This is a genomic window from Thioalkalivibrio sp. ALJ24 (genome assembly GCF_000377785.1).
GTDB lineage: Bacteria > Pseudomonadota > Gammaproteobacteria > Ectothiorhodospirales > Ectothiorhodospiraceae > Thioalkalivibrio.
Genome location: NZ_KB898735.1, coordinates 1 through 56,952 on the forward strand (window position 1 = coordinate 1; position 56,952 = coordinate 56,952).

54 protein-coding genes, 1 tRNA gene, 1 pseudogene and 1 riboswitch (1 of these 57 only partly in view) are annotated in these 56,952 nt (G+C 66.4%); of the genes and pseudogenes, 39 read left to right on the forward strand and 17 right to left on the reverse strand.

Translation table 11 applies throughout. The features are described from left to right. From D571_RS0112915 to D571_RS0112925, 3 genes and pseudogenes are all read left to right on the forward strand, one after another. The coding region (locus tag D571_RS0112915; protein WP_018936703.1) for an integrase core domain-containing protein at positions 1–268 on the forward strand (268 nt) is incomplete at its 5' end. 13 nt (positions 269–281) lie between these two features. After that, positions 282–1,393 (forward strand): annotated as a pseudogene (locus D571_RS14185) (ATP-binding cassette domain-containing protein); the annotation flags it as partial. A gap of 11 nt (positions 1,394–1,404) precedes the next feature. Then, positions 1,405–2,829 carry an HlyD family type I secretion periplasmic adaptor subunit gene (locus tag D571_RS0112925; RefSeq protein WP_018937114.1) on the forward strand — a complete coding sequence of 475 codons (1,425 nt, stop codon included), beginning with the start codon at positions 1,405–1,407 and terminating at the stop codon, positions 2,827–2,829. 13 nt (positions 2,830–2,842) lie between these two features. Here D571_RS0112925 and D571_RS0112930 read toward each other — a convergent pair whose 3' ends face one another. The 5 genes from D571_RS0112930 to gshB are packed head-to-tail and all read right to left on the reverse strand — an operon-like array spanning position 2,843 to position 6,704. Then, positions 2,843–3,793 (reverse strand): energy transducer TonB, encoded by a 951-nt coding sequence (locus tag D571_RS0112930; protein ID WP_018937115.1) that lies wholly within the window; start codon positions 3,791–3,793, stop codon positions 2,843–2,845. Further along, the gene (locus tag D571_RS0112935) at positions 3,768–4,316 is read right to left on the reverse strand and encodes a Gx transporter family protein (protein ID WP_018937116.1); all 549 of its coding nucleotides are present in this window, start codon (positions 4,314–4,316) and stop codon (positions 3,768–3,770) included. Before D571_RS0112935 ends, D571_RS0112930 begins: the two co-directional genes overlap by 26 nt. 2 nt (positions 4,317–4,318) lie before the next feature. Next, positions 4,319–4,723 (reverse strand): NusG domain II-containing protein, encoded by a 405-nt coding sequence (locus D571_RS0112940; RefSeq protein ID WP_018937117.1) that lies wholly within the window; start codon positions 4,721–4,723, stop codon positions 4,319–4,321. Further along, positions 4,696–5,760 (reverse strand): FAD:protein FMN transferase, encoded by a 1,065-nt coding sequence (locus D571_RS0112945; RefSeq protein WP_018937118.1) that lies wholly within the window; start codon positions 5,758–5,760, stop codon positions 4,696–4,698. Before D571_RS0112945 ends, D571_RS0112940 begins: the two co-directional genes overlap by 28 nt. Beyond that, positions 5,757–6,704, reverse strand: coding sequence for a glutathione synthase (gshB, locus tag D571_RS0112950; protein ID WP_018937119.1), 948 nt, complete (start codon positions 6,702–6,704; stop codon positions 5,757–5,759). The genes D571_RS0112945 and gshB overlap by 4 nt, the downstream gene beginning before the upstream one ends. Positions 6,705–6,832: 128 nt before the next feature. Here gshB and D571_RS0112955 point away from each other — a divergent pair, with 128 nt between their 5' ends. From D571_RS0112955 to D571_RS0112980, 6 genes are read left to right on the forward strand one after another with little or no spacing between them, the layout of a single operon-like run. After that, positions 6,833–7,255: a PleD family two-component system response regulator gene (locus tag D571_RS0112955; RefSeq protein ID WP_026287854.1), complete on the forward strand. Its 423-nt coding sequence runs from the start codon at positions 6,833–6,835 to the stop codon at positions 7,253–7,255. 48 nt (positions 7,256–7,303) lie between these two features. Further along, a complete protein-coding gene (locus tag D571_RS0112960) occupies positions 7,304–7,669 on the forward strand; it encodes a PleD family two-component system response regulator (RefSeq protein WP_018937121.1) in 366 nt (121 codons plus the stop codon). Continuing rightward, positions 7,666–8,244 (forward strand): chemotaxis protein CheW, encoded by a 579-nt coding sequence (locus tag D571_RS0112965; RefSeq protein ID WP_018937122.1) that lies wholly within the window; start codon positions 7,666–7,668, stop codon positions 8,242–8,244. Before D571_RS0112960 ends, D571_RS0112965 begins: the two co-directional genes overlap by 4 nt. 36 nt (positions 8,245–8,280) lie before the next feature. Then, positions 8,281–10,317, forward strand: coding sequence for a methyl-accepting chemotaxis protein (locus D571_RS0112970; protein WP_018937123.1), 2,037 nt, complete (start codon positions 8,281–8,283; stop codon positions 10,315–10,317). Between the two features lie 15 nt (positions 10,318–10,332). Continuing rightward, positions 10,333–16,083 carry an Hpt domain-containing protein gene (locus D571_RS0112975; RefSeq protein ID WP_018937124.1) on the forward strand — a complete coding sequence of 1,917 codons (5,751 nt, stop codon included), beginning with the start codon at positions 10,333–10,335 and terminating at the stop codon, positions 16,081–16,083. A gap of 28 nt (positions 16,084–16,111) precedes the next feature. Beyond that, positions 16,112–16,624, forward strand: a complete 513-nt coding sequence (locus tag D571_RS0112980; RefSeq protein WP_018937125.1) for a hypothetical protein — start codon at positions 16,112–16,114, stop codon at positions 16,622–16,624. Here the strand turns inward: D571_RS0112980 and D571_RS0112985 are convergent, their stop codons facing one another. The 4 genes from D571_RS0112985 to metK form a co-directional block, all read right to left on the reverse strand. Continuing rightward, the gene (locus D571_RS0112985; protein ID WP_018937126.1) at positions 16,625–17,416 is read right to left on the reverse strand and encodes a 16S rRNA (uracil(1498)-N(3))-methyltransferase; all 792 of its coding nucleotides are present in this window, start codon (positions 17,414–17,416) and stop codon (positions 16,625–16,627) included. Between the two features lies 1 nt (position 17,417). Continuing rightward, the gene (gene metF, locus D571_RS0112990; RefSeq protein ID WP_018937127.1) at positions 17,418–18,272 is read right to left on the reverse strand and encodes a methylenetetrahydrofolate reductase [NAD(P)H]; all 855 of its coding nucleotides are present in this window, start codon (positions 18,270–18,272) and stop codon (positions 17,418–17,420) included. A gap of 94 nt (positions 18,273–18,366) precedes the next feature. Continuing rightward, entirely contained in the window at positions 18,367–19,779 is a 1,413-nt protein-coding gene (ahcY, locus tag D571_RS0112995) for an adenosylhomocysteinase (protein ID WP_018937128.1), read from the reverse strand. Between the two features lie 19 nt (positions 19,780–19,798). Beyond that, positions 19,799–19,876, reverse strand: a riboswitch (S-adenosyl-L-homocysteine riboswitch). 30 nt (positions 19,877–19,906) lie between these two features. Beyond that, the gene (metK, locus tag D571_RS0113000) at positions 19,907–21,076 is read right to left on the reverse strand and encodes a methionine adenosyltransferase (RefSeq protein ID WP_018937129.1); all 1,170 of its coding nucleotides are present in this window, start codon (positions 21,074–21,076) and stop codon (positions 19,907–19,909) included. 328 nt (positions 21,077–21,404) lie between these two features. On the opposite strand from metK, the gene tkt reads away from it, so the two are divergent. The 6 genes from tkt to D571_RS0113030 all read left to right on the forward strand — a co-directional run bounded on the left by tkt (position 21,405) and on the right by D571_RS0113030 (position 29,250). Continuing rightward, complete coding sequence (gene tkt / locus D571_RS0113005) at positions 21,405–23,405, forward strand: transketolase (protein ID WP_018937130.1); 2,001 nt, start codon at positions 21,405–21,407, stop codon at positions 23,403–23,405. Positions 23,406–23,446: 41 nt separating this feature from the next. Then, the gene (gene gap / locus D571_RS0113010; RefSeq protein WP_018937131.1) at positions 23,447–24,445 is read left to right on the forward strand and encodes a type I glyceraldehyde-3-phosphate dehydrogenase; all 999 of its coding nucleotides are present in this window, start codon (positions 23,447–23,449) and stop codon (positions 24,443–24,445) included. Between the two features lie 146 nt (positions 24,446–24,591). Beyond that, positions 24,592–25,770 carry a phosphoglycerate kinase gene (locus tag D571_RS0113015; RefSeq protein WP_018937132.1) on the forward strand — a complete coding sequence of 393 codons (1,179 nt, stop codon included), beginning with the start codon at positions 24,592–24,594 and terminating at the stop codon, positions 25,768–25,770. Between the two features lie 41 nt (positions 25,771–25,811). Then, entirely contained in the window at positions 25,812–27,242 is a 1,431-nt protein-coding gene (gene pyk, locus D571_RS0113020) for a pyruvate kinase (protein ID WP_018937133.1), read from the forward strand. A 61-nt stretch (positions 27,243–27,303) separates the two neighbouring features. Further along, positions 27,304–28,368, forward strand: a complete 1,065-nt coding sequence (fba, locus tag D571_RS0113025; RefSeq protein WP_018937134.1) for a class II fructose-bisphosphate aldolase — start codon at positions 27,304–27,306, stop codon at positions 28,366–28,368. Between the two features lie 108 nt (positions 28,369–28,476). Then, a complete protein-coding gene (locus D571_RS0113030) occupies positions 28,477–29,250 on the forward strand; it encodes a lipid-binding SYLF domain-containing protein (protein ID WP_018937135.1) in 774 nt (257 codons plus the stop codon). Here the strand turns inward: D571_RS0113030 and bioD are convergent. Both bioD and D571_RS0113040 read right to left on the reverse strand, forming a co-directional pair. Beyond that, entirely contained in the window at positions 29,154–29,912 is a 759-nt protein-coding gene (gene bioD, locus D571_RS0113035) for a dethiobiotin synthase (protein WP_018937136.1), read from the reverse strand. The genes D571_RS0113030 and bioD overlap by 97 nt on opposite strands. Continuing rightward, positions 29,909–30,814 carry a phosphoribosylaminoimidazolesuccinocarboxamide synthase gene (locus D571_RS0113040; protein ID WP_018937137.1) on the reverse strand — a complete coding sequence of 302 codons (906 nt, stop codon included), beginning with the start codon at positions 30,812–30,814 and terminating at the stop codon, positions 29,909–29,911. Before D571_RS0113040 ends, bioD begins: the two co-directional genes overlap by 4 nt. 119 nt (positions 30,815–30,933) lie before the next feature. Between D571_RS0113040 and purE the strand changes: the two genes are divergently transcribed. The 12 genes from purE (at position 30,934) to trpC (ending at position 41,431) form a co-directional block, all read left to right on the forward strand. Then, positions 30,934–31,449, forward strand: coding sequence for a 5-(carboxyamino)imidazole ribonucleotide mutase (gene purE, locus D571_RS0113045; protein WP_255349497.1), 516 nt, complete (start codon positions 30,934–30,936; stop codon positions 31,447–31,449). 7 nt (positions 31,450–31,456) lie between these two features. After that, a complete protein-coding gene (locus tag D571_RS0113050; RefSeq protein ID WP_018937139.1) occupies positions 31,457–32,629 on the forward strand; it encodes a 5-(carboxyamino)imidazole ribonucleotide synthase in 1,173 nt (390 codons plus the stop codon). Further along, the gene (locus D571_RS0113055; RefSeq protein WP_018937140.1) at positions 32,626–33,246 is read left to right on the forward strand and encodes a class I SAM-dependent methyltransferase; all 621 of its coding nucleotides are present in this window, start codon (positions 32,626–32,628) and stop codon (positions 33,244–33,246) included. Before D571_RS0113050 ends, D571_RS0113055 begins: the two co-directional genes overlap by 4 nt. 3 nt (positions 33,247–33,249) lie before the next feature. Then, positions 33,250–33,915, forward strand: coding sequence for an energy-coupling factor ABC transporter permease (locus D571_RS0113060; protein ID WP_018937141.1), 666 nt, complete (start codon positions 33,250–33,252; stop codon positions 33,913–33,915). Between the two features lie 157 nt (positions 33,916–34,072). Then, positions 34,073–34,396, forward strand: a complete 324-nt coding sequence (locus tag D571_RS0113065) for a c-type cytochrome (protein WP_018937142.1) — start codon at positions 34,073–34,075, stop codon at positions 34,394–34,396. Between the two features lie 152 nt (positions 34,397–34,548). After that, on the forward strand, positions 34,549–35,238 hold the full coding sequence (gene rpe, locus D571_RS0113070) for a ribulose-phosphate 3-epimerase (protein WP_018937143.1): 690 nt from the start codon (positions 34,549–34,551) through the stop codon (positions 35,236–35,238). A 48-nt stretch (positions 35,239–35,286) separates the two neighbouring features. Next, positions 35,287–35,970, forward strand: a complete 684-nt coding sequence (locus tag D571_RS0113075) for a phosphoglycolate phosphatase (protein ID WP_026287856.1) — start codon at positions 35,287–35,289, stop codon at positions 35,968–35,970. Between the two features lie 96 nt (positions 35,971–36,066). After that, positions 36,067–37,554, forward strand: a complete 1,488-nt coding sequence (trpE, locus tag D571_RS0113080; protein WP_018937145.1) for an anthranilate synthase component I — start codon at positions 36,067–36,069, stop codon at positions 37,552–37,554. 67 nt (positions 37,555–37,621) lie between these two features. Continuing rightward, entirely contained in the window at positions 37,622–38,215 is a 594-nt protein-coding gene (locus D571_RS0113085) for an aminodeoxychorismate/anthranilate synthase component II (RefSeq protein WP_018937146.1), read from the forward strand. A gap of 85 nt (positions 38,216–38,300) precedes the next feature. Continuing rightward, a complete protein-coding gene (locus D571_RS0113090; protein ID WP_018937147.1) occupies positions 38,301–39,509 on the forward strand; it encodes a multidrug effflux MFS transporter in 1,209 nt (402 codons plus the stop codon). Positions 39,510–39,586: 77 nt separating this feature from the next. After that, positions 39,587–40,618, forward strand: coding sequence for an anthranilate phosphoribosyltransferase (trpD, locus tag D571_RS0113095; protein ID WP_018937148.1), 1,032 nt, complete (start codon positions 39,587–39,589; stop codon positions 40,616–40,618). A 3-nt stretch (positions 40,619–40,621) separates the two neighbouring features. After that, on the forward strand, positions 40,622–41,431 hold the full coding sequence (gene trpC, locus D571_RS0113100; protein WP_018937149.1) for an indole-3-glycerol phosphate synthase TrpC: 810 nt from the start codon (positions 40,622–40,624) through the stop codon (positions 41,429–41,431). 21 nt (positions 41,432–41,452) lie between these two features. On the opposite strand, the gene crp is transcribed toward trpC, so the two are convergent. Next, on the reverse strand, positions 41,453–42,094 hold the full coding sequence (gene crp / locus D571_RS0113105) for a cAMP-activated global transcriptional regulator CRP (RefSeq protein ID WP_038047243.1): 642 nt from the start codon (positions 42,092–42,094) through the stop codon (positions 41,453–41,455). A 106-nt stretch (positions 42,095–42,200) separates the two neighbouring features. Between crp and D571_RS0113110 the strand changes: the two genes are divergently transcribed. Together D571_RS0113110 and speD are read left to right on the forward strand one after the other, a co-directional pair. After that, a complete protein-coding gene (locus tag D571_RS0113110; RefSeq protein ID WP_018937151.1) occupies positions 42,201–42,629 on the forward strand; it encodes an OsmC family protein in 429 nt (142 codons plus the stop codon). 85 nt (positions 42,630–42,714) lie between these two features. Next, positions 42,715–43,524, forward strand: coding sequence for an adenosylmethionine decarboxylase (gene speD, locus D571_RS0113115; RefSeq protein ID WP_018937152.1), 810 nt, complete (start codon positions 42,715–42,717; stop codon positions 43,522–43,524). A gap of 35 nt (positions 43,525–43,559) precedes the next feature. Here speD and coq7 read toward each other — a convergent pair whose 3' ends face one another. Together coq7 and D571_RS0113125 are read right to left on the reverse strand one after the other, a co-directional pair. After that, positions 43,560–44,201, reverse strand: a complete 642-nt coding sequence (gene coq7 / locus D571_RS0113120) for a 2-polyprenyl-3-methyl-6-methoxy-1,4-benzoquinone monooxygenase (protein ID WP_018937153.1) — start codon at positions 44,199–44,201, stop codon at positions 43,560–43,562. A 27-nt stretch (positions 44,202–44,228) separates the two neighbouring features. Further along, positions 44,229–45,416, reverse strand: a complete 1,188-nt coding sequence (locus D571_RS0113125) for a (Fe-S)-binding protein (protein WP_083916912.1) — start codon at positions 45,414–45,416, stop codon at positions 44,229–44,231. A gap of 103 nt (positions 45,417–45,519) precedes the next feature. On the opposite strand from D571_RS0113125, the gene D571_RS0113130 reads away from it, so the two are divergent. The 3 genes from D571_RS0113130 to D571_RS0113140 all read left to right on the forward strand — a co-directional run bounded on the left by D571_RS0113130 (position 45,520) and on the right by D571_RS0113140 (position 46,776). Next, positions 45,520–46,257, forward strand: coding sequence for a YdiY family protein (locus tag D571_RS0113130; protein WP_018937155.1), 738 nt, complete (start codon positions 45,520–45,522; stop codon positions 46,255–46,257). A gap of 48 nt (positions 46,258–46,305) precedes the next feature. Next, positions 46,306–46,611 (forward strand): ferredoxin, encoded by a 306-nt coding sequence (locus tag D571_RS0113135; RefSeq protein WP_018937156.1) that lies wholly within the window; start codon positions 46,306–46,308, stop codon positions 46,609–46,611. 88 nt (positions 46,612–46,699) lie between these two features. Continuing rightward, positions 46,700–46,776, forward strand: a tRNA-Met gene (locus D571_RS0113140). A 140-nt stretch (positions 46,777–46,916) separates the two neighbouring features. On the opposite strand, the gene D571_RS0113145 is transcribed toward D571_RS0113140, so the two are convergent. After that, on the reverse strand, positions 46,917–47,207 hold the full coding sequence (locus D571_RS0113145; protein WP_018937157.1) for a helix-turn-helix domain-containing protein: 291 nt from the start codon (positions 47,205–47,207) through the stop codon (positions 46,917–46,919). 92 nt (positions 47,208–47,299) lie between these two features. Here D571_RS0113145 and D571_RS0113150 point away from each other — a divergent pair, with 92 nt between their 5' ends. The 3 genes from D571_RS0113150 to D571_RS0113160 are packed head-to-tail and all read left to right on the forward strand — an operon-like array spanning position 47,300 to position 49,597. Beyond that, positions 47,300–47,533 (forward strand): hypothetical protein, encoded by a 234-nt coding sequence (locus D571_RS0113150; RefSeq protein WP_018937158.1) that lies wholly within the window; start codon positions 47,300–47,302, stop codon positions 47,531–47,533. Further along, positions 47,526–48,743 carry an Arm DNA-binding domain-containing protein gene (locus D571_RS0113155; RefSeq protein WP_018937159.1) on the forward strand — a complete coding sequence of 406 codons (1,218 nt, stop codon included), beginning with the start codon at positions 47,526–47,528 and terminating at the stop codon, positions 48,741–48,743. Before D571_RS0113150 ends, D571_RS0113155 begins: the two co-directional genes overlap by 8 nt. Then, entirely contained in the window at positions 48,740–49,597 is an 858-nt protein-coding gene (locus D571_RS0113160) for a TraI domain-containing protein (protein WP_026287859.1), read from the forward strand. Before D571_RS0113155 ends, D571_RS0113160 begins: the two co-directional genes overlap by 4 nt. A 174-nt stretch (positions 49,598–49,771) precedes the next feature. On the opposite strand, the gene D571_RS0113165 is transcribed toward D571_RS0113160, so the two are convergent. Beyond that, positions 49,772–50,233: a very short patch repair endonuclease gene (locus D571_RS0113165; protein WP_018937161.1), complete on the reverse strand. Its 462-nt coding sequence runs from the start codon at positions 50,231–50,233 to the stop codon at positions 49,772–49,774. Between the two features lie 62 nt (positions 50,234–50,295). Between D571_RS0113165 and D571_RS13850 the strand changes: the two genes are divergently transcribed. After that, a complete protein-coding gene (locus tag D571_RS13850; RefSeq protein ID WP_018937162.1) occupies positions 50,296–51,894 on the forward strand; it encodes a DNA cytosine methyltransferase in 1,599 nt (532 codons plus the stop codon). Between the two features lie 18 nt (positions 51,895–51,912). Here the strand turns inward: D571_RS13850 and D571_RS14360 are convergent, their stop codons facing one another. Then, a complete protein-coding gene (locus D571_RS14360; protein WP_018937163.1) occupies positions 51,913–52,059 on the reverse strand; it encodes a hypothetical protein in 147 nt (48 codons plus the stop codon). Positions 52,060–52,543: 484 nt separating this feature from the next. Between D571_RS14360 and D571_RS0113180 the strand changes: the two genes are divergently transcribed. The 3 genes from D571_RS0113180 to D571_RS14195 form a co-directional block, all read left to right on the forward strand. Next, entirely contained in the window at positions 52,544–55,165 is a 2,622-nt protein-coding gene (locus D571_RS0113180) for a Z1 domain-containing protein (RefSeq protein ID WP_026287860.1), read from the forward strand. A gap of 76 nt (positions 55,166–55,241) precedes the next feature. After that, on the forward strand, positions 55,242–56,171 hold the full coding sequence (locus D571_RS14190) for a PD-(D/E)XK motif protein (protein ID WP_255349498.1): 930 nt from the start codon (positions 55,242–55,244) through the stop codon (positions 56,169–56,171). Further along, positions 56,168–56,952 carry the 5' end (the start) of a hypothetical protein gene (locus tag D571_RS14195; RefSeq protein WP_083916913.1) on the forward strand. The gene runs 1,060 nt beyond the window's last position, so 785 of the gene's 1,845 nt are visible here — the first part of the coding sequence; its start codon is at positions 56,168–56,170; its stop codon lies off the right edge, out of view. Before D571_RS14190 ends, D571_RS14195 begins: the two co-directional genes overlap by 4 nt.

Consider the following 56,952-nt stretch of genomic DNA (forward strand, 5'->3'; position numbering starts at 1 on the left):
GGAGGAGAACGCGATGTTCATTCAGTACATCCAGCCCGGCAAGCCGAACCAGAACGCCTTCATCGAGCGTTTCAACCGCACCTACCGCAACGAGGTCCTGGATCTCTACCTGTTCAACGATCTCGAGGAGGTCCGCGAGATCACCCACTGGTGGGTGATCGACTACAACGAGGAGCGGGCGCATGACGCCCTCGGCGACCTGCCGCCGGTCATCTACGCCCAGCTCCACTCAACCGCCGAGGACTCTAAAAATGAATGGTCCTCTTGACGGGGAAGCTTACGGTATCGACACCCTCAAGTCGATGGCGGTGGAGCCGCAGACCACGAAGAAGTGGGACGAGCAGCTGGCCGGCTATGTCTCCGCCGGTCTGCGGACCACCCAGCTGTCGACCGTCGCCCGCGAGCTGATTTCGCTTGTGGGAAAGCTGGTGACGGTGGGCACGCTGTGGCTGGGGGCACGGCTGGTGATCGAGGGCGACCTGACCGTCGGCCAGCTGATTGCCTTCAACATGCTGGCCGCGCGTGTCGCCCAGCCGATCATGCGTCTGGCCAACATGTGGACCGACTTCCAGCAGGTCGGGATCTCCATGCAGCGGCTTGGCGACATCCTCAATGCACCCACGGAATCCTCGTTCGCCAACCGCAGCAGCCTGCCCCGTCTGGACGGGCGAATCGAGTTCGACCAGGTGCATTTCCGCTACCGGCCCGACGGTCCCGAGGTGCTGCGCGGGGTCAGCCTGGAGATCCCGCCCGGTCAGGTGCTGGGCGTGGTCGGCCGCTCCGGATCGGGCAAGAGCACCCTGGCGAAGTTGATCGGCCGGATGTATGTGCCCGAGCGCGGGCGGGTGCTGGTGGATGGCACCGACCTGGCGGTGGCCGAGATCAGTTCGCTGCGCCGCCAGATCGGCGTGGTGCAGCAGGAGAACATGCTCTTCAACCGCAGTATCCGCGAGAACATCGCCCTGGCCAGCCCGGGGGCACCGCTGGAACGGGTGATGGCGGCCGCGCGCCAGGCCGGGGCCCACGACTTCATCCTGGAAACCCCCGAGGGCTACGACACCGTCGTTGGCGAGCACGGTGGCACGCTTTCCGGCGGTCAGCGCCAGCGCATCGCCATTGCCCGCGCCCTGATGAACGACCCGCGCATCCTGATCTTCGACGAGGCGACCAGCGCGCTCGACTACGAGTCGGAGCGCGTCATCCAGCAGAACATGGCGCAGATCGCCCGTGGTCGTACGGTCATCATTATTGCCCATCGGCTCAGCGCCGTACGTCGGGCTGACCGCATCATCGTCATGGACCACGGCCAGATCGTCGATCCGGGACCCACGACAGCCTGGCCGAGCGTGACGACGGCATTTATGCGGGCCTGTTGCGCCTGCAGCAGACCTGAGGGAGGGTGCCATGGGGATGCGGCGCAGCGCATGGCAGGACCTCAAGGGGCGCTATCGGTGGGCCTTCGCCATCGCCTGGGGGCGCCGGCGGGAGATGGACCCGCCGCGACGGGTGCCGCACGAGCAGGAGTTCCTCCCGGCGGCCCTTTCGCTACAGGAGACGCCGGTGCACCCGCTGCCGCGCGTCATCATCGGTCTCATCCTGCTGCTGGCGGTGCTGGCCGTGGTGTGGGCCACCCTGGGGCGCATGGACATCGTTGCGGTGGCCGAAGGCAAGGTGGTGCCGGACGGGCGTACCCAGACGGTACAGGCCACGGAGACGGCGAGCGTCAGGGCCATCCGGGTACGGGACGGGCAGCGCGTCGAGGCCGGAGATGTCCTGATCGAACTCGACTCGACCCTTTCGACCGCGGATGTGACGCGCCTGAGCCGGGAACTGCTGTCCGCCCGCCTGGCTGCGGCGCGTTCCGAGGCGTTCCCGGAGGCTCTGGACGGCGATACCGAGCGGCCGGTGCTGCAGCCGGATTTCCCCGCGCCTGAGGATGTTCTGCTTGTGGAACAGCGGGTGTTGCGCGGCCATGTGCATCACTACCGCGCCCGCATGCAGCAGCTGGATGCGGAGATCGCGCGCAGGCAGGAGGAGATCGCTGCGGCGGGCGCGATGGTGGCCGGGCTGGAACAGACCCTGCCGATCATTCGCGGGCGCAGCAATGATCTGTTGCAGCTATCGGACGCGGGCATGGCGGCCCGCCACGAGCAGCTGGAACTGGAACAGCAGAGCATCGAGGCCGCGAACGCCCTGGACGCGGAGCGGGCACGGCGCTCGGAGGCGGAGGCAGCGCTGCACGAGGCGCGCGAGCAGCGCCGAACCCTGCGTTCGGAAAGCCGGCGAGAAGCCCTGGACATCCTCCACCAGGCGCGTTCCGAGGCGGAGTCCCTGGAGCAGGAGCTGATCAAGGCGCGGCGGCGTGACGAACTGATGCGCCTGCGTGCGCCGGTGACCGGCACGGTGGAACAGCTGGCGGTCCACACGGTGGGTGGCGTGGTGGAGCCGGCCCGGCCGTTGATGACCGTGGTGCCGGAGGATGCCGAGGTGATGGTGGAGGCGACCCTTCCCAACAAGGACATCGGCTTCGTGCGGCCGGGCCAGACGGCCGAGGTGAAGCTGCAGACCTTTCCTTACACCCGTTACGGCACGGTCGAGGGCGAGGTGCTCGATGTCTCGCAGGATGCGGTTCAGGACGAGCAGCAGGGACTGGTCTTCGTCGTGCGCGTGCGCCTGGATCGCAACACCGTCAACGTGCAGGGGGACTCCGTGCGTATTGCCCCCGGCATGATGGCTACCGTGGAGGTGAAGACCGGCAAGCGGCGCATCATCGAATATTTCCTCACCCCTTTGCTGCGCGCCGCGCGCGAAAGTCTCAAGGAGCGCTGAGGCGGCAGGGGGCTCAGCGTACCTGGCGGACTTCGTCGCGACGGAAGGCCCAGGTGCGGGTGATGACCAGTTCGTCGTATTCCTCGCGCATGGCCTCGGTGAACGGGGCGTAGGGGGCGCCCAGTTCCACGATGCGGATGGCGGCTTCGTCGAGCACGGGTTCGCCGGAGCTGCGCGCGACCTGGACGTCCATGAGTTCGCCTTCCGGATTCAGGCGGACCGACAGGACCAGGCTGCCGGAAAGGCCCTGCCGTCGGGCCTCGTCCGGGTAGTTCACGTTGCCGACACGTTCCACCTTGTCGATCCAGGCCTGGAGGTAGGCCGCCTCCGGTGCGCTGCGCGCCGACAGGCTATCGAGATAGCGGGTGCGCTGGCCGCGCGCGGAAAAGCTCTGACGTTCCTCCGCCGGGGCTGCGCGGGCGCTTTCCAGTCCGCGGTTCATCAGGGTGGCGGCGTCCGGGCGCGGTTCGGCCTCGGGGGACTCGATCGGTTCCGGTTCGGCGATCTCGGGCGGGGCCGGTTCGGGCGAGTCTTCGGCCTCGATGGTGTCGGGTTCCGGCTCGGGTTCGGGCGGCGAGGGCTGGGCCACCAGCGGGCCCGGCTCCGGCAACGGGGCGTCCACGCCCTCGGCTTCGGCCTCGCCGGTGCCTTCCTCGGCGGCCTCGGGTGCGGTGGCTTCCTGGTCTTCCGGGTCCTCGGCGCCGGCGTCCTGGTCGATCTCGGCGATGCGCTCGACCTCTTCCGGGGGTGTCCGGGCTTCGGGATCGGTGACCCGGGTCACGTCCATGGGTTCGCGCGGGGTGGGTTCGGGCATGTCCACGGTGAAGCCGATCCCCATGATCACCAGCCCGTGGGCCAGCAGCGCGAGGAAGACCATCGTGGCGAAATGGTTCGGACGCGCGTGGGTGTGCTCCGACGCGGGTGCGGGTGCCGGGCGGTCAGGCTGGTCCTGGGGTGCGGGCATGTGGGAGATGGCGCTGGATCCGGCGATCGGCGAGTACGTGGGCCGTCAGTATACCGGTGGTGGCGCCGGCAATCAGTGCGGCCAGCCACAGCGGTGGCAGGAGTACGGGGAGGCCCGGGTGCGGGATGATCAGCAGCCAGGCCAGCAGGAACTGTCCGCTGACATGGGCCATGCCGGCGGCGATCGCCAGGCCGGTGGCGCCGACATGCCGCGGCGCGAAGGGTGCCAGCAGGGCCAGCGCGGCCAGGGCGGCCAGGGCGCCGGTCAGCGAGAGCCAGAAGGCGGGGCTGAGCAGGGTCCCGAGCAGCAGGCTGCTGCCGACGACACGCAGCAGGGTGACCGCGACTGCGGCACGCCAGCCGAGGGTGAGCAGGGTGACCAGGGTTACGATGTTGGCCAGCCCCGGCTTGACGCCCGGCACGGGGCCCGGGATCGCGGCCTCCAGGACCTGGATCCCGATCGCAATGGCGGCAAGGGCCGCGATCTGGTGGTCGCGCCGGGAGTCGGGTGGGGCGGTGTTCACGGTCAGTAGTGGATGCTGTCCCAGGCGGGTTCCGCGCCTTCTACCCTCAGGGTCAGGCGGTTGGGCAGGCTGATGGCCATGTCGCCATGGGCCGAGAGCCAGCCGGCCCCCTCGCAGATGTTACGCGTGCCCGGGGATTCAGCGCAGCGCGCGCGTCCGGCCTCGAGCTCCACGCGGGTGGTCCCGGCGGGACCCTGCAGTTCCAGCAGGCGTGGGCCGTCCAGGGCTTCGTGCCGGGTGGGCTCGCCGGCCTGGGTAATTACCAGGGTCCGGGCGTTGTCATCCTCCCCCGGACTCCAGGCGAGGATGAAGGCCATCGCGACGAGGCCGGTCGCGGCCAGCGCAATCACCCCGTCGCCCCAGCGCAGTCCGAGGTCGGTCACGGTGCCGTGTCGCCCTCCGGCCATTCGCGGATCTCGGGTTCGGGATGGCGGTCGCCGATCTCGACACGTTCGGCCATCGCCGGGGTGGCCTCGATCCGGCCGTCTGCCAGCACCACCAGCGCGTGGTCGATTCCGAGCCGTTCGGCGTACTCCGGCCACTCTTCCGGGCCGGCGATCATCAGGGTCGTGGCCGCGGCGTCGGCCAGGCCGCCTTCGTCGTGCAGCACGGTTGCCGAGCGGATGCCCTCGGCCGGGCGGCCGGTGCGTGGATCGATCACGTGATGGATACGTTCGCCTTCGTGTTCGTATCCCCGTTCGTAGTCGCCGGAGGTGAACAGGCCCTCGCCCCCGCCCAGTTCGATCCCGCCGAGGGTGCCGCCGTCCGGGTGCCGGATGCCGACCTTCCAGTCGCGGCCTGCGGGGCGTCCGAGGGTCATCAGGTCGCCGCCGGCGTTGACGATGGCGGCTTCTACCCCGAGGTCGTCCAGCTGGTCGCGGGTACGCTCCACCGCGGTCCCTTTCGCCAGTCCGCCGAAGTCCAGTTGCAGATCCGGGTGTCGCCCGGTCAGGCGCACTCCGGAGCGTTCGATGTCCTGCATCGAGGGCGGATCGTCCAGCAGCTCGGCGAGCGTGTCGTCATCCGGCGGAGGTCCGGCGGGTTCGTCCTGGTGGAAGCCCCAGGCCGCGATCAGCTGCCCCAGTGCCGGGTTGAACAGGCCGTCGGTGGCCTGTTCCACTGCGCGCCCCTGCTCGATCAGCGGCAGTACCGAGGGCGGGGCGCTGAATTCGCGCTTCAGGGGCAGCAGCTGGTTGGTGCGCCCCAGCGAACCTTCCTCCCAGGCATGCCAGGAGGCGTGCAGGATATCGAGCTCCGCCTGCATTTCACGCTCGATCTTCGCAAGATCATGTTCGCCGGCCGGTGCCACCGTCACCTCGACCAGGGTGCCGAAGGCCTGGAACTGCAGCTGTTCGGTTTCCGGTGCGCGGTCGCAGGCGCTCAGGAGAGTCGCGGCGGCCAGCGCCATCAGCGCCGGGGACAGGCGGGTGCGGGTCCGGTTCATACGCTCTCCCCCGTGATGAAATCGATGTAACGACCTGCGAGATCTCCGCCGCAGGCCGCGTCGAGCTCGCGCACGCCGGTCGGGGAGGTGACGTTGATCTCGGTCAGGCATTCCCCGATCACGTCCAGGCCGGCGAAATGGATGCCACGGTGGCGCAGCTCCGGCCCCACGCGGTCGCAGATCTCGCGGTCGCGATCGGTCAGCGGTACGGCTTCTCCGCGTCCGCCGACGGCGAGGTTGGCGCGCGATTCCCCGGGTGCGGGAATGCGGGCCAGCGCGTGGTCGAAGGGTTCCCCGCCGATCATGATGATCCGCTTGTCGCCCGCGGTGAATTCCGGCAGGAAGCGCTGCGCGATCACCGTGCGACGGTCGAAGGCTGTCATGGTCTCGAGGATCACCGAGGTATTCGGGTCGCCCTCGCGTACGCGGAAGATCGAGCTGCCGCCCATGCCGTCCATCGGCTTGACCACGATGTCGCCATGCTCGCCGAGGAATTCGCGGATGCGGGCCCGGTCGCGGGTGATCAGCGTAGGCGGGGTGCAGTCCGGAAACAGGGCGGTGAACGCCTTTTCATTGATGTCGCGCAGCCCCTGTGGCCGGTTGGAGACCCGTACCCCGGCATGTTCCGCGAGTTCGAGGGTGTAGGTGGCGTACACGTACTCGGCATCCGCCGGTGGATCCTTGCGCATCAGGATTGCATCGAAACGCTCCAGCGGGCCGGTGGTCGCGGCGCCGAGCTCGTGGAACGCCTCCGTGCGGTCGTGGACCTCTAGCGGCCGGCTCCGCCCCAGGGGCTGCCCGTCCTGTACCCAGATGTCCGACAGTTCAAGGTAATGCACGCGGTGGCCGCGGGCACGGGCGGCCAGGATCATCGCGAAGGTCGTGTCCTTGGCCGGCTTGATACCCGTGATCGGGTCCATGATGATGGCGATGGTACTGGGCACGCTAGTGAGGCCTTTTCGTGATCCGTGTCAGACGAGTATGCCATGCGCTGAAATAGTGCTGCTTCTTGTTTGTGTATCCCGCGGGACTTCGTTAGATTCGATCCTGCATTCAGCCTTGGGGGGGTAAGGTGTCTGACGCGCCTGCGGAAGCCGACTCGGCCACCGAGTTTCAGGGAGTGAAGGTGATGGTGATCGATGACAGCAAGACGATCCGGCGGACCGCCGAATCCTTGCTGCAGAAGCACGGCGCCGAAGTGGAAACCGCGGTGGATGGCTTCGAGGCCCTCTCCAAGGTGGCCGATTCCCGCCCTGACATCATCTTCGTCGACGTAATGATGCCCCGTCTCGACGGGTATCAGACCTGCGCGCTCATCAAGAACAACAAGCAGTTCAGGGAGACCCCCGTCATCATGCTTTCCAGCAAGGACAGCGTGTTCGACAAGGCCAAGGGGCGTGTCGTGGGGTCGGAGGACTATCTCACCAAGCCCTTCACCCGGGACGACCTCCTGGATGCCATGCGCAAGTACGCGCATCAGGAAACCCCGGAATGAATCCACCGCGATCGCGTCGCGTGTACCAAACCAGGAAAGCAGAACGCCATGGCCCGTATCCTCATCATTGACGACTCTCCGACCGAGATCCACGTCCTGCGCACCATGCTCGAGAAGAATGGGTATACGGTGTCCTCGGCCGCCAGCGGGGAGGAAGGTCTTGCCGCCGCGAAGGCGCAGGTGCCCGACCTGGTTCTGATGGACGTGGTCATGCCCGGGCTGAACGGTTTTCAGGCCACCCGGGAGCTGTCCAAGCAGGAAGAGACCGCCAACGTCCCCGTGGTGGTGGTCAGCACCAAGGATCAGGCGACCGACCGTGTGTGGGCAATGCGCCAGGGAGCGCGGGACTACATCACCAAGCCGGTGACCGAAGAAATCCTGCTGAAGACGGTCGAGAAATACCTCTCGGCATGAAGGTCGACACCACCACGCCGTTCGCGCTTCTGGCGAGCCTCGATCGCGAGAGCCAGCGCATCAATCGCGAGTATCGGCGCGACACGACGGAAGGTTGGCGGGGCGTTCTGCTGGCCGTGGGGCAGTTTCGCTGTCTGGTGGATATGGAAGCCATCTCCGAAGTCACCGACCCCATGTCGCTGACGCGCGTCCCGCTGGCCGACCCGATGGTCCTGGGAGTCGGCAACCTGCGCGGGCTGGTGCTGCCGGTTTTCGATCTCGGCCGCCTGTTGCTCGGGGAGTCGCTGACCGGTGACAGTTCGCGCCAGCGCATCGTGGTGGCGCCGCAGGGGCAGGGCATGGCGGGGTTGCTGGTGAGCCGGGTCGAGGGGATGCGCAACTGCGCCCCGCATCAGCGTCGTCTGGAGGTGGATGTGCCGGAGGCGGCGCGTCCCTACGTGACCGGCGGGTTTGATCTGGGGCACCGGATCCACCCCGTGCTCGATCTGGACCGGTTGTTGAACGACACGGGGCGGTTCTCGGGGTCGGAAGCGGCGGAACCAACCGAAGGCCAGCAGCAGGCGGTCGCCTCCTGACGGGGCGGCATCACCGTTACAGGGAGTCAACGCACTATGGGTTTGAGTCGTCGTACGCGCAACCTCCTGATCGGGGGGCTTCTGGTTATATCCCTGCTGATTACGGGCGGTATCGTCGTCTATCACGAATATCTGCAGAACCAGTATCGCGACCGCATCGCACTGGCCAATGACATGCGCCTGTTGTCCCAGCGGCTGGCGACCGGTTCGCTGGAAGCCGCCGCCGGATCCGAGCGGGCCTTCGACGACCTGGCTCAGCTGCGTGATGCCTTCGATCAGAACCTGGAGACCCTGCGTGAGGGCGGTGACGGTCTGATGCCGTTGCCGGAGACCGAACGCGAGGACCTCGATCGCCTCGAGGCGGAATGGAGCGGTTACCGCGACCAAATCAACACCATCCTGCATGGTCGCGACGCGATCGAGGAGGTCACCGAGTTTTCCGATGCGGTCAACGAGTTCTCGCCCGAGCTCGCGCGGCTGTCCGACAACGTCGTTCGCCGCATGTCGGCGATCGACGAAGACCCGGACCAGATCTATGTCGCCGCCCGCCAGACCATGCTGATCCAGCGGATCGGCAACAGCCTCAACGAGGTCCTTCAGGGGGGCGCCCGGGCCGCAACCGCCATCGAGCGCTTCGAACGGGATGCGAACCTCTTCGGGCGTGTGCTGGACGGCCTGATCGAGGGCTTCCCGCCGCTCGGCATCGAGGCCGTGGACGACGACGAGACCCAGGAGCTGCTGGGCGAGATCGGCACGCTGTTCATTGCGTTCAGCGAGGCCGTGGAGGGGGTGCTGGAGACATCGTCCCGGGTATTCGATGTCAATGCGGCGGCCTCCGACATCGAGGCCGGTTCCTCGGACATGCTGGAGGTCACCGGCGATCTGGAGGCCGCGCTGGACGCCCGCGCCGATACGGTGGGCGCCCTCGCGTGGGTCGCGGCCGGTTTCGGCCTGCTGACCCTGCTCCTGATGACCAGCATCGGCGTGTTCATGTATCGCGACACGCGGCACGAACTGGCCGAGACCGAGGCCCAGAACGAGCGCAACCAGCAGGCGATCCTGCGTCTGCTCGACGAGATGATGAACCTGGCCGACGGGGACCTGACGGTGAACGCCACGGTAACCGAGGATTTCACCGGAGCCATCGCCGACTCGATGAACTTCGCGATCGAGAACCTCCGGACCCTGGTGGCGACCATCAACTCGGTTGCGGATGACATCAACGACTCCGCCGCCAACAGCCGTGCTCAGGTCCTCGGGCTGGCTGAGAAGGCGGAGCAGCAGAACGTCGAGATCCAGCAGGCCAACGACGCGATCGACGAGATGGCGCAGTCGGTCGACAAGGTGGCGTCGGACGCCGGCCAGTCGGCGTCGGTTGCGCGGAACTCGGTGGAGATCGCCTCCCGCGGTGCCGCTACCGTGCGCCGCTCGATCGAAGGGATGGATTCCATCCGCGAGCAGATCCAGGAAACGGCGAAGCGGATCAAGCGTCTGGGCGAATCCTCGCAGGAGATCGGCGACATCATCGGTCTGATCAACGACATCGCCGAACAGACCAACGTCCTCGCGCTCAACGCTGCCATCCAGGCCTCGGCGGCCGGCGAGGCCGGGCGTGGCTTTGCGGTGGTGGCCGACGAGGTTCAGCGCCTCGCCGAACGTTCGGCCAGCGCGACCCGTCAGATCGAGGGTCTGGTCAAGGCGATCCAGGCCGATACCAGCGAGGCCGTGAGCTCCATGGAACAGAGTACCGCGAACGTAGTGTCCGGGGCCGAGATGGCACAGGCCGCGGGCGAGGCCCTCTCCGAAATCGAGCAGGTCTCCAATGACCTCGCCGGGCTGATCGACGGGATCTCCTCCTCGGCACACCAGCAGGCCGAAATGGCGAAGAACGTGACGGGCATCATGGCGCAGATCCGCGAGATCACCACCGAGACCACCGAGAGTACGCACACTACCGCGGCATCCATCGACGATCTGGCGCAGCTGTCGCAGCAGCTCCAGTCCTCGGTTGCGGACTTCAAGCTGCCGCCCTCCGATCAGGGTGATGCCGGCCGCTCCGGTTCTCAGGGCTGACGGCCGAGCCACACGATGGTTGCCAGTGCACTGAACTGGGTCCGTGACGAGCTCGCCGCGCTGTTCGGCGAGGTCCAGGAGGCCCTGCAGGCCTACTCGGAAGATCCGTCCCGGACCGAGCCCCTGGACCGGGCCTGGGAACGGGTTCGCCAGATTCGCGGGACCCTGGTCATGGTCCAGGTCGAAAGCGTCGCTCGCGTCTGCGACGAGATGCTGGCCGTGCTGGATGGTCTGCGTCAGGGGGAATTGACCCCGGACGCGACCACCGAAGCGTTGCTGCGGGCATCACTGCAATTGCCCGACTACCTCGAGCACGGTGACGCCGACGACCTGCCGTCGCCCATGGTCCTGCTGCCCCTGCTGAACGAACTGCGTAGCGTTCGTGGCGCCAGCATGATGATGGACGTCGCCGAGCTCATGCCCGATTTCGACGACGTGGACGACTCGCGGGTGGGTGATCCTCCGCAGGAGCTGTCGCTTACGGAGCGCCTGCGTGCCCTGCAGCAGGCGCGTCGGAGTTTCCAGCGCGACCTCCTCGCCCTGGTCAGGGGGGTGGACGCCGCTGCGGCCTCGGAACGTCTGCACGAGGTCTCGCGCGAGGTGGTCCGGGCGGTACCTCCCGGCGATTTCCGTCGGCTGTTCTGGGTGGCGGGTGCACTGCTGGAAGGCCTCGCGCGTGGGGGTGTCGAACTCAACAACGACATCCGCCGCCTGATCGGCCGGGTCGATCGGGAGCTGGGCCGCTATCTCAATGCCCTCTCCAACCAGCTGCGCGAAGGCGGGTCGGCCGATGCTCTTGATTACGAAGCGCCGGTCGACATCACCAAGACCCTGCTGTTTCACGTGGCCCGCGCGGAGGCCGATACGGAACAGACGCGTGCCGTGCGGGAGGTCTTCCATCTCGATGACCTGAACGCGCCCGACGAGCGCATCACCAGCGGTCTGGGGCGGGAGGTACAGGACCGCCTTCGCTCCGCACTGGAAGACGATCTTGGCGAGGTGCGCGAGCGTCTGGATGTCCTGATCCGCTCGGCAACGCGTGAGGCCTCCGATCTGGAACCCCTGCGCGATCGCGTCCGGCGGATCGGCGCCACCATGCGGATGCTGGGGCTGGAACAGGGCGAAATCCATGCCCGGGCACTGGACGACAGCCTGGAGCCGACGCGCCTGGCTCATCACGACGAACAGCTGGAAATGGAACTGGCGCAGCACCTGCTCGCGCTGGAATCCATCGTCGAATCGGACCTGGAAGGACAGCGGGAAACCGCCAGTGGCGAGGCGGCCTATGACCGACAGCTGGCCGAAGCGCTGTATCGCGAGTCCCTCGTGGACGTGCGGCGGGTCCGCGAAAGTTTCGTTGGCTTCCTCTTCGGCAACGCTCCGGCCAGCAGTCTGGACGAGGCGCGCGAGGCGCTGCACCGTGCGCGCGGCGCCCTGGTCATGGGTGGTTTTCGCAGCCTGCAGTCCCTGATCGACCCATTGCTGCGCTTCCTTGACGAGCGCGCCGGGATGACCGCCGCCGATCTCGCCGCCGATGCCGTTGATGCCCTGGCCGAGGTCCTCAGCAGCATCGAAGTCGCGCTGGAATCCTCCGGACAGCCGTGGCGGGAGCTGGACAGTGTCCATGAACGCGGCCGGCGCGCCCTGCAAAGGCTGGGTGCGGTGGAGGACGACGGGCCTCCCGCCGACGCACCGCACGTTGCAGAGGGGCTGTCCGTCCTCGATGCGGCCGAACCGGAACCAGCCGAATCTCCGGTTCCGGACAGCGACACGCCGTCCTCGAGTGGCGAAACCACCGATGCGGACTTCCTTGACGGGGGGGCGGGGGTACACACTCCCGCCGAGCCCGAGCCCGAGCCCGAGCCCGAGCCCGAGCCCGAGCCCGAGCCCGAGCCCGAGCCATCGGTGCCGGAACCGTACGCGACTGCGCGGACCGGCCGTGGGGCGTCCCTGGAACGGCGCCCCGGTGCGCTGTCGTTCGACGAATCCGTGCTGGAACAACAGGTGCTGGGGCCGGATGCCGACGGGGAGATTCTCGAGATATTCGAGGAAGAGGCCGGGGAGGTGCTGGAGACCCTGAACGAGCAGTTCCCGCTGTGGCGTTCCTCGCCGACCGACCGCGAGGCCCTGTCAACGGTTCGGCGCTCGTTCCATACCCTGAAGGGTTCCGGTCGCCTGGCCGGTGCGCTGCGCCTGGGCGAGTTCGCCTGGGTGGTCGAATCCTTCCTGAACGGGCTGCTGGAAGGTTCCGGGCAGGCCGACGACGATGTGCTGTCCGCGGTGGGTGATGCCATTGCGGTATTGCCGGGACTGATTGGCGAGATCCGCGACCAGACGGAACCGACCACTCCGGTCCTGGACATCGTGCTGCGTCTGGACGCCCTGGCCGCGGGGGAAGCCCCCTCTATCGAGGAAGCCGCCGAGGAGGGGCTCGAGGCGCCGGCCACCCCGGAGGGCGCGGAAGAGGATCTGGCGGCCCTTGCCCGCAGTATGGAGGCGCTGGATGCGTCGGCCGGGTCCGAGCCCGAGCTGCCGGAAATGGATGCGGGGGAGCTGCCGGCGTACGAGACCCCCGAGGAAGAAGAGCTGCGGTCACTGGATGATCTGGCGCCGGAGCCGTCCGGGGACGACGCGGGCGCGGTCGAAATGGCCGGGCAGCCCCCGGTGGATGAAGAAGAGCTCACGGACCTCGATGAGCTTGTCCCCGAAGGCGCGGAACCGACCATCGACCCGCAACTGTGGGAGGTCTTCTCCGCGGAGGCCCGCAGCCATCTCGACACGATCCGTGAGTGGCTGGACGAGATTGAGGAGACGCCTGCGCGGCCCCCCAGTTACGCGCTTGAACGGGCGCTGCACACCCTGCATGGCAGTGCGCGGACCGCCGGCGTCTCCACCGCGCATTCGGCGTGTCGGTCGTTCGAGAATCTGATCAATCTCCACCGGGAGATGGGGCAGCCGCTCGAGAATCGTGCGCTGGAATTGCTGCGTGACCTCGTCGATCGGCTCGGGGCGGTCGTTGATTCCACGGTGCCCCCGTCCGCCAGGGAGCTGGCCACCCCGCCGGAGTGGGCGGAGGAAGTCGAGGAATTATTCGCTGCGGCCCGGACACGCTGGAACTGGCCTGCCCAAGACCTTGAGGCCGAGGCGGCGGCACGGGCGGCCGACGACGAGCGTCTTCCTCCCTTCGACGACGCCGAAAGGGGCGCGGTCGCGGGCGAGGACCTCACCGAGGTGTCGGGTCTCGAACTCGAGACGACCGGGGAGCCTGCGGCCTGGCCGGAGGACGAGACCGGCGCACATGCTGTGCCGGAGCCGGAGCCGGAGCCGGAGCCAGAGCCGGAGCCGGAGCCAGAGCCGGAGCCAGAGCCGGAGCCGGAGCCAGAGCCAGAGCCGGAGCCGGAGCCGGAGCCGGAGCTGCGCGGGGATGCCTCGGTCGAGGAAATCGACCCGGAGTTCGGCGAGGTCTTCATCGAGGAGGCCAACGACATCCTCGAGCAGGCCTTCCACACGCTGTCGGCGTGGCGCGAGGCCGGGGGACGTCCCGGCCCGGATCAGGAGGCGTTCCAGCGTGAGGTGCACACCCTCAAGGGCAGTGCTCGTATGGCCGGATTCACGGTGGTCGGATCGCTCGCACATGCGCTGGAAAGCGCCCTGGGGGTGGAGACCGAAGCCGGCCAGGACCCGCGGCCGGCTTTCTTCGACGCCGCCGAGAAGGCGCTGGTCGAGGTGCAGGAACTGGTCGAGCGGGGGGTCGGACCGTGGCAGACGGATGAGCGGGAGAGTCGCGAGCTGCCGGGGTTGCGCCACTGGAGCCTGCCGGACGCGCAGGAGGCGGAGGAGGAATATGCCGACGAGACGGAGGGCGCTTCGGAGGCCGCGCTCGCGTCGACCGATGGCCCGTCCGACCGCGCGGCGGCGCCCGGGGGCGAGACCGAGGCCGCCAGCCGGAAGTTGCAGGATCAGGTCCGCATGGATGCCGAGGTCCTCGACAGTCTGGTCAACAACGCCGGCGAACTCGCGACCTTCCACCGGCGTTTCGAGCAGACGGTCGGCCGTGTCGAGGGTCAGGTCGAGGAACTCGAGCGCACCATCGTCCGCGTGCGCGAGCAGCTGCGCAAGCTGGAGATCGAGACCGAGGCCCAGGTCCTGTTCCGGGTGGAACAGGAGACCGGTGACGAACAGCTGGATTTCGATCCGCTGGAGATGGACCGCTATTCCGGGATCCAGCAGCTGTCACGCGCACTCGCCGAGAGTGTCAGTGACCTTGACGCGCTGAAACAGGAGGTCGATGACGAACTGCGTACCGCGGCCGGGGTGCTGCTGCAGGAAAAGCGCATCGGCACCGAACTGCAGGACCAGTTGATGCGCCAGCGCATGGTGCGCTTCGCGCGGATGGCGCCACGCCTGCGGCGCGTGGTACGGGCCGCGGCGGACGACATGCAGCGCGAGGTCCGCGTGGATTTCGTCGGTCAGGATTCCGAACTGGACCGCGCCTTGCTGGAGCGTCTGGTGGCCCCGCTGGAGCATTTGTTGCGCAACGCCGTGGCCCACGGGATCGAGCCGCCCGACGTACGCGAGGAGCAGGGCAAGCCACGTGAGGGCAGCGTCACTGTCAGTCTGGAACAGGCCGGCAGCGAGATCCGGCTCGAGGTGGCGGACGACGGCGGCGGTATCGACGCGGAGGTCGTCCGTGCGAAGGCGATCGATCGCGGCGTGATCGCCCCCGATGCCGAGCTGAGTGACAGCCAGGCGTTGCAGCTGATCCTGCAATCCGGATTCTCCACGGCGGCGTCGGTCAGCCATGTGGCCGGGCGGGGCGTCGGCATGGACGTGGTCAATGCCGAGGTCAAGCAGCTCGGGGGGACGCTCGACATCGACTCCATTCCGGGATCCGGGTCGCGCTTCTCGCTGCGCCTGCCCTTCACGCTCGCCATCAGTCAGTCGCTGCTCGTGCAGGTGGGCGAGGAGACCTTTGCGGTGCCGATGGCATCGGTCGAAGGCGTGGTGCGTGCACGCAGCGAGGAGATCGACGATTCCGGCGCGGCGCCGACCTACAGCTACGTGGGGCAGGAGTACGCCCTGCGGTCGCTCGGAGAGGTCCTGGGGATCGAGACCCAGGCGCCCGTGAGTCCCTTGCCCGACGAGCCGTTCCCGCTGCTGCTGGTACGTGCGGATGAGCAGAAGGTGGCCCTGCGTATCGACGGGCTGGCGGGCAGCCAGGAAGTGGTCGTGAAATCCGTGGGCCCGGTCCTCAGCCGGATCCCGGGCGTGGCCGGGGCGACGCTGCAGGGCGACGGCTCGGTGATGCTGATCCTTGACCTCTCCATGCTGATGCGCTTCGCGGCCGTCGGGCAGGGGGCAGCGGAGGAGGAGCAGGAGCCCGAAAGCGCGGCGACTCGGATCATGGTGGTGGACGACTCCATCACCATTCGCAAGGTCACCGCAAGGCTGTTGTCCCGTCACGGCTACGACGTGGTCACCGCGCGCGATGGCCTCGACGCGGTCACGTTGCTGGACGAACGGCGTCCGCACCTGATCCTGCTCGACGTGGAGATGCCGCGGATGGATGGTTTCGAGTTTGCGGCTCACGTCCGCGAGCATCCGGAATTCAACGCGGTGCCGATCATCATGATCACCTCGCGTTCCGGTTCCAAACACCGCGAGCGGGCGATGCGTCTGGGCGTCAACGGCTACCTTGGCAAGCCCTATCTCGAAAACGATCTCCTCAGCGAGATCGAGCACCAGCTGGAAGAGGCACCGGCATGACGACGGTAACGCCCCACGGAGTGAAGGCATGAGCGACGGCGAGAACCGGGTCGAAGCGGTGATCGTGCAGCTGGAAGCGGGCTCCATCCTGCTGCCGCGCAGCGCCCTGCTGGAGGTGACCACGCGGCCGGGGACCGGGCAGATCCAGGATGACATGGCCGACGAGCTCCCCTGGCTGGCGCCCCCGCTGACCTGGAACGAGCTGCAGATCCCGGTGATCAACGTCAACCACCTGATCGACCCGGCGCGGGATGCCGGTGAAGACCATCGCCGTTTCACCCGCCTGCTGGTACTGCAGGGCGCTGACGATCCGGACAGCCTCCCGTACTACGCCCTGGAGGTTCGCGGTACGCCGCATCCGGTACGGATTACCCCGCAGAACATCTTCGCGCTGGAGGGGGTCGAGACGACCCCGTGGTCCTGGCGGGTCAAGGCCTCCGGTGTGACCACGCATCTTCTGCGCCTCGATACCATCGAGGCGCGTCTGCGCGAGCTGGTTCGCGAACTCCCCGCGGCGCGGGACCCTGCAGGATCCGCCTGATCAGGCATCGGACGGGCCGTGCCCGTCGAGATCACCCAGGGCCCACTGCACCAGTGTCAGCATCGCGATCGCTGCGGTTTCGGTCCTCAGCGTCCGCGGGCCCGTGCGCACCGGCTGCCACCCCTGTTGACGCGCCAGTTCCCGCTCCGCATCCGTGAGGCCCCCTTCGGGGCCGATCAGCACGCTCGCCGATTGCGGCCGCGCATCGGCGCCCGCCGAGGCCAGGATCTGCGACAGGGCCGCGCCCTGCTCGTCGGCCAACAGGGCCAGATGCCGCTCCGTCTTGCCCGGCGTGCTTCCCTCTGCGGCCAGGGCCTCGGCGGGTTCGGTCACCTGTTCAAGAACCGGTAGCTCGTTGCGCCCGCACTGTTCGGCGGCGGCCGCGATCACACCGAGCCAGTGCTCCTGTCGGCGCTCCAGCCCCTTGTGGCCGCCGGCCGAACGGCTGCGCTCGAACAGGATCGGGCGAATCCGGGTGACGCCCAGCTCGACCGCCTTTTGCAGTGCCAGATCCATATGGTCACCGCGGGCCACGCCCTGCAGGAGAGTGATCCCGAGGGCCGGTGTGGTGGCGTCGGCGGCGCGCTCCCCCAGATGAAAAACGCCCGCCCGGCGACCGGTGGTCTCCAGGCGGGCGTGGTATTCGTTGCCGCGACCGTCGAACACGCGGCACGCGGCGCCGTCCTTCAGCCGCAGGACCCGGGTCGCGTAGTGCAACCGATCCTCCGGGGCCGGCAGACGCTGCCCGGCGGCCAGATCGGCGTTTTCGATCAGCAGCCGCGGGCAACGCATTTCAGCGACGGTTGTTGAGGTCCAGGTCGTTCCAGATCTGCTCGGTCGGGCCGGCCTGGTTCATGGAGTAGAAATGGATGCCGGGGGCACCCTTCTCCAGCAGCTCGTCGGTCAGGCGGGTGGCGACCTCGATCCCGAATTTGCGGATGGAGTCCTTGTCGTCACCAAAGGCCTCCATACGCTTGCGGATGTAGCGCGGGATCTCGGCGCCGCACATCTCGGAGAAGCGCATGATCTGGGTGTAATTGGTGATCGGCATGATTCCCGGGATGATCGGGATGGTGATGCCCATCGCCTCGACCCGCTCCATGAACGCGACATAGGCGTCGACGTTGTAGAAGTACTGGGTGATCGCGGTGTTGGCACCCGCATCGACCTTGGTCTTGAAGTTCTCCAGGTCCTTCTCGGCGCTGGGGGCCTGCGGATGGAATTCCGGATAGGCCGCCACTTCCAGCTTGAACTGGTCGCCGAACTCGGCGCGCACGAATTCGACCAGCTCCGAGGCGTAGCGGAAATCACCGCCGGAATGCTTGGTGCCGGACGGCAGGTCGCCGCGCAGGGCCACGATGCGGTCCACGCCGATGTCGCGGTAGGTGCTCAGCAGGTCGCGCAGTTCGTCCTTCGTGGACGAGATGCAGGAGACGTGCGGCGCCGCCGGGATACCGTCGTTCTGGATGATGTCCTTGACCGTCTCGAGGGTACGGTCACGGGTCGAACCGCCGGCACCGAAGGTCACGGAGTAGAACTCCGGCTTCAGGGCGCCCAGACGTTTGCGGGCCTTGGCCAGGCGTTCGGCGCCGGCGTCGTCCTTGGGCGGGAAGAATTCAACGCTGAAGACGCGTTCCTGATTGCTCATTGCTTGTCCTCCAGACAAAAAGAAGGCGGACCGCACGAGTATGCGGCCCGCCCGGGCTGTCACACAGTCAGTTGACTAATGTGAGGCTGGCCGATCAGTAGCGGTAGTGTTCCGGCTTGAACGGACCATCCACCGACAGACCCAGGTACTTGGCCTGGTCGTCGGTCAGGCGCGTCAGGTTGGCGCCCAGCTTCTTCAGGTGCAGGTTCGCAACCTTTTCGTCCAGGTGCTTCGGCAGGATGTAGACGTTCTTGTCGTACTCCGAGCCCTTGTTCCAGAGCTCGATCTGCGCCAGCGTCTGGTTGGTGAACGAGTTGGACATCACGAAGGACGGGTGGCCCGTGCCGCAGCCCAGGTTCACCAGACGGCCTTCGGCCAGCATCAGGATGCGGTTGCCGTTCGGCAGGATGATGTGGTCAACCTGCGGCTTGATGTTGTCCCACTCGTACTTGCGCATCGAGGCGACGTCGATCTCGGAGTCGAAGTGGCCGATGTTGCAGACGATGGCCTGATCCTTCATCCGGGTCATGTGATCTTCGGTGATCACGTCCTTGTTGCCCGTGGCGGTGATGAAGATGTCGGCCTTGTCGGCGGCTTCGTCCATGGTCACGACGCGGAAGCCTTCCATCGCGGCCTGCAGGGCGCAGATCGGGTCGATCTCGGTGATCCACACGGTGGAGCCGAGGCCACGCAGCGACTGGGCGGCACCCTTGCCGACGTCACCGTAGCCGGCGACCACGGAGATCTTGCCCGCGATCATCACGTCGGTGGCGCGCTTGATGGAGTCCACGGTGGACTCGCGGCAGCCGTACAGGTTGTCGAACTTGGACTTGGTGACCGAGTCGTTGACGTTGATGGCGGGGAAGGCCAGCTCGCCGGTCTTCGCCATCTGGTACAGACGATGCACGCCGGTGGTGGTCTCTTCGGTCACGCCCTTGATCTTGGCGAGCTGCTCGGAGTACCAGTTCGGCTGCTTGGACAGGCGATCCTTGATGGCCGCGAACAGCGCGACTTCTTCTTCGTGCTCCGGGTTTTCCAGCACGGACGCGTCCTTCTCGGCGCGGGCACCCAGGTGCAGCAGCAGCGTGGCATCGCCACCGTCGTCCAGGATCATGTTGGCGCCGCCGTCGAATTCAAAGATGCGGTGGCAGTAGTCCCAGTACTCTTCCAGGGTTTCGCCCTTCACGGCGAAGACCGGCGTGCCGTTGTCGGCGATGGCCGCGGCAGCGTGGTCCTGGGTGGAGTAGATGTTGCAGGAGGCCCAGCGGACCTCGGCGCCCAGCGCTTCCAGGGTCTGGATCAGCACGGCGGTCTGGATGGTCATGTGCAGGGAGCCGGCAATCTTGGCGCCCTTCAGCGGCTGGGAGGCCGCGTATTCTTCGCGAGTCTGGATCAGACCGGGCATTTCGGTCTCGGCGATCGCGATTTCCTTGCGGCCGAACTCGGCCTGGTTGATGTCCTTGACGACGTAGTCGCCGGATTTCTTGGCATCCATCACAGCATTCATGGTGTTACTTCTCCGTTGGTCTGGATGAGCGCCGTGTACTTCAGGGGAACATCCGGCTGAGCCTGACGGTAAAACCGCTGCAGCGCTCCTCAGCCGGATGGGTGTTTCGCTTACAAAATATGGACTCTTAGAGTCCGGCGGCCTTCTTAAGTTCCTCGGCCTTGTCGGTACGCTCCCAGGGGAGGTCGACGTCTTCGCGGCCGAAGTGGCCATAGGCGGCGGTCGCCTTGTAGATCGGACGCAGCAGATCCATCATCTGGATCAGGCCCCACGGGCGCAGATCGAAGATGTCACGGACCAGCGTCTCGATGCGACGGTCGTCGATCTTGCCGGTGCCGAAGGTGTCGATGGTGATCGAGGTCGGGTCGGCCACGCCGATGGCGTAGGAGACCTGGATCTCGCACTTGTCGGCCAGACCGGCGGCGACGACGTTCTTGGCCACGTAGCGGCCGGCGTAGGCGGCGGAACGGTCCACCTTGGACGGGTCCTTGCCGGAGAACGCACCGCCACCGTGGCGGGCCATGCCACCGTAGGTGTCGACGATGATCTTGCGGCCGGTCAGGCCGGCGTCGCCCACCGGGCCACCGATCTCGAACTTGCCGGTCGGGTTGATGTGGATCTGGTCATTGGAGACCTGGCTCAGCCATTCGGCCGGCAGGACCTTCTTGAAGACCTCTTCATAGATGGCTTCCTGCAGGTCCTTCTGCGAGATCTCCGGGCTGTGCTGGGTGGACAGCACCACCGCGTCCAGGCCGGCCGGCTTGCCATCTTCATAGCGCAGGGAAACCTGGGACTTCGCGTCCGGGCGCAGCCACGGCAGCTTGCCGCTCTTCATCAGCTCGGACTGGATGCGCACCATCTTGTGGGCGTAGAAGATCGGGGCGGGCATCAGGGTATCGGTTTCGCGCGCGGCATAGCCGAACATCAGGCCCTGGTCACCGGCGCCCTGGGTGGCGCGGTCGGAGACGTCACGGTCCACGCCCATGGCGATGTCCTGGGACTGCTCGCCCAGCACGTTCAGCACGGCGCAGGTGTTGCCGTCGAAGCCCTTGTGGGAGTCGTCGTAACCGATCTCGCAGACGGTCTCGCGCACCAGGCGCTCGTAATCGATCTGCGCGCCGGTGGTGATCTCGCCCAGCAGCATCACCATGCCGGTCTTGGTGGCGGTTTCACACGCGATGCGGGCGTGCGGATCCTGCTCGATGATGGCGTCGACGATGGTATCGGAGACCAGGTCGGCCATCTTGTCGGGGTGACCCGCAGAGACCGATTCCGAGGTGAAGATGTAGTTGGACATTAAGCGTTCCTTTTCTGTCGTTTCGATTTAGTTTTGCGCAAAACGACCGCTAGTGTAACGCGACTCGCCGCGAATTTCTAAGCCCCCCCTGCCGCCCTCTGTCCGGCGGGCCCCCCACGGGTCCGGGCGGCCGGCCGTTGCGGCGCGCGGCGGCGCCACTTGCTCCGCTGGTTGAAAGTGGCCAAAATGCTCCGCCGTCACTGGGGTTGTGCGGCCGTGCCCGCCCGTTGCCCGGTCCGCCCGGCGCGCCTTCATGCCGCAGCGCCGCAGCCGCGAGACCGCTTCCCGCCCCGGCCAGAATCTTTCATCACTTGAGCAGGAGACCCGCATGCCCACCCGTAGAGAGCTTGCCAATGCCATCCGCGCCCTTTCGATGGACGCGGTCCAGAAGGCCAAATCCGGTCACCCGGGGGCCCCGATGGGGATGGCGGACATCGCCGAGGTGCTGTGGAACGACTACATGAAGCACAACCCGGCGAACCCGGACTGGGCCGACCGCGACCGTTTCGTGATGTCCAACGGCCACGGATCGATGCTGGTGTACTCGCTGCTGCACCTCACCGGCTATGACCTGCCGATGGACGAACTCAAGCAGTTCCGTCAGCTGCATTCGCAGACCCCGGGGCATCCCGAATACGGCTACACCGCCGGCGTCGAGACCACCACCGGGCCGCTGGGTCAGGGCGTGTCCAACGGCGTGGGCATGGCGCTGGCCGAGAAGGTCATGGCCTCCCATTTCAACCGCCCGGGTCACGAGATCGTCGATCACAACACCTATGTCTTCCTTGGCGACGGCTGCCTGATGGAGGGCGTCTCGCACGAGGCCTGCGCGCTGGCCGGTACCCTGGGCCTGGGCAAGCTGGTGGCGTTCTGGGATGACAACGGCATCTCCATCGACGGCGAGGTCGAGGGCTGGTTCACCGACGACACCCCGGGCCGCTTCGAGGCCTACGGCTGGCACGTGGTGCGCGATGTGGACGGCCATGACGCCGATGCCGTCAAGGCCGCCATCGAGCAGGCGCGCAAGGAAACCGGCAAGCCGACCCTGATCTGCTGCCGCACCGTGATCGGCTTTGGTTCGCCGAACAAGTCCGGCAAGGAAGAGTGCCACGGCGCCGCCCTGGGCGATGACGAAGTCGCGCTGACCCGCAAGGAGCTGGGCTGGGAGCACGCCCCGTTCGAGATCCCGGACGACATCTACGCCGGCTGGGATGCGAAGGACAAGGGCGCGAAGGCCGAGGCCGAGTGGAAGGAGCGCTTCGAGGCGTATCGCAAGGACCACCCCGAGCTGGCGGCGGAGTTCGAGCGTCGCATGGCCGGCGATCTGCCCGCCGACTGGAGCGAGAAGGCCACCGCCTTCATCAAGGAGACCGTGGAAAAGGCCGAGAAGGTTGCCTCGCGCAAGGCCTCGCAGAACACCATCGGCGGCTACGCCCCGGCGCTGCCGGAACTGCTGGGTGGCTCCGCCGACCTGGCGGGCTCCAATCTGACGATGTACGTCGGCTCGAAGGGTGTCAGCAAGGATGACGCCGCCGGCAACTACGTGTACTACGGCGTGCGCGAGTTCGGCATGGCCGCGATCATGAACGGCATCGCGCTGCACGGCGGGTTTATCCCGTACGGCGGCACCTTCCTGATCTTCTCCGACTACGCCCGTAACGGCATCCGCATGTCCGCGCTGATGAAGCAGCGGGTGATGTACGTGCTGACGCACGATTCCATCGGCCTCGGAGAAGACGGTCCGACCCACCAGCCGGTCGAGCAGACCCCGAGCCTGCGCCTGATCCCGAACCTCAACGTCTGGCGCCCCTGCGACGCGGTCGAGACCGCCGTGGCCTGGAAGGCCGGCATCGAGCGCACCGATGGCCCGTCCGCGTTCATCCTGTCACGCCAGGGCCTGCCGCACATGGAGCGCGACGGCGAGCAGCTCGCCAACATTGCCCGCGGCGGCTATGTGCTGAAGGACTGCGACGGCACCCCGGATCTGATCTTCATCGCCACCGGCTCCGAGGTCGAGCTGGCGGTGCAGGCAGCCGAGGCGCTGGCCGGCGAAGGCAAGAAGGCGCGCGTCGTCTCCATGCCCTGTGTCGAGCTGTTCGAACAGCAGGATCCGGCTTATCAGGAGTCCGTGCTGCCGTCCGCCGTGCGCAAGCGTGTGGCCGTCGAGGCGGGTGCCACCGCGGGCTGGTACAAGTTCACCGGCATGGACGGCGCCGTATTCGGCATGGACCGCTTCGGCGAGTCCGCCCCCGGCGGCGCGCTGTTCGACTACTTCGGCTTCAAGCCGGAGAACGTCGCGCAGGTCGCCCGTGACGTGCTGAACGGCTGAACGCCACCGAATTCCCAAAAAAGCTGAAAGAGGAGACTCCCATGGCTATCAAGGTTGGTATCAACGGCTTCGGCCGCATCGGCCGCATGGCGTTCCGCGCCATCGCTCAGGACTTCCCCGGTCTGCAGGTGGTCGGCATCAACGACCTGCTGGATCCGGAATACCTGGCCTACATGCTGCGCTACGATTCGGTCCACGGCCGTTTCGAAGGCGACATCAGCGTCGAGGGCAACGACCTGGTGGTGAACGGCAACCGCATCCGCCTGACCGCGGAGAAGGACCCGGCGGCCCTGAAGTGGGGCGACATCGGTGCCGACGTGGTGATCGAGTCCACCGGTCTGTTCCTGACCGCCGAGACCGCGCAGAAACACCTGGATGCCGGTGCCAAGAAGGTCGTGATGTCCGCCCCGTCCAAGGACGACACCCCGATGTTCGTGTACGGCGTGAACCACGGCGACTACAGCGGCCAGAACATGGTCTCCGCCGCCTCCTGCACCACCAACGCCCTGGCGCCGGTGGCCAAGGTCCTGCACGACAACTGGGGCATCAAGCGCGGCCTGATGACCACCGTGCACGCCGCTACCGCCACGCAGAAGACCGTCGACGGTCCGTCCATGAAGGACTGGCGCGGTGGCCGCGGCATCCTGGAGAACATCATCCCGTCCTCCACCGGGGCCGCCAAGGCCGTGGGCAAGGTGCTGCCGGAACTCAACGGCAAGCTGACCGGCATGGCCTTCCGTGTGCCGACCTCCGACGTCTCGGTGGTCGACCTGACCGCCGAACTCAACGGCGAGGCCGACTACAAGGCCGTGTGCGAGGCCATGAAGAAGGCCTCCGAGGGCGAGCTCAAGGGCGTGCTGGGTTACACCGAGGATCTGGTGGTCTCCACCGACTTCCGCGGCTACACCGCCCCGTCGGTGTTCGATGCCGGCGCCGGCATCCAGCTGGACCCGACCTTCGTGAAGGTCGTCGCCTGGTACGACAACGAGTACGGCTACACCTGCAACATGCTGCGCATGGTGCAGCACGTCGCCGGCTGATAGCCGCGGCTTTCGGCCACCCGGGCGGTCCGCCGTTCCGCGGTGGCCGAACTGCCAGAGGCTTGGGCGCAGCCCCCCCCCCCCGCGCGGGGGCTGCACCGAAGGCTCTTTAACCGTTCCAACCTTATTGTTCCGCGAGGTATCCCATGTCCGTCACCAAGATGACCGATCTCGACCTGCAGGGTCGCCGCGTGCTCGTGCGCCAGGACCTGAACGTCCCCGTCAAGGACGGCAAGGTCACGTCCGACGCGCGCATCCGCGCGAGTCTCGAGACCGTGCAGAAGGCCCTTGAGGGCGGCGCCGGCGTGATGCTGATGTCGCATCTGGGCCGGCCCACCGAGGGCGAGTTCTCCGAGGAGGATTCGCTGGCCCCGGTCGCCGAGCACATGGGGCAGCTGCTCGGTCGCGAGGTGCGTCTGGTGCGCGACTATCTCGACGGCGTGGAGATCCAGCCCGGTGAAGTGGTGATGCTGGAGAACGTCCGCTTCAACCAGGGCGAAAAGAAGGACGACGAGGCGCTGGCGAAGAAGTACGCCGCGCTGTGCGACATCTATGTGATGGACGCCTTCGGCACCGCCCACCGCGCCCAGGCCTCCACGCATGGCGCCGGCAAGTTCGCGCCGCAGGCCTGCGCCGGTCCGCTGCTGGCGCGTGAACTGGAGGCCCTGAGCAAGGCGCTCGACAACCCGAAGCGCCCGCTGGTGGCGATCGTCGGCGGCTCCAAGGTCTCGACCAAGCTGACCGTGCTGGAGTCGCTGTCCAAGGTCGTCGACCAGCTGATCGTGGGTGGCGGCATCGCCAACACCTTCATCGCTGCTCAGGGCCATGACGTCGGCAAGTCGCTGTACGAGGCCGATCTGGTCGACGAGTCGAAGCGGCTGATGGAAGCCGCGCGTGCCAAGGGCGGGGAGATCCCGGTGCCTTCCGACGTGACCGTGGGCAAGGAGTTCTCCGACAGCACGCCGGCGGAAACTAAGTCGGTGGATGCCATCGGCGCCGACGACATGATCTTCGACGTGGGCCCCGACACCGCTTCCACCTACGCCGAGGCCCTGCGCAATGCCGGCACCATCGTCTGGAACGGCCCGGTGGGCGTGTTCGAGTTCGACCAGTTCGCCGCGGGCACCCGCGCGCTGGGCGAGGCCATCGCCGAGAGCGATGCGTTCTCCATCGCCGGCGGTGGCGATACCCTGGCCGCGATCGACAAGTACGACCTCGCCGATCGCATCAGCTACATCTCCACCGGCGGCGGCGCCTTCCTCGAGTTCCTCGAAGGCAAGACCCTGCCGGCCGTGGCCATGCTCGAGGAGCGGGCGAAGGGCTGAACGCCTTGTCCGCCCCGACACCCACCACCGGAGAACCCCGCGTGAGACGTACCAAGATCGTAGCCACCCTGGGCCCGGCGACCGACACCGACGAGGCCCTGGATGCCATCATCCAGGCCGGCGTCGATGTTGTGCGCGTCAACTTCTCGCACGGGGACCCGGATGACCATCGCGACCGCGTCCGCCGTCTGCGGGCGGCCGCCGAACGCGCAAACCGCGTGGTCGGCGTCCTCGGGGACCTGCAGGGCCCAAAGATCCGGATCGAGCGGTTCGCCGCCGGGAAGGTGTACCTGGAAGAGGGGGCACCCTTCGCGCTGGACGCCGAGCTGGATCGCGATGCCGGCGACGAGACTCAGGTCGGCCTGACCTATACCGACCTGCCGAAGGACGTGCGCCCGGACGACATCCTGCTCCTGGATGACGGGCGGATCGTGCTCAAGGTCACCGCGGTCGCGGCCAGCCGGGTCGAGACCGAAGTGGTGGTGGGTGGCGAGCTGTCCAATAACAAGGGCATCAATCGTCAGGGCGGCGGGCTTTCGGCCCCGGCGATCACCGACAAGGACCGCGAGGATATCCGTCTGGCCGCCGAGCTGGAGGTGGACTACCTCGCGGTGTCGTTCCCCCGCTCGGCGCAGGACATCCATCTCGCGCGCAGCCTGCTGCAGGAGGCCGGCTGGGAGGCCGGGATCTGCGCCAAGATCGAGCGCTCCGAAGCGCTGGACGTGATCGACGAGATCATCTCGGCGACCGAGGTGATCATGATCGCGCGCGGGGACCTGGGCGTGGAGATCGGCGATGCCGAGCTGCCGGGCGTGCAGAAGACCCTGATCTCGCGGGCCCGGGCCCTCAACCGCCTGGTCATCACCGCGACCCAGATGATGGAGACGATGATCCAGAACCCGATCCCCACGCGGGCGGAGGTCTTCGACGTCGCCAACGCGGTGCTGGACGGCACCGATGCCGTGATGCTGTCGGGCGAGACCGCCACCGGTCGTTTCCCCGGCCGGGTCGTCTCCAGCATGGACCGCATCTGCGAGGCCGCCGAACGTCAGCGCGCGGCGCGTCAGTCCGACCACCGCATGGACTCGACCTTCGGCCGGGTGGACGAGGCAATCGCGATGGCGACCATGTACACCGCCAACCATCTGGACGTCCAGGCCATCGCCGCGATGACCGAATCCGGGGCGACCGCCCTGTGGATGTCCCGGATCAGCTCGGGCATCCCGATCTACGCGCTGACCCGCCGCATGGACACCAGCCGGCGCATGACCCTGTACCGCGGTGTCTACCCGGTGCGGGTGGCCGCGCTGCCGGAGAGCCACGAGAGCCTCAACCGCGAAGCGGTCAACTTGCTCCAGGCCGAGGGGGTCGTGCAGGATGGCCAGCTGGTTATCATCACCAAGGGCGACCTGCATGGCACCCATGGCGGTACCAACGCAATGAAGATCGTCCGGGTCGGCGAGGTCGTCTGAGACGGCCGCCACCCGGGCGTGGAGTTCCCAACCTGAAGTGCGAATCCCGTAAGGAGGACCCATGGCACTGATCTCCCTTCGCCAGCTGCTGGACCATGCCGCCGAGCACGGCTACGGCATGCCGGCCTACAACGCCAACAACATGGAACAGATCCATTCGATCATGGAGGCCGCGAAGGAAGTGGACTCCCCCGTGATCATTCAGGCGTCCGCCGGTGCGCGCAAGTACGCCGGTGAGCCCTTCCTGCGCCGCATGATCGAAGCGGCGGTCGAGCAGTATCCGGACATCCCGATCGCGCTGCACCAGGACCACGGCGCCGAGCCGGCGGTGTGCCTGCGTTCCATCCAGTCGGGCTTCACCTCGGTGATGATGGACGGCTCCCTGATGCCCGACATGAAGACCCCGGCGACCTACGACTACAACGTCGACGTGACCGCCAAGGTCTCCGAGATGGCTCACTCGTGCGGTGTGTCGGTGGAAGGCGAGCTGGGTTGCCTGGGCTCCCTGGAAACCGGTCAGGCCGGTGAGGAAGACGGCTCCGGTGCGGAAGGCACGCTGTCCCACGACCAGCTGCTGACCGACCCGGACGAGGCCGCCGACTTCGTCAAGAAGACCAAGTGCGACGCCCTGGCCATCGCCATCGGCACCTCGCACGGCGCCTACAAGTTCACCCGTCCGCCGACCGGTGACATCCTGGCCATCGAGCGGGTCAAGGAGATTCATGCGCGCATCCCCGACACCCACCTGGTGATGCACGGTTCCTCCTCGGTCCCGGAAGAATGGCTGAAGATCATCAACCAGTACGGCGGTGACATGGGCGAGACCTACGGCGTGCCGGTCAAGGAGATCCAGGAAGGCATCAAGCACGGCGTGCGCAAGGTCAACATCGATACCGACCTGCGCATGGCCTCCACCGGCGCGGTGCGCAAGTTCCTGGCCGAGAACCCGAAGGAATTCGACCCGCGCAAGTTCCTGAAGGCCTCGACCGCCGGCATGAAGGACGTGTGCAAGCAGCGTTACGAAGCCTTCGGCTGCGCCGGCATGGCGTCCAAGATCAAGCCGATGTCGCTGGACGACATGGTCGCTCGCTACAACAGCGGCGAGCTGGACCCCAAGGTCAACTGATCTTGTAAAGCGCGCAGGGATGCACGGAAAAGGGGGCTGCGGCCCCCTTTTTTTGTGCCATCATGTGGGGGCTTATGTCCCGAACCAGGCAGCTCCACGGAGGCCCCCATGCGCCCGTTTGTCGTCATTCTCCTCGCCCTTGCCCTGGTCCTCTCCCTGATGGCCCCGGCCAGCGCGAATCCGTTCACCCGCGACGTGGACCCGCAGGACATCGTCGACCGGGCCAAGGACACGCTCACCCGCATGGCCGCCCATCCGGACTACCCGGCGCTGCGCAACGATCTGCAGCGTGCACATGCGGTGGTGATCTTTCCGCGTGTCGTGCGCGGTGGTTTCTTTATCGGCGGCTCCGGCGGTCTGGGGGTGGGGCTGGTCTGGGACGAGGACGAAGGCGATTACAGTCCCGTGGGCTTCTACTCCCTGGGCTCGGTCAGCTTCGGCGTGCAGGTCGGCGGGGATGCCGCCGAGGTGGTGATGGTCGCGCGCCGGCCCGACGCTCGCGATTCGCTGTTCGCCTCGTCCATGCGTCTGGGCGGGGACGCGGAGGTGGCCGCCGGTCCGGTAGGGGCGGGGCGCGGCGCGTCGGCCAATGTCGATTTCGTCTCCTACGCCCGCACCCGCGGGGCCTATCTCGGCATGAGCTTCGATGGCTCGCGCCTGACCGTGCGCGACGATTTCAACGAGGCCTACTACCGCGAGGAGCTGCGCCCGGTGCACATCCTTGAACAACGTCGCGTGGATAATCCCGGGACCCGCGCACTGCGCGAGGCGTTGCTGGAACTGCGTCAGGACGCCGACGAGGACGAGCGTCCGGATGCCGGGGATGCACCGGAAGAGGGTGGCGGGGTGATGCCCGACCCGATGGAGGTGGAGACCCTCTGACCGGCCGCTTCGGGGTCGACGCCCTCGGGAAGCTCGACCACCGGGGTGTCCAGCCGAGCCCTCAGGGCCGAGGCGTTGTCCAGGCGCGGGTCGGTGTTGGCCCGGCGCCGGTTGAGTACCAGCCCGGCCAGCGTCAGGCCCCGATGCAGCAGGGCCTCCACGGTCAGCAGGCAGGCATTGAGTGTGCCCAGCCGGTCTTCGGCCACCAGCAGCACCGGCAGGCCCAGTGCCTCGGCCAGATCCGCATTCAGGGCATCTTCCGCCAGCGGCGAATAGAACCCCCCGGCCCCCTCCACCAGCAGTGGGCCGCGGGCGTGGCCCCGTTGCGCCTCGCAGGCTTCGAGCAGTTGCGCCAGGTACAGGGGCTGACCGGCGTTGCGGGCCGCCTGGTCCGGTGCCAGGGCATCGGCAAAGCGCCACGGGGTGACGCGGGCCGTTGCATCCACCGGCAGTCCCGCGGCGGCGGTCAGGGTCTCGCCGTCGGCCGCGCGCAGGCCCTGCGGGCCCGCCTCGCAGCCCGACTCCACCGGCTTGCAGGGCATCGGCTCAACGCCCTGGCCGCGCCAGGCCCGCAGCAGCGCGCAGCCGACAAAGGTCTTGCCGACCCCGGTGTCGGTACCGGTGACGAACAGACCGGATGCCGGTATCTTTCCCGCGTTCATGCGCCGCTGGCGGCCCCGGTGAGACGCTCGAGGGCCTCGCGATAGCGCGCCGCAGTCTGCTCCACGACCTCGGCGGGCAGGTCCGGCCCGGGGGGCGTCTTGTCCCAGTCCAGGGTCTCCAGATAGTCGCGCACGTACTGTTTGTCGAACGACGCCGGGCTGCTTCCCGGGGCATATTCGTCGGCCGGCCAGAAACGCGAGGAATCCGGGGTCAGGACCTCGTCGATCAGATGCAGCCGTCCCTCGCCGTCCAGGCCGAATTCGAACTTGGTGTCGGCGATGATGATCCCGCGCGTCGCCGCGTGTTCGCGTGCCAGCGAGTAGATGGCGATGCTGGCGTCGCGCACCTCGCGCGCGCGGGCCTCGCCGATGGCCGCCGCGACATGATCGAAGTCGACGTTCTCGTCGTGATCCCCGACGGCCGCCTTGGTACTGGGGGTGAACAGCGGCTCGGGCAGCGCTCCGGCCAGCTCCAGGCCGTCGGGTAGCGGGATTCCGCAGACCGTGCCGCTGGCCTGGTAATCCTTCCAGCCCGAGCCGATCAGGTAGCCCCTTACCACGGCCTCCACCGGCAGTGCGTCGAGCCGGCGCACCACCAGGCTGCGCCCCTCCAGCGGGGCCCGCGCCGGCGCGTCCGGCACCACGTCGGCCAGCGGGATGTCGGTCAGCTGGTTGGGGATGCCGAGTTCGCGCTCGATCCGACGCATCCAGTACAGGGTGATGGCGGTGAGAACGCGGCCCTTGTCCGGTACCGGGGTGGGCAGGATCACGTCGAACGCCGACAGGCGGTCGGTGGTCACCATCAGCCAGTGATCGTCATCCACCCGGTAGAGGTCGCGCACCTTGCCGCGGTGCACGCATTCCAGTCCCGGGACGTCGCTTTCGAGGAGGGTATCGTTCATCCGCGTATTGTAGCGGCTGTGGCGGTACAGGGAACGCGTGGCCGAATGCTGCCGGCCGGGCCCCGGCCGGGCCGCCGGCCGGCTTGTCGCCGCGGGGCGCTCCGGCTATGGTTGCGCGGATGAATATCACCGGAACCGCAACACCGCCGCGCGTGGGCGTGGTCATGGGCAGCACCTCGGACTGGGGAACCATGGAGCGCGCCGCCGAACTGCTCGCGCGCCTGGAGATCCCGCACGAGACCCGGGTGGTCTCCGCCCACCGCACGCCGGACCTGCTGTTCGAGTACGCCGAACAGGCGCGTGAGCGCGGCCTGTCCGCGATCATCGCCGGTGCCGGTGGCGCGGCGCATCTCCCGGGTATGCTGGCCGCCAAGACGCCGGTGCCGGTGCTGGGCGTGCCGGTGGCCTCGCGCCATCTGCGGGGCGAGGACTCGCTGCTGTCCATCGTGCAGATGCCGCGCGGCATCCCGGTGGCGACCTTCGCGATCGGCGAGGCGGGTGCCGCCAATGCGGCACTGTTCGCGGCGGCGATGCTCGCTACCGGCGACCCGGCACTGGCCGCGCGGCTGGACGCCTTCCGCGCCGAGCAGCGCGATGCGGTGCTCGGTCAGACTCTGCCGCCCGATCCGGCGTGAGCCTTCCATGATTACCCCGCCCGCCACGCTCGGTCTGCTGGGCGGCGGCCAGCTCGGTCGCTATTTCGTGCTGGCTGCGCGTCAGGCCGGCTATGCGGTGATCGTGCTCGACCCCGATCCGGCCAGCCCGGGCGGGGCGCTCGCCGACCGGCACCTGGTGGCGGACTTCGACGATGACGCGGCGCTGGACGAGCTGGCCGATGCCTGCGCGGTGGTGACTGCCGAGTTCGAGAACATCCCTGCCGCATCACTGGAGCGTGTGGCGAGTCGCGGCTGCCTGCGCCCCGGCGTGCGTGCTCTGACGATCGCGCAGGACCGTCTGGCGGAGAAGCACTTCCTCGGCGAGGCCGGGGTCGCCGTTGCGCCGTGGTGCGCGATCCCTGCGGGGCAGCCGCCGGCCGAGCCCGCATCCGGCCCCCACCCCGACCTCGGTCCCGGTTTCCCCGCCGTGCTCAAGACCGCCCGTCTGGGCTACGACGGCAAGGGCCAGGTCCGGCTGGCTGCGGCCGAAGACCTGGCCGCCGCGCACGCCGATCTGGGGCGGGTGGACTGCGTGCTGGAGGAGCGGGTGGATCTGGCGCGCGAGGTCTCGGTGCTGGTCGCACGCTCGCCGGACGGCCACAGCGAGGTCTTCCCGGTCGCCGAGAATCTCCATCGTGCCGGCGTCCTGCACCGGACCCGGGTGCCGGCCCGCCTGAGCCCCGTGCTGGATGCGCAGGCACGCGAGGTGGCCCTGCGCATCGCCGAGCAGCTGGATTACTGCGGGGTGCTGGCGGTGGAATTCTTCGTGACCACCGGCGGGGAGCTCTTGGTCAACGAGATCGCCCCGCGGCCGCACAATTCCGGGCACTACACCCTGGACGCCTGCAGCGTGTCGCAGTTCGAGCAGCAGCTGCGCGCGGTCTGCGGACTGGCGCTGGCGCCCGCCCGGGTCACCGCGCCGGTGGCGATGGTCAACCTGCTGGGCGAGCTGTGGCCGTCCGCGGGCGCGCCCGACTGGACCGGGCTGCTGGGCGAACGACGGGCGCGGGTGCATCTCTACGGCAAGGCCGCGGCGCGGCCGGGGCGCAAGATGGGGCATGTGAACGTGGTCGGGCTGCCGGGCGAGGCCGATGCCGACGCGGTGAGCGAGATCGCCGAAACCCTGTGGCAAAACCTCGCCGGAGAGCCGTCGCAATGAGCCAGAATCATTTCCCCGACACGGCCGCGCGGCGCGCGCGCCAGGCCGAGCTGAAGCAGGATCTGGAGATCGAGGAGACCCTCGAGGGCGTGCCGCTGCGCCTGCGTACGACCTGGGGCCTGTTCTCGCCGCGGCGCATCGATGACGGCACCCGGCTGCTGCTGCGCCACGCCGAGATCCGGCCCGGCGATGCCTGTCTGGACCTGGGCTGCGGCTACGGTCCGATCGGCCTGGTGATGGCGCGCAAGGCCGAACCCGGGCCCTGCACCCTCGTGGACACCAACTTCATGGCGGTGGAATACGCGCGGGCCAACGCCGAGCGTAACGGCCTCACCAATGCCGAATGCCTGCTGAGCAATGGCTTCTCGCATATCCGCGACCGGCGCTTCGATGTCGTCGCCTCCAACCTCCCGGCCAAGGTGGGGCGCGAACTGCTCTACACCTGGCTGCTGGATGCCCATGAACAGATGAACCCCGGCGGCCGCCTGTATGTCGTAACCATTACCGGGTTGCGGCGGTTCATCGAAAAGGGGTTTCGTGAGGTGTTCGGCAACTACGACAAGCTCAAGCAGGGGCGCGATTACACCGTGGCCCTGGCGCGCCGCGAAGAGGTCTGAGTCGTGGCCGAGGGTGCGGCCGATCTGCCCGTCGCGCTCCTGGTGATCGTGGGCCTGCTGACCGGTGGCGGCCTGGTGGTTCTGTTGCGGCGCATGCCCTGGGAGGCGCTGTTCGTCCCCGGTCGGGCGGAGCTGTTCGTCGCGGCCTTCCTGACCCTGCTCCTGATCTGGAGCCTGCGTGCCCAGGTGGTGGACGGCCTGGCCCTGCATCTGATGGGGATGGCCGCGGTCACCCTGATCTTCGGCTGGCAGCTGGCGATCCTGCTGGCCTTCCTGGTGACCGGGATGCTCGGGCTGTTCGGCGTGCTGCCGATGGCGATGGTCCCGCTGACGGTGCTGCTCGCCGGGGCGCTGCCGGTAGCGGTCACCTGGGGGCTGCTGCGTCTGACCGAGACCCGCTTCCCGCCGCACATGTTCATCTATCTCTACGGGGTGGCCTTTCTCGGCGGCGCGCTGTCGGCGGCCGTCACCGTGCTGGGCACCGGGGTAATCCACGCGCTGTTCACCGAGCTTGCCTGGAGCGAGGTCTACCGCGATTACGTGCGGTATCTGCCCCTGCTGATCCTGCCCGAATCGGTGGTCAACGGGATCGTGATCACCGCCATGGTCGTGCTCCGCCCGGGCTGGCTGGCGACCTGGTCGGACGAACGCTACCTCCACGGCCGTTGATTCGGCCCCGCCACGTCGGTTGCAGCCGCGCCATGGCGGGGCGCAAGTTTCGTTGCGCTTTAATGAACCGTTCAGGAAGCGCCTGCTAATGTTCCTTCCACGCAGAGGCCGAGACCCTGTGCACAAAATCCGAAGGACCCAGCAGGAGACAACAACAATGAAGAACGTATTCGCTCTGATGACCGCGGCCGGTCTGGCCCTCGCCTTCACCCTGCCGGCGCAGGCCGCCGACATCCAGGCCGGGCAGTCGATGTACCAGAACGTCTGTGCCAGCTGCCACCAGGCCGACGGGCGCGGGCAGGCGATCTTCCCGCCGCTGCAAGGCCAGGATGCGGCCTATGTGACCGACAAGCTGGAGCGTTACCGCGCCGGGGAAACGGTGGGTGACAACACCGCACTGATGCGTCCGCATGCCCAGTCGCTGAGTGACGAGGACATCGCCAACGTGGCGGCCTTCATCGAGACCGAGTTCGCCGAATAAGACGGCTCGGGCCTCACGGGTCGGCATCCCGCCGGTCCGCCAGCGCGCCCCCGGGTTTTTGCCCGGGGGCGCGCCTTCGGGTAGAGTTTTGCGGTTCAGAAGAACCGGCACGCGCCGGTCTCCTTCCCGATTTAACCTTCGCGAGGCACCGCATGGCACAACCCGACCTGATTGCTCCGTCCATCCTGTCCGCCGACTTCGCCCGGCTGGGCGAGGAAGTCGAGAACGTCCTCAATTCGGGCGCCGACATCGTCCACTTCGACGTGATGGACAACCACTATGTCCCCAACCTGACCATCGGCCCGCTGGTCTGCGAGGCTCTGCGCAAGCACGGCATTCAGGCCCCGATCGACGTGCACCTGATGGTCAAGCCGGTGGACCGCATCATCCCGGATTTCGCCCAGGCCGGTGCCAGCTACATCACCTTCCATCCGGAAGCCTCCGACCACATCGACCGCACCCTGCAGCTGATCAAGAGCGAGGGCTGCAAGGCCGGGCTGGTGTTCAACCCGGCAACCCCGCTGTCGCATCTGGATTACGTGATGGACAAGGTCGACATGATCCTGCTGATGTCGGTGAACCCCGGTTTCGGCGGGCAGAAGTTCATCCCGGCCACGCTGGACAAGCTGCGCGAAGCGCGCCAGCGCATCGATGCCTCCGGTCGCGACATCCGCCTGGAGATCGACGGCGGCGTGAAGGCCGACAACATCCGCGAGATCAAGGCGGCCGGTGCAGACACCTTCGTGGCCGGCTCGGCGATCTTCGGCGCGGGTGAGGATTCCGATCCCAACCGCTACGACAGCATCCTCAAGAAGATGCGCGACGAGCTGGCCGGCGCCTGAGGCGTCCGCGTCCCGCTCGTCCGTTCCGCCCGTCGCCGCGAGGTGCCCGTGAGTCTGAAACGTCCCGCCATGATCCTGATCGACCTGGACGGCACGCTGATCGACAGCGTGCCCGATCTGGCCTGGAGCGTGGATGCGATGATGCGCGAGCTCGGCCTGCCCGAGCGTGGCGAGGCCGCGGTGCGCAACTGGGTGGGCAACGGCGTCGAACGGCTGGTGCAGCGTGCGCTGGTCAACGATCTCGACGGCGAGCCCGACCCGGAGCTGTACCAGCGGGCCCTGCCGGTGTTCATGCGGATCTACCAGGAGAACACCGCCGGGCGCAGCCCGCTGTATCCCGGCGTGCGCGAGGGCCTGGACCGGTTGAAAGCCGAGGGTTACCGCCTGGGCTGCGTGACCAACAAGGCGGGCTGCTTTACCCGCCCGTTGCTGGCGGAGAAGGGCATCCTCGATGACTTCGAGATCGTGGTCGCCGGCGACGACCTGGAGAAGAAAAAACCGGACCCCGAGCCCCTGTGGCATGCGGCACGCGAGCTGGGCGTCAAGCCGGAGGATTCCCTGATGGTCGGGGATTCGAAGAGCGACGTGAAGGCGGCGCGCGCGGCGGGATTCCAGATCGTCTGCATGACCTACGGGTACAACCACGGGGACGACATCCGCGACCAGAACCCCGATGCGGTGCTGGATCGGCTGGACGAACTGCCCGGACGGCTTCCGGCCCGGGCCGCATGAGGTCGGTCATGGACGCCGGACCCGCCGCAAGCGGACGATGGCGCGACGGCCTCTGAACCGCCGTCCTTCCCGACCCGTTGCCAGGAAATGTCCGCCATGACCCCCGAACAGTTCGACGAACTCGCCCGCGAGGGGCATAACCGCATCCCGGTGGTGCGCGAGGTGCTCGCCGACCTCGAAACCCCGCTGTCGATCTTCCTCAAGCTGGCCAACCGGCCGTATTCGTATCTGTTCGAATCGGTGCAGGGCGGCGAGCGCTGGGGGCGCTATTCGTTCGTGGGGCTGCCGGCGCGCACCCTGGTGCGGGTGCACGGCCACGAGATCACGGTGGAGACCGACGGCGAGGTGGTCGAACGCGAGACCGTGGCCGACCCGCTGGCCTGGATCGAGGCCTATCAGGCGCGCTTCCGGGTGGCCGATCTGCCGGGCCTGCCGCGCTTCACCGGCGGACTGGTCGGCTACTTCGGGTTCGAGACCGTGCGTCTGATCGAGCCGCGGCTGGACGGCCCGGACAAGCCCGACGAACTGGGCCTGCCGGACATCCTGCTGCTGGTGTCCGAGGAGGTCGTGGTCTACGACAACCTGTCCAGCCGCGCGTACCTGGTGGTGCATGCCGATGCCGAGCGCGCCGACGGGCAGGCCGAGGCGTCGCGTCGCCTGGACGAGCTGGAAAACCGGCTGGCGGACCCCCTGGTGCCGCCGGACGATCCCCCGCATCCGCACGCGGTGCCGGAGTATGTCCCCGGTTGGTCGGCCGAGGGCTTTCAGGCCGCGGTGGAGAAGGCGCAGCAGTACATCCTCGACGGCGACGTGATGCAGGTGGTGCTGGCGCAGCGCATGAGCGTGCCGTTCTCCGCGCCGCCGCTGGATCTGTACCGCGCCCTGCGCGAGCTGAATCCGTCGCCCTACATGTATTACCTGGACCTGGGCGATCACCACGTGGTCGGGGCGTCGCCGGAGATCCTGGTGCGCCTGGAGGACGAGCAGGTGACCGTGCGCCCGATCGCCGGGACCCGGCCGCGCGGGCGCGATCCCGAAGAGGACCGCGCGCTGGAGGCCGAACTGCTGGCCGATCCCAAGGAGCGTGCCGAGCATCTGATGCTGATCGACCTGGGGCGCAATGACGCCGGCCGGGTCAGCCGCACTGGCTCGGTGCGGGTCACCGACACCATGGTGGTCGAGCGCTATTCGCACGTGATGCATATCGTGTCCAACGTGGAAGGCGAGCTGGCGCCGGGGCTGTCGGCGATGGACGTGCTGCGCGCGACCTTCCCGGCCGGCACGGTCAGCGGCGCGCCCAAGATCCGGGCGCTGGAGATCATCGACGAGCTGGAGCCGGTCAAGCGCGGTCCGTACTCCGGGGCGGTGGGTTATCTTTCGTGGTCCGGCAACATGGACACCGCGATCGCCATCCGCACGGCGGTGCTGCACGAAGGCGAGCTGCACATCCAGGCCGGGGCCGGGGTGGTCCACGACTCGGTGCCGGAGAACGAGTGGCAGGAGACCCTGAACAAGGGACGCGCGGTGGTGCGCGCGGCGGAGACCGCGCTCGGCGGGCTGGGGCCGCGCCGCCACCGCGGCTGATCCGGCCGCCGCGCCGAACGCGTCGAACCACTTGAATCCGGCCGTCCAGGCCATCCGGGAGCCCGACATGATCCTGATGCTCGACAATTACGATTCCTTCACCTACAACCTCGTGCAGTATCTGGGCGAGCTGGGGGCGGAGGTGGTCGTGCATCGCAACGACCGCATCACCCCGGAGGACATCGCCGCGCTCGCGCCCGCGGGGATCGTGGTCTCGCCGGGACCCTGTACGCCCAACGAGGCCGGGGTGTCGCTGGCGGTGATCGAACGTTTCGCCGGCGAGATCCCGATCCTCGGCGTTTGTCTCGGGCATCAGGCGATCGGCCAGGCCTTTGGCGGTGCCGTGGTGCGTGCGCGCGAGATCATGCACGGCAAGACCTCGCCGGTGCATCACACCGGCCAGGGCGTGTTCGCGGGGCTGGAGAACCCGCTGGAGGCCACCCGATATCACTCGCTGGTAGTGGATGCCGGCTCGGTGCCCGACTGCCTCGAGGTCACCGCGTGGACGGAGCACGCCGACGGCACGCGTGACGAGATCATGGGGCTGCGTCACCGCGAACTGGACGTGGAAGGCGTGCAGTTCCACCCGGAATCCATCCTTACCCGTCAGGGCCACGAGCTGCTGGACAACTTCCTGCGCCGCCTGCCGCAGGCGGCGTGACGCCGGGGAAACGCGAGCCCATGTGCGCGTTCGCGCTCAAGACGCCTTTGCGTGACCACCCGGCGCGACGACTGCCGTGCCGTCATTGAGCGACCGCCGCACCCGGCTGCGCTACGCGCTGCTGGTGGCGCCGCTGGTGATGCTTGCGCCGTTCTCGCTGGATACCTATCTGCCGTCGTTTCCGGCGATGGCCGAGGCCCTCGCGGTGGACTCGGCGGCGATGCAGGCCACGCTGTCCGCCTACCTGGTGGCGTTTGCCCTGTCCACGCTGGTCACCGGACCGCTGTCGGACGCCTTCGGGCGCCGCCCGGTGGTGCTGTGGGCGCTGTTCGCCTATCTGCTGATCTCCGCCCTGCTGATGCTGGCCACCGCCTACTGGCAGGTCGTGACCCTGCGCATCCTCCAGGGGCTGGCGGCGGCCACCGGGGTGGTGGTCGGGCGGGCGCTGGTCCGCGACCGTTTCGACCCGACCGATGCGCGGCGGGTCTTCGCCCTGGTGACCATGGTGTTCTCCATCGGCCCGGCCGCCGCGCCGATCATCGGGGGCTGGCTGCAGGCCGGCTTCGGCTGGCGCTCGGTGTTCGCCTTTCTCGCGCTGTACGGCGGTGTGCTGCTGCTTGCGGCGCGGGCGTTCCTGCCGGAGACCCTGCCGCCGGTCGGGCGGGTGCGCAGCCGGCCGCCGGCGGTCGTGCGGAGCTATCTGCGCACCCTGCGCAATCCACGCTTCCTGCGGCCGGTGGGGGTGCACGCGGCGATGTTCGGGGCGATGTTCATCTTCATCGCGGCCTCGCCGACCCTGATCTACGAGCATCTGGGCGGGGACGAGCGCGACTTCTGGTGGCTGTTCCTGCCGCTGGTGGCCGGGCTGCTGCTGGGGGCGTTCGTGGCCGGGCGCACGGCGGCGCGGGTAACCCCGCAGATGGCCGTGAGCATCGGTCTGGCCCTCAGCGGCACCGCGCTGGTGCTGATCGGCGTCGCGGCCTGGCTGGACGGGCCGGTAGCGGCGATCACCGGGCCGTTCGCGCTCTACAGCTTTGCCCTGGCCACCGCCATGCCGTCGCTGACCCTGCTGGCGCTGGACTGCTATCCCGGGGCCCGCGGCATGGCCTCGGCCATGCAGGCGTTCGTGCAGCTGGGCATCAGCGCGCTGCTGACGCTGTTTCTGGTCGATCATCTGGATGACGATCCGCGCTGGCTGGTGGCCGGCGCGCTGGTCGTATGGTCGGCGGGCGCGCTGATCTGGTGGCTGGGTGGCGGGCCGCGTGACGTGCCGCGCGCCTCCGCGGGCGGCTGACCTGCGTAAAGCCGCGCGTTTCCCTACACTGTGCCCCGTTGATGAATCCCCGATCGCCCAGCAGCCGGAGAACGAACGTGACCCTGCCCCAAGCCATTGCGAAACTGGTGGAACGCCAGGACCTGGACGCCGATGAAATGACCGCCGTGATGCGCGCGGTGATGGGCGGCGAGGCGACCGATGCCCAGATCGGCGGCCTGCTGGTCGCCCTGCGGATGAAGGGCGAGACCATCGACGAGATCCGGGCCGCCGCCGGGGTGATGCGCGAACTGGCGACGCGCGTGGACGTCCCGCGCGAGGGGCTGGTGGATACCTGCGGGACCGGGGGCGATGCCTCCGGCACCTTCAATATCTCCACCGCCTCGGCGCTGGTGGCGGCCGCCGCGGGCGTGCGCGTGGCCAAGCACGGCAACCGCTCGGTGTCCTCGAGTTCGGGATCGGCGGACGTGCTGGAGGCCCTGGGCGTAAACCTGGAGCTGGGACCCGAGGCCGTGGCCTCGTGCATTCAGGAGGCCGGGGTGGGCTTCCTGTTCGCCCCCGCCCATCACGGGGCGATGCGGCATGCGATCGGCCCGCGCAAGCAGCTGGGCGTGCGGACCCTTTTCAATGTGCTGGGGCCGCTGACCAATCCGGCCGGTGCGCCCAACCAGGTGCTGGGGGTGTTCTCCGCCGACTGGCTGCGCCCGCTGGCCGAGGCCCTGAAGGGGTTGGGCTCCGAACACGTGATGGTGGTGAACGCGGAGGACGGGCTGGACGAGATCAGCATCGGCGCGCCGACCCGGGTGGCGGAGCTGCGCGACGGCGAGATCACCGAATTCACGCTGCGCCCGGAAGACGTCGGGCTGACGACCGCCACCCTGGACACCGTGCGGGTCGCCGACGTGGAGGCATCGGCGGCGATGCTGCGCGCCGTGCTCGAGGGCACGCCGGGGCCGGCGCGCGACATCGTCCTGCTCAACGCCGGCGCGGCGATCTTCGTGGGCGGCGGCGCGCCCAGCCTGGAGGCGGGCGTGCGCCGGGCCGCCGAGGCGATCGACAGCGGCGCCGCCCGCGAACGACTGGAACAGCTGCAGGCCGTGTCCGCACGGCTGGCGCAAAAGGAGAGTTGAGACATGAGTGACGATACCCCCGACATCCTCGAGCGGATCCTCGAACGCAAGCGCGAGGAGCTGATCGAGCGCTCCGATGTGCAGCCCCTGCGCGAGCTGCGTGGCTGGCTGACCTCGGCGGAGGAGCCGCGTGGTTTCCGCGCCGCGCTGCAGGCGGACATCGATGCCGGGCGCGCCGCGGTGATTGCCGAGATCAAGAAGGCCAGCCCCAGCAAGGGGCAGATCAGCCCCAACTTCAACCCGGACGCGTTCGCGCGTTCGTATGCCGAGCACGGGGCCACCTGCCTGTCGGTGCTGACCGACGTGAGCTTCTTCAAGGGCCGCGACGGGGACCTGCGCGCGGCACATGTGGCCTGTGACCTGCCGATCCTGCGCAAGGATTTCGTGATCGACCTGTATCAGGTCTACGAGGCGCGGGTGCTGGGGGCCGATGCAGTGCTGCTGATCGCGGCGGTACTGGATGACACCAACCTGGGCGAGCTGCTCTTCCTGACCCGCGAGCTGGGCATGGATCCGCTGGTGGAGGTGCACGATGCCGAGGAACTGGAGCGCGCGGTGCGCCTGGGGGCGGACCTGATCGGCATCAACAACCGCGATCTGCGCAGTTTCGAGACGCGTCTGGAGACGACCCTGGAGCTGCTCGACCGGGTGCCGGAGGACGTGCTGCTGGTGACCGAGAGCGGCATCCATAGCGTCGAGGACGTGCAGCGGATGCGCGATGCGGGGGTGAATGCGTTCCTCGTGGGCGAGGCCTTCATGCGCGAGGAGGATCCGGGCGCGGCCCTCGGCCGGCTGTTCCGCGGCGAGGGCTGAACGCGGACAACCGCGGGCGGGTCAGCGCGTGCCGTAGACCACGATGGTCTTGCCGTGCGCGCTGATCAGGCCGCGCTCTTCCAGCTCCTTGAGCACGCGACCCGCCATCTCGCGCGAGCAGCCGACGATGCGTGACAGCTCCTGGCGGGTGATGCGCAGCTGCATGCCGTCCGGGTGGGTCATGGCGTCGGGCTGCTGTGCGAGGTCGAGCAGGGTGTGGGCGATGCGCCCGGTCACGTCGACGAAAGCGAGGTCCATGACCTTGCGCGAGGTCTGGCGCAGGCGGGCCGCGATCTGCCGCGTCAGCAGCATCAGGATCTCGGGGTCACGCATCGCCAGCTCGCGGAAGCGGGCATAGGAGATCTCGGCGGTTTCGGTGTCCTCGCGGGTGATGACGGTGGCACTGCGCGGGTCGTCCTCGAACAGGCCCAGTTCGCCGAAGAACTCGCCCCGATTGAGGTAGGCCAGGACCAGCTCCTGGCCGTTGTTCTCGCCCAGTACGGAGACCGAACCGTCGACGATGTAGTAGAGGGTGTCCGGAACGGTGCCCGACTGGATCAGGGCGGTGCGTCGCGGATGGTGCCGGCGCTGGCAATGCTCCAGCAGGCGTTCCATGGCCGGTGAATTCGCGACGCTTGGCGGGGCTGCGGGCACTTTGCTCATGATTTCCGATGGATTCGGGGAAACACGTTAGAGTGTAATGCACCGAGACCCGAAAGCGGACGGGTGGTCCCTCGACGGGTTCACAAAAATATCCAGGGGGCAGGGTATGCAGGTACGGGTGAAATGGCTGGACGGCGTCGCCTTTGTCGGCGAGACCGACAGCGGGCATGCGGTGGTGATGGACGGGGCGCCGGATGCGGGCGGGCGCAATCTGGGGGCGCGGCCGATGGAGATGCTGCTGCTGGGGCTGGGTGGCTGCACCAGCTTCGACGTGGTGGCGATGCTGAAGAAGTCGCGGCAGGATGTGCTGGACTGCCAGGTGGACATCGACGGCACCCGCGCCGACGAGGTGCCGAAAGTCTTCACCGACATCCATGTGCATTTCCGGGTGTACGGGAACGATCTGTCGGAAAAGCACGTCGCACGGGCGGTACAGCTCTCCGCCGAGAAATACTGTTCGGCGTCGATGATGCTGGGGGCGTCGGCCCGCGTGACCCATGATTTCGAGATCGTGGAAGGGCCGGCTCCGCGCTGAGCCGCTGGCGGGTGCAAGCCGTTGACTCGCCGCGTGATGTCTCTACAATTCGCCGCTCCTTACGGCCCGGGCAAGAGGGTACGCCATGTCGCGTCACAAGAAGCAGATCAAGCTCCACGGCTTCAACAACCTGACCAAGAGCCTGAGCTTCAATATCTATGACATCTGCTATGCGTCGGGCGATCGCCATCGCGACGAGTACATCGCCTACATCGACGAGGCCTACAACGCCCAGCGCCTGACGCAGATCCTGACGGACGTGGCGCACCTGATCGGCGCCAACATCCTCGATATCTCGCGCCAGGACTACGACCCGCAGGGCGCGTCGGTGACCATGTTGATCTCCGAGGAGCCGGTGGCCACCGAGCAGATCGGCTACACCGAGGGCCCGGGGCCGCTGCCGGAGACCGTGGTCGGGCATCTCGACAAGAGCCACATCACCGTGCACACCTATCCGGAGGCGCATCCGGAGGGCGGGATCGCGACCTTCCGCGCGGATATCGATGTCTCGACCTGCGGGCGCATTTCACCGCTGCGCGCGCTGAACTACCTGATCCACAGCTTCGAGTCGGACATCGTGATCATGGACTACCGGGTGCGCGGCTTTACCCGGGACGTGCGCGGCAAGAAGCATTTCATCGATCACAAGATCAACTCCATCCAGGACTTCCTGTCGCGCGACACCAAGGACAAGTACCAGATGGTGGACGTGAACGTGTACCAGGAGTACCTGTTCCACACCAAGATGGTGCTGAAGGACTTCGACCTCGACAACTATCTGTTCGGCCTGGGCAAGGACGACTACTCGGCGAAGGAAGCCAAGCGCATCGCCAAGCTGCTCAAGCACGAGATGATGGAGATCTTCTACGGCAAGAACATGACCCGCGGCAGCTGACCCGCCGCGGGGCGTTCGGTCCGGGGAGAGCGGGCTCAGATCCGGTAGGCGGTGTGCGTCATGATCTTCGAGGTCAGGGGCATCAGCACGTTGCGCACCGGCCACGGCAGGGTCCGGCCACCCATCGCCATGGCCTTCGCCCCGTGTTCCACCTCTTCCTGCTTCATCTGCTCGAGGATGCGCGCCGACACCGTGTCGGACGGCGGCAGGCGGTCCAGGTGGCGGTCCAGATGCTGCTCCACCTGGCGCTCGGTCTCGTCGACAAAGCCCAGGCTGTAACGGTCCCCGGCCAGTCCGGCCAGCGCCCCCATGCCCAGCGAGCTGACGTACCAGAAGGGCGTCAGCAGGCTGGTGTGCATGCCCATCTCGTGGACCCGCCGGGCGCACCAGTGCAGGTGGTCGCCTTCCTCGCGGGCGGCCTGGTCCAGCTGCGCGCGGATCGTCGGGGTCCGGGCGGTGAGCATCTGTCCCTGATACAGCCCCTGGGCGGCCACCTCGCCGGCATGGTTGACCCGCATCAGCCGCCCGGTCTCCTGACGGTCATGGTCGTCCAGCATCGGACCGGGTTCGTCGCCTCCGGGTGACGGGCGGCCGGTGGAGCGTGCATGCCCGGAGACGACCTTGACGAGGGCGTCGGCCTGGGTGATCAGATGATCCAGCGGGGAGAATCGGCGCATGGCGGGCGCTCGGGTATGGGCCTCGACTCAGGTTACCGCGAGGCGCCCCGCAAGGAAACGGGCCGGGGAGAGCAGCGGCGGGTCTTCAGGCGTTTGCGGCTGCAGGGCGCGCAGATGCACCCGGCAACCTACATTGCCGGAGATGATGCAGTCCGGGGTCTCCGTGCCCAGGGCCTGCAGGGTTTGCTGTCCCAGGGCATCGGCCTGTTCCGGCCAGGCGAGCATCGCCGTGCCACCGGCGCCGCAGCAGTTGGGGAGGGACGGGGTTCCGGCGAGGGTTATGCCGGGCAGGCCGCGCAGCAGCGTCGGCAGGATCTCGCCCTCCCGGGTGACATTCCGCTGGGTGCAGGGGCGATGCAGGGCGACGCGCACCGGGTCTTCGCGCCAGCCTTCACGGGGCGGGCCGTGTTCCTCCAGGTGTCGGGCGACGAAGCGCGTGAGGCTGCTCGCGCGGGCCCCGGGGAAGCTGTCGGCGGCCTCGCGCAGGGTCGCCTCGCAGCCGCTGTCGAGGACGATCACCGGCGGGCCGTCCTCGGCCGCACCGAAGGCTTCGCGATTGTGCCGCTCCAGTTCCGTGGCCGCCGCGGGTCGTCCGGCGTGTCGGTCCAGGGCGCCGCAGCAGGTCCGGGAGGAGGGGATGCCCACCTTCAGGTCCAGCGCATGCAGGACGCTCAGGGCCGCTTCCAGGTCCGGCCCGGTGAAGAAGGCGTCCATGCAGCCGGTGAACAGCAGCACGTCGACCGCGTCGGGCGGGCCGTCGGCGCGGAGCCGGGGGGGCGGGGCGAGACTGGGACGTGCATGTTCCAGGGCCCGGCGCACGGTGGCGTCCAGCCCCGGGAGCCCGGCGCGCGGCAGCCGTGCGGCGGCCCGGGCCCCGAGGCCGGCGAGCCGCCGCAGCCGGGGCGATCCCAGCAGGCGGTCGTGCAGCATGCGCGGCATGGGCAGCGGGGCGCTCTCCGGCGCGTCTGATTCCTGCAGTAGGATTTCGCGGGTGCGGTCCATCAGGGCGCCGAAGGGGACTCCGGCCGGGCACACGGCCTCGCAGGAGCGACAGCCGAGACAGCCTTCCAGATGGCTGCGCAGGCGGGGGGACTGAGGATCGAGCTCGCCGCGGGCCAGGCCCTGCATCAGGGTCAGGCGACCTCGCGGGGAGTCGCCTTCCTGCCGGTGCAGTTCGTAGGTGGGGCAGTGGGGGAGGCACAGACCGCAGTGCACGCACTGATCCACCGCCGAAAGCCCCGTGTACTTCGAGGGTTGGTCGGAGCCCCCAAGCGGCTTTGCTAGGGTCCCGGGCCCGTTTGCTGACCCGGAGGGTCCCATGTTGTCGCGTGTACCGCGTTCCGCCGCCGTACTGTTGTCTTCCGTCATGCTTGTCAGCATACCAGTCTCGCAGTCTCAGGCCTGGGATGCGGAGGGATGGGAAACCACGCTGGAGGCCGGGGCCTCGCTGACGACCGGGAATACCGAGTCGGCCACCGCCAGCGGTCGAATCCGCGCCGAGCATACCGCCGAGTTGTGGCGCAACCGGCTGCGGGGCGACGCGCTGTTCACCGAGGAAGACCGCGAGACCACGGGGCAGCGCTACATCGCGGGGTACCAGCTGGACCGGCGTCTGGCGGAACACGATTACGTGTTCGGCGCGCTGCGTTACGAACGCGACCGTTTCAGCAGCTATGACTATCAGGCCTCGCAGACCGTGGGTTACGGCCGGCGTCTGGTGGATCGCGAGCGCGTGCGACTGGATGGCGAGATCGGCGCCGGCGCCCGCCAGGCACGCCTGGCCGAATCCGGCGAGTCGGACACCGATGCGGTGGGCCGGCTCGGGGGCAATCTGCGCTGGGACATCAGTGACAGCGCCCGTCTGACCGACGAACTGCTGATTATCAGCGGAAGCGACAATACCGAGATCGAGAACATCCTCGCCCTGACTGCCGACATGACCGACCGCATGGCTCTGCGCACCAGCCTGACGGTCAAGCACAACACCGATGTCGAGCCCGGCAAGGAAAAGACCGATACCATCAGCGAGGTCAGCCTCGTCTGGCGATTCCGCTGATCCGCTCGCACAAAGTATGATGGACCCGTTTCGACCGGAGGGCATCGCATGGCGTATTACCAGCGGCACATCTTCTTCTGCACCAACTGCCGGGAAGACGGCAACTGCTGCGAGGATCACGGGGCGACCGAGATGCGCTCGTATGCCAAGAACCGGGCCAAGGAGATGGGCATCCACGGCAAGGGGCAGGTGCGCGTGAACACGGCAGGCTGCCTCGACCGCTGCAATGAGGGGCCGGTAGCCGTGGTGTACCCGGAAGCGGTCTGGTACACCTACCAGGACGAGCGCGACATCGACGAGATCCTTGAGGAACACCTCGCGAACGGCCGAGTGGTCGAGCGCCTGCAGATCTGAGTGCCGAGCCCCGGATCCGCGTCTGGTATGCGGCCCGGAAAGGGCCTTGACTTCGACGGCTTGCCCCGGGAGAATTCGCAACCCGCGTGGCTACGTAGCTCAGCTGGTTAGAGCACATCACTCATAATGATGGGGTCCCCTGTTCGAATCAGGGCGTAGCCACCAATTATTTCAGGCACTTAGGGCTTCGCCTGGTCGCCCTCGTGGTCCCCGGGGACCATGTGGGGACCAAGCGGGGACCATCTGCCGCCCCTTCCCTTTCTTTCCCCTTCTCTCTCCGAGAACTCACGACCGCTATTCGGCCGTCAGTCTTTCTGTTGCTCGTCACCTGAGGCGACCTCCTCATCGGGGACGTATTCGACCAGGTCTTCGATTCGACAATCGAAGTACCGGCAAAGTCGGTCCAGATTCTCGCTCTGCGTGTTGTATCCCCGCTGGTTGACCATCTTCGAGAGGGTCATGCGGTTGATCCCCGTTGCTTTCGCGACCTCTCCGAGGGTGATCCTCCGGCCTGTCTGGAACTCCATCTCCGCGATTCGTTCCTTGATCTTCAGTCTCAGCAAGGTGATCACCTGATCATTTGAGTAATCAAACATATTGACGTACGCATCATCTGTGATAAATTCGAATTGCGTTTGATCACTTTACGCATCAAACGATCAATTCGTGACCACAGGAGAATGCTGCAATGAGCAAAACCTATCTGACGACGCGTGAGCTGGCAAGGCGGATTGGCTACGAACCGCGCACCATCCGGGAACGCCTGAAAGATTCGGTCCTCATCGAAGGCCGGCACTATTTCCACCCGTTCGGGGGGCGGAAGATCCTCTACATCTGGGAGCACGTTGAAGAGGACATGTTCGACACGGCCATGGACGCCGCGGTCATCCCGATGGCTTCGGGAGGTTACTGCCATGGCTAGCGTGAACTGCAAGAACGGAAGGCTCTACGTCGACTTTCGCTGGCAGGGGCGGCGTCGCCGCGAATACACGGCCCTGAAGGATACGGAGACCAACCGCAAGCGGCTGCTCAAGGTTGCGCGCAACATTGACCGCGACATCCAGGCGGGCCGATTCGACTACGCGAAATACTTTCCCGACAGCAATCTGGTCCAGCAAAATCCGGGGCGAGGTAGCACGGTTGAAGGGCGTCATCGCATGGGCCCGGAAAGTCAGGCCGGGTTGTCCTCTCGACCAGCCTCCGCCCATACGCCATCCCTCGGTCGTTTCTATGCACAGTGGACCGAAGAGATGGCACCGACCTGGCGGCAGACGTACCGCGAAAGCGTCGCGACCGCTTTCGAGACGCACGTCTTTCCGTTCTTCGGGAGGGAGAGAGAGGTCGGCGACATCAGGAAGGAAGATATCCACGCATTCCGGGCCCATCTCGCCAAAGGTAGCCCCGTACGCAAGCGTGAGCTCTCGCCTTCCACCATCAACAGGACACTGAAGATCCTGCGGATGATGTTCGATGAAGCCGCCGACCGCTTCCAGTTTAGGTCACCTTTCGTGGGCGTGAAACTCCTCAAGGAGCGCAAGACCCAGGTGGATCCGTTCACCCTGGAAGAGGTGAGCCTGATCCTGAAGCACGCTCGTGCCGATTTTCGCAACTACTTCACCGTGCGGTTCTTCACCGGACTCCGGTCCGGTGAAGCCCACGGGCTCAAGTGGAAGCACGTCGACTTCGAACGTAACCAGATCCTGGTTCGCGAGACCTACGTGGATGGTCGGACCGAGTACACCAAGAACGATGGTTCCCAGCGCGAGGTGGACATGTCCCGGCGGGTCCGCGAGGCGCTGCTCGACCAGCGCCAGGCGACCGGGCGCCTCGAGCACGTCTTCACGAACGCCGAAGGGCTCCCACTCGACAACCGCAATTTCACCAAGCGGGTCTGGACGCCTCTGCTGCGCTATCTCGACATTCCGTACAGGCGCCCGTACACCATGCGGCACACTGCCGCTACTCTTTGGCTGGCGGCCGGCGAGTCACCGGAGTGGATCGCGCGTCAGCTGGGGCACTCCTCTACGGAAATGCTGTTCAAGATCTACTCGCGGTACATCCCGAATGCCACTCGACAAGACGGCTCGGCATTCGAAAACCTGATCGACGAACGCTTCGGAGGTGAGTCGTGAGGGGGGCGGATTGGAAGACCGAACATGGAGCGCACGTATCAGGTACCGACGACGAACGAACCTTCGGCATTTATCGCGTCCGAGATTGTTTCGAGCGTGGTGGTAGAAGGTATCTGGTCCTGCATCTGGCCGGCCAACGATGGCAGACCGAGGTGCAGGACCCTGCGACGGTGTCCGGCGTCCGAAGTGGATCGGTCGTGGAGGTCCAGTTTTCCAGCCCTGCGGGAGCCCAGCCGAGCATCTGCTTCATTCGCCCTCTGGAACCGGGCGAGTACTGGCCCAGCCAGGTGATGCCGACGTCATGGTGCGTGGACGGTGCCGACCCGGAACGGCTGCGCATGTTGATTGAGCGGCTGCGCACAGCACCCTTTCGCCATTTCATGGAAGGGGTGGTAGAAGACCTGCCGCTGCTGAAGCGCTTCTTTCAGGTGAAGGCGAGCTACCAGCATCACCATTCAGTCGCGGGTGGGTTGCTTCGCCATTCGCTCGAGTGTGCAGAGATTACGGAGCAGGCCGTCCAGAGCGCACCAGAGTCGTGCAACACTGCTATCGACGACAGCCTGCGCGACGCCATAGTCCTCGCCGCCCTGTTCCACGATTTCGGCAAGATCCTCACGCATTCGGGCGGTTCCCCCTGGTTGCTTCGCGAGACGCCCCATGAGCACTTGTCCCTGGTGGCTTTGTCGGCGCATCTGCCGCGTCTTGCGAACCTGTCGGCGAAGGCGCACGCAACGCTTATTCATATGCTGATTCAGGATGCTCAACGCAAAGGGCATGCATCGCCCTTGCCTCTGGTCGACACTATTCGCATGGCCGATCGAATGAGTGCCGGTTTGCGGTTGTTTGGCAGTTAGTGAACGGGTATATCCGCCTGATCGAGGCTCGAAATGAATCTGGATCCCGCGAAGGTGTCGTCTGTGCCTGTTTCTCCACTCTACTGGGCGCTGGGTTGTTTCGGTGTCCGAGCCCCACCAGGCAGACAGGGGGGTGACCTGGTATGATCTGGGCAGGAACTGCGGGTTTCCCGCTCAGGTGGCGGGATTCTCCTTTTCGGGCCATTCCAGAAATGGTTCGTCACCAGGGATCCACCCGGGCAGCCACTGGTCGAGCGTTGCTTCCACGTCGCTGCCACGGAGGCCGCATTCCCAGAGGATCAGTACGCGCCAGCCGGCGGTCAGAAGCTGCTCCTGGTTGCGCTGATCACGGGCAATGTTCTGGCTGAATTTCTTCTGCCATTTTTCCGGGTTGGTGGACGGAGTGGTGGTCAGGCGGCAACCACGGTGGCGATGCCAGAAACAGCCATGGATGAAGATGGCCAAGGAATGTTTCCTGAGAACGAGATCGGGGCTGCCCGGGAGCCTTGCCTGATGAAGCCTGTAGCGGAAACCTCGCGAATGGAGAAAACGACGTACCCGCATCTCGGGTCGCGTGTTGGTCGAGCGGATCCCGGACATCATCCGCGAGCGCGTTTTCGCATCAACTACGTCCATCGAGTGTTGCTCCCGAGCGGCCCCGCGGGCGTGAAACCTTCTCTGCAGAAAGGGCTCATTCAATGACGCCTGTACCCGTAGCGGACCTGTTTGCCGGCCCCGGCGGCCTGGGTGAGGGCTTCGCCTCGCTCACGGATGCCTTTCGCATTGAACTGTCTGCGGAATGTTCGTCCTCGGCCCACCGTACGCTGCGGCTGCGCGCGTTCAAGCGCGCCCTCGAGGCTTCGGGTGAAAGCACGGCCCCCTATTATGACTACGTGAAGGGCCGGCGAGCTGCCCCGTGGACCGATGCGACCCGCGAACTCTGGGAGGAGGCGGAGCGGGAGGCACTGTGCGTGACGCTGGGGAACGCCGATGATGACCAGCGCTTCTCGCAGGCCCTGGCGCAGCGGGATTTTGTCGACGGTGTTCTTGTCGGGGGCCCGCCGTGTCAGGCGTATTCGCTGGTCGGCCGAGCCCGTAACCGGGGTATCGAGGGATATGTTCCCGAAGACGACGGTCGCCACTATCTGTATCGCGAATATCTGAAGCTGATCCAGAATTTTCGCCCGGCCGTTTTCGTGATGGAGAACGTGAAGGGCATTGTCAGCTCGCGGGTTGGCGGACGGAGGATCTTTCACGACATTCTCCGAGATCTCGTCGACCCGGATGAGGCTCTCGCGCGTGCTCCGAACGGACCGGGATACAGGATCCATTCACTGGTCGATCCCGGGGTCGTGTTTTCGGCCGGAGAGGATCCGGCCGCGATTCCTTCGCATGCCTTTACGGTGAAAGCCGAGGAACACGGCGTCCCGCAGGCCCGCCATCGCGTCTTTCTCCTGGGGGTGCGGGAGGACCTGGGTGTAGCCCCCGGGTGCCTGCACAAGCGCCGGGCCACGACCGTCGCCGATGCGGTCGGCGACCTGCCCGCGTTGCGCAGTCGCCTGTCCAGGGGGGACAGCGAACAGGCCTGGCGGCAGGAGGTTTCGGAGCGAGGCGAGGCCCTTGTGCGGGAGGCAGCGAGGCGCGGTCAGGACGCCCTGGCCGAGGAGCTGGACAGTGCCGTCAGGCGCATTCGGGAAATCCGGCAATGGTCGGTTGGTGCCCGGTCACAGCCTCTGGTTTCGGCACCCGAAACCAGGAACGTCGGTGGTCTCGCGGACTGGTGGCATGACCCGCGTCTGGATGTGGTGCTCAATCACGAAACCCGCTCGCACATGCCAGCGGATCTTGCCCGTTATCTTTACGCGGCGAGCTTTGCTCGCGCATGCGGGCGTTCACCCAAGGGGGCTGATGACTTTGCCCTGCCGGGTCTCGCGCCCAGCCATGCCAACTGGACGACCGGAAAATTCGCGGATCGATTCCGGGTGCAGTTGGAAAACGAACCCGGCAGGACGGTCACCAGCCATATCGCGAAGGACGGGCACTATTACATTCACCCCGATCCGGGGCAGTGTCGTGCGCTGACCGTGCGTGAAGCCGCGCGGATTCAGACCTTCCCCGACGACTACTTTTTCGAGGGCAACCGGACCGAGCAGTATCATCAGGTCGGAAATGCCGTGCCCCCGTTTCTGGCCCGCCAGATCGCCATGCTGGTGAAGGACTTGCTGGTCGCCCATGATCAGCAGAAAGCCTCCCTCGCCACGGAGGACCCTTTTCAAAGAGCGGAAGCGACTGCCTGAGCCGCAGCCGCAGCGCAGTCAACTACGCCGCGACAGGTTGGCCAGAGCCGCATGGAACACCGCATTCACGCGGCCAAGGAGCTCGTCCTCGCCGAGCCCGTCGAGATCCTGTGTTACGGGGTGCGCGGTCAGACTGCGAATGGCATCACGAGTCAGGGCCTCCATCGGAACTCCGGAATTCTCCTGCCTGATCCGGTTCCAGGCCGATGCAATCGTCCGCGCGGTTCTCGGACTGGCCGAAAGGTCCGGGTGCTCGATAATTTGCGCCAGAGCATGCTTCGTGGCCGGTTCGGGTTAGTTCCGGCCCGCACCACGCACCATTGTGGTCGGCCCTTGGGTGGCGTTGCACGGCCTGCTCCGGGACTTCGGCACCCTGTGCAATTGGGTGGCATGCCGGGCGGGGGTCATATCGCCGATGGAAGGCCACCGTCGAGCGCCACCGCTGCAACGCGGCACCGCTCCCCCTGAGTGTCCAGCGGCATTGGCACATCAAGACCTTGGGTCGCCCCCTGAGGGACGTCTGGACTTCCCAGCCGACCTTGATTCTGCAATCATCGCGTGGTTTCTTCTAGTTGTATCAGCGACGCTGACATCCACCCTCTTCGCAACTCCATCGGAGGTGTTCGTGCCGGGGCCACAGGTAGACAGTTTGATTGAGCGTATCCGTCAGGCGCTTCCGCGACACGGAAATCTTGATGCCGCGGTTAGGGCGGTGCGCGATGAATTCGAGACGCTGGACCCCGGGCTTGCGCAAAAACTGTCCGGCGAAATCGACGAAGCTCGGAGTTTCGTTGCACGGGAATTCGAACAGATCGAGATACTCCACACACATTCCGTCATCCAAAAACGTCCGCAGTGGTATTTCGGACCCAAACCTTCCGACCTGCACTGGCCCGCAGTCAAGGCATATCTTCTGAACCAGAAGAACTGGCCGGAAGATGATGTTCGGGGAATCGATGACGCATCCAATGAGGTCGTGTCCCTTCTGGAAAACCCCCGCAACCCAGAAAAACCCCAGTTTTCTGCCCGAGGACTGGTTGTCGGTCACGTCCAGTCAGGGAAGACCGCAAACATGACCGCAGTCATCGGGAAGGCTTTGGACTCGGGTTACGACACGATCATCGTCCTCGCTGGCCTCACCAACAAGTTGCGGTATCAGACGCAACTCCGCCTTCACACGGACCTCGTGCAACGGAATCCACTCAATTGGCATGTTCTGACTCGCAATGACATCAATCGGGACTTCCGGGCACCCGCTCAAGGCGGGTTCCTATCGCATTCCGACAAGGCCCAGCTTGCCGTGATAAAGAAGAACGTGTCGCCCCTTGGAGAACTCAAAGACGCCATACAAGAAACCTATCCGGCGGTCCTCAAGCAGCTCAGGGTCCTCGTTATCGACGACGAATGCGACCAAGCCAGTGTGAACTCCGCGCGCGGCGAACTGGACATGACCGCCATCAATCGGCGCATTCGCGAAATTCTATCCCTGCTCCCGGCCGTCACCTATGTCGGTTACACGGCGACACCGTTCGCCAATGTTCTCATCAACCCCTACCGCACCGATGGGCAGGAAATCGACGATCTGTATCCCCGGGACTTCATTACTGCGCTTCCCCATCCGGAGCGATATTTTGGAACAGAACGGCTGTTTGGGAAAACTCCGGAAGACCCGGCAAACCCCCTGCCCGAGGAAGAGGGTCTCGACATGATCCGGGAAGTCCTTCCCGAAGAAGAGGCCCTTCTACAACCACGAAGCCGCAAGGAGCGCGATTCGTTCCACCCTGAGATGACACCAAGCCTGGAGGATGCGATCCTGTATTTCCTTGCCTGTTGCGCGGCGAGGCATGCCCGTGGCGACGGCGAGAAACACATGACCATGCTGGTACACACCTCGGCCTACGTGACGGCGCACGAACGGGTTGCCTCGCTCATACAGGGCTGGATCGATGTCAGCCGAAGTGACTTGGCCGATCGTCACTCGGACCTCGCCAAGAAACTCGCAAGGCTTTGGAATGACGAGGCCGAAAGTCTCCCGAGGGACATCACGGATGCGCCTAGAGTGTCTGCTAATCAGATCTTCGAGCATTTACCCAAGGTGCTCGGTCGCCTCGAATTTCCGGTCGAGAACGGAGCGAGCGACGACCGCATCGATTACTCTGCGCCCTCGCGGACCTATATCGTGGTCGGCGGCTCGATCCTCGCACGGGGGCTCACCCTTGAAGGACTGATGGTGAGTTACTTCCTGCGGTCTGCAAACCAGTACGACACGCTGCTGCAGATGGGGCGATGGTTCGGTTATCGCCCCGGCTACGAGGATCTACCGCGAATCTACATGCCGAATGAACTGAAAATGAGGTTCAGGGCACTCGCGGCCGTCGAGCAGGAAATCCGCGACGATATCGAACAATATCGATTGCAGGATCTGACCCCCATGGACATCGCGGTCCGTGTCCGCGCCATACCCGGCATGGCGATCACGGCTGCGAACAAGATGCGGGCGGCCCGCCGCTGCGCCGTCAGCTACTGGGGCACCCACCGCCAGACTTTCCGGTTTTCTCACCTTGACCAAGAAAAACAAATGCGGAACTGGAATGCCGGCGCTGAGCTTATCAGTCGGATCGAAGCTCTCGGATTGCGGGACAAACGGGCCGATGCCACTGGCCGAAAACTTTGGTGCAAGGTACCCAAGTCATCAGTGCGCCGGTTTCTGGAATCCTTCACGGTGGAATCCTCTCACGCAGACCTGCTACCCGATCTGCTGATCCCATTCCTCGAGGGTGGAGACCCCCGCCTTGACCATTGGAATGTCGGCATCGTCGAACCGGGACGAGGCACCCCCTCTGAATTCGACCTTGGAAGTGCCGGAAAAGTGAGAACGGTACGGCGTGCGAAACTGAAGGACCTTGGACAGATAGCAGACATCAAAGCCCTGATGTCCAAGCGCGACCTCCTTTTCGATTGCTACAACGATGGCGAAAAATCCGGCACGTGGGACGACCTCAAGGAAGCGCGTCTTCAAGAAGTCGGACAGGTGCCACTCCTTCTGCTCTACGCGATTGACCGGCATTCGGCTCCTGAACGCGAAAGCAAACTCAAACTGCGTGAGCCTCTGGACGCGGTACATGACGTTCTCGGTCTTGGCGTCGTGTTCCCGGGATCGATCACGGAGGGCGGTAACTTCGTGTCCGTCGAATTAAAACCGGTCTCCGCAGAAGAACTCGAAGAGATTGAACAGGAGGAAGCGGCTCAGGCGGAGGCAGCCGGTGTCTGAGAGTAGGCCCTATGCGTCGGTCGCCGGACAATGGAATGTCCTTCGCACTAGCGGCGGCAGTGGTGATGGGTTTGAGGTGCCGTCTCTAGCTCTGCCGGCAAGGACTGACGCGGGCCAGATTCGCCTAGCTGTTGGGCCGAATGGCGAAGCAAGGTTGCTTGTTCCACTGGCTCGAGATGACAGCCTGCAATCAATGGAGGCCGGGCCTGCGCTACTCATCAGCGTCTCGACCTTAATGCACAAAGGGCGCGCATCCCGGTTCATGGATCTCATGTGCCTTTCCAGTGAACTCGAAACTGTGTTCGGCGATGTCGTAAGCGAAATCCTCGCACGTATTGCCGCAGGCGCAAACGTCTCGCAGGCAACGAGTGAAACGATCGAGGATTTTCGTGCGTTGCTGATTCCGCACTCCCATCGCGACATAGAGCGGCACCGAGTCGCAGGGCTGGTAGGAGAACTCGTTATCCTGAACCGACTCCTTGACCTCTCGCCCTCTGCCTGGCGGGCATGGCAGGGGCCGGCGGGTGACCGGCACGATTTCAGGGTTCGTGACAACTCGCTCGAGGTGAAGGCATCACTTCGAGCGGGCGTCAGTGTTATTACGATCAACGGGCTGGCGCAGCTGGAACCGCCTTCGGATGGATCTCTCCATCTTCTCCACCTTGTCCTCGAACCGGCCGATGGTAGCCTGCTGTCGGTTGCCGCCTTGGGCGGCCAAGCACTCTCGAAGGCAGATAACCCCTCTGGGCTGCGGGAATTGCTGTTGTCCGTCGGTTGCAGTGACATTCTCGATGAGCGGTGGAACCGCCATACCTTCAGACTCGAAGGGGAAAAGCTCTATTCCGTTTCGGTCGATTTTCCCCGGATTGCTCCGTCATGCTTCGAAGGGGGCGACGTCCCTGCCGGCGTCGTCGATGCAACCTATGAGATCGACCTTGGTTTCGCCGAAAGCTGCAGGCGTCCTCCCACCGAGGTTGACGAACTGCTTCGAGAATTTGCCAGATGACGCAACGCACTCTTGAACTGTACTCGGAGCCCTATGGCTCGACCGGGAACATCGGCGAAAATTTCCGAAAGCTTCTCGGCGCCCCGACCCTGGATCCCCTCCAGACCGTCATACGCGAGTCCGTCCAAAACATCGCCGATGCGGCGAAGCTTGGAACAGGGCCGGAAATCCTCATCAGAATCCGGACGCTTACTACCTTTCAACGGGACGTGCTCAGAAACCGGGGCCTTGCGGAGCTACCCGAAGAACCGACGTCGAACAGACAGATCTGCAATGCCCTGGATCAGGATCCGTTGGTCGTTCTGGAAATCTGCGATTTCGGAACAGTGGGCCTTGGAGGGCCGACTCGATCAGACCGCATTCCTGTCGGGACGAAGCGGACCGACTTCATCGACTTCCTGCGCAACATCGGAACACCTCGAGACACCGAGCACGGTGGTGGAACCTACGGATTCGGGAAGGTTGCGCTGTATCGGGCCAGCACTTGCAGCACAATCATCGTCGACACTCTTCCTCACGGCGGTGATCCGGACAACCGCCGGCTCATCGGCTGTCATGTTGGTCGATCATTCGAGAGTCCGGAAGATGGCATGCTTCGCAGGTTCACCGGACGACACTGGTGGGGAGCACGAGATCCGGAAGATGGCATTGCCGATCCGCTGACTGGCACGAGCGCCGACGAACTTGCCAACGCCCTCGGCTTTCCTGACCGACGGGAGCGGGGAAGCGGGACCTCCATCATGATCGTCGGCTTTCAACCCGAAGACGAAGACCTGCGAAA

Bases quoted from the DNA above. Each gene is read 5' to 3' on its own strand.
- coq7 (WP_018937153.1), bottom strand. From the start codon at position 44,201: ATGCGCCGATTCTCCCCGCTGGATCATCTGATCACCCAGGCCGACGCC.
- metF (WP_018937127.1), bottom strand. From the start codon at position 18,272: ATGAGCAATCAGGAACGCGTCTTCAGCGTTGAATTCTTCCCGCCCAAG.
- D571_RS0113030 (WP_018937135.1), top strand. From the start codon at position 28,477: ATGCGCCCGTTTGTCGTCATTCTCCTCGCCCTTGCCCTGGTCCTCTCC.
- D571_RS14360 (WP_018937163.1), bottom strand. From the start codon at position 52,059: ATGGAGGCCCTGACTCGTGATGCCATTCGCAGTCTGACCGCGCACCCC.
- bioD (WP_018937136.1), bottom strand. From the start codon at position 29,912: ATGAACGCGGGAAAGATACCGGCATCCGGTCTGTTCGTCACCGGTACC.
- D571_RS0112975 (WP_018937124.1), top strand. From the start codon at position 10,333: ATGGTTGCCAGTGCACTGAACTGGGTCCGTGACGAGCTCGCCGCGCTG.
- D571_RS0112970 (WP_018937123.1), top strand. From the start codon at position 8,281: ATGGGTTTGAGTCGTCGTACGCGCAACCTCCTGATCGGGGGGCTTCTG.
- D571_RS13850 (WP_018937162.1), top strand. From the start codon at position 50,296: ATGACGCCTGTACCCGTAGCGGACCTGTTTGCCGGCCCCGGCGGCCTG.
- D571_RS0113065 (WP_018937142.1), top strand. From the start codon at position 34,073: ATGAAGAACGTATTCGCTCTGATGACCGCGGCCGGTCTGGCCCTCGCC.
- D571_RS0113085 (WP_018937146.1), top strand. From the start codon at position 37,622: ATGATCCTGATGCTCGACAATTACGATTCCTTCACCTACAACCTCGTG.
- D571_RS0112960 (WP_018937121.1), top strand. From the start codon at position 7,304: ATGGCCCGTATCCTCATCATTGACGACTCTCCGACCGAGATCCACGTC.
- D571_RS0113150 (WP_018937158.1), top strand. From the start codon at position 47,300: ATGAGCAAAACCTATCTGACGACGCGTGAGCTGGCAAGGCGGATTGGC.
- D571_RS0112930 (WP_018937115.1), bottom strand. From the start codon at position 3,793: ATGCCCGCACCCCAGGACCAGCCTGACCGCCCGGCACCCGCACCCGCG.
- D571_RS0113050 (WP_018937139.1), top strand. From the start codon at position 31,457: ATGATTACCCCGCCCGCCACGCTCGGTCTGCTGGGCGGCGGCCAGCTC.
- fba (WP_018937134.1), top strand. From the start codon at position 27,304: ATGGCACTGATCTCCCTTCGCCAGCTGCTGGACCATGCCGCCGAGCAC.
- tkt (WP_018937130.1), top strand. From the start codon at position 21,405: ATGCCCACCCGTAGAGAGCTTGCCAATGCCATCCGCGCCCTTTCGATG.
- D571_RS0112925 (WP_018937114.1), top strand. From the start codon at position 1,405: ATGGGGATGCGGCGCAGCGCATGGCAGGACCTCAAGGGGCGCTATCGG.
- purE (WP_255349497.1), top strand. From the start codon at position 30,934: ATGAATATCACCGGAACCGCAACACCGCCGCGCGTGGGCGTGGTCATG.
- rpe (WP_018937143.1), top strand. From the start codon at position 34,549: ATGGCACAACCCGACCTGATTGCTCCGTCCATCCTGTCCGCCGACTTC.
- D571_RS0112980 (WP_018937125.1), top strand. From the start codon at position 16,112: ATGAGCGACGGCGAGAACCGGGTCGAAGCGGTGATCGTGCAGCTGGAA.
- D571_RS0113130 (WP_018937155.1), top strand. From the start codon at position 45,520: ATGTTGTCGCGTGTACCGCGTTCCGCCGCCGTACTGTTGTCTTCCGTC.
- D571_RS0112965 (WP_018937122.1), top strand. From the start codon at position 7,666: ATGAAGGTCGACACCACCACGCCGTTCGCGCTTCTGGCGAGCCTCGAT.
- D571_RS0112985 (WP_018937126.1), bottom strand. From the start codon at position 17,416: ATGCGTTGCCCGCGGCTGCTGATCGAAAACGCCGATCTGGCCGCCGGG.
- D571_RS0112945 (WP_018937118.1), bottom strand. From the start codon at position 5,760: ATGAACCGGACCCGCACCCGCCTGTCCCCGGCGCTGATGGCGCTGGCC.
- gap (WP_018937131.1), top strand. From the start codon at position 23,447: ATGGCTATCAAGGTTGGTATCAACGGCTTCGGCCGCATCGGCCGCATG.
- D571_RS0113040 (WP_018937137.1), bottom strand. From the start codon at position 30,814: ATGAACGATACCCTCCTCGAAAGCGACGTCCCGGGACTGGAATGCGTG.
- D571_RS0113155 (WP_018937159.1), top strand. From the start codon at position 47,526: ATGGCTAGCGTGAACTGCAAGAACGGAAGGCTCTACGTCGACTTTCGC.
- D571_RS0113110 (WP_018937151.1), top strand. From the start codon at position 42,201: ATGCAGGTACGGGTGAAATGGCTGGACGGCGTCGCCTTTGTCGGCGAG.
- D571_RS0113145 (WP_018937157.1), bottom strand. From the start codon at position 47,207: ATGTTTGATTACTCAAATGATCAGGTGATCACCTTGCTGAGACTGAAG.
- D571_RS0113055 (WP_018937140.1), top strand. From the start codon at position 32,626: ATGAGCCAGAATCATTTCCCCGACACGGCCGCGCGGCGCGCGCGCCAG.
- D571_RS0113165 (WP_018937161.1), bottom strand. From the start codon at position 50,233: ATGGACGTAGTTGATGCGAAAACGCGCTCGCGGATGATGTCCGGGATC.
- D571_RS0112940 (WP_018937117.1), bottom strand. From the start codon at position 4,723: ATGGCCGGAGGGCGACACGGCACCGTGACCGACCTCGGACTGCGCTGG.
- metK (WP_018937129.1), bottom strand. From the start codon at position 21,076: ATGTCCAACTACATCTTCACCTCGGAATCGGTCTCTGCGGGTCACCCC.
- trpC (WP_018937149.1), top strand. From the start codon at position 40,622: ATGAGTGACGATACCCCCGACATCCTCGAGCGGATCCTCGAACGCAAG.
- D571_RS0113015 (WP_018937132.1), top strand. From the start codon at position 24,592: ATGTCCGTCACCAAGATGACCGATCTCGACCTGCAGGGTCGCCGCGTG.
- crp (WP_038047243.1), bottom strand. From the start codon at position 42,094: ATGAGCAAAGTGCCCGCAGCCCCGCCAAGCGTCGCGAATTCACCGGCC.
- D571_RS0113135 (WP_018937156.1), top strand. From the start codon at position 46,306: ATGGCGTATTACCAGCGGCACATCTTCTTCTGCACCAACTGCCGGGAA.
- ahcY (WP_018937128.1), bottom strand. From the start codon at position 19,779: ATGAATGCTGTGATGGATGCCAAGAAATCCGGCGACTACGTCGTCAAG.
- trpE (WP_018937145.1), top strand. From the start codon at position 36,067: ATGACCCCCGAACAGTTCGACGAACTCGCCCGCGAGGGGCATAACCGC.
- speD (WP_018937152.1), top strand. From the start codon at position 42,715: ATGTCGCGTCACAAGAAGCAGATCAAGCTCCACGGCTTCAACAACCTG.